The sequence below is a fragment of the Jatrophihabitans sp. YIM 134969 genome (assembly GCF_054456675.1).
Window position 1 is genome coordinate 56,828 of record NZ_JBTJEQ010000003.1, and the last position, 57,671, is coordinate 114,498.

Genomic DNA, 57,671 nt, shown 5'->3' on the forward strand with positions numbered 1-57,671 from the left:
CCTGGTGGGCGAGAACGGCGCCGGGAAGAGCACCCTGCTGAAGATCCTGGGCGGCGCGATCCGCGCCGACACCGGGTCCATCTCCTTCGACGGCGAACCCGTCGCGATCGGCAGTCCACGTGACGCCATCGCCCACGGCGTCAGCCTCATCTCCCAGGAGGGTGCGCTCGTCCCCGCGCTCACCGTGCTGGAGAACGTCTTCCTCGCCCGCTGGTCGCAGAAGGTCGGGTTCCGCCGGGCGCGCACGGACCGGGCCCGCTTCGACGAACTCATCGAGCTCACCGGGTTCGACGTCGACCCCCGTGCGCGGGTCGACACCCTCCCGATCGGCGCCCAGCAGCAGGTCGAGATCCTGCGCTCCCTCGCGCGTGGTGCCCGGGTCCTCGCCCTCGACGAACCGACCGCGGTGCTCGCCGAGCACGAGAAGGAGAACCTGCTCGAGCTCATCCGCACCCTCGCGGGCCGCGGCACGACCGTGCTGCTGGTGTCGCACTTCCTCGACGAGGTGCTCGCGGTGGCCGACCGGGTCACGGTGCTGCGCGACGGAGGCCTCGTCCTCACCGCCGACGCCGCGGACCTGACCGCCGGCACGCTCGTGCGGCACATGGTGGGGCGCGAGATCGACGTCCTCTACCCCGAACCGGAACCCGTGCCGGCCGACGCTCCGGTGCGCCTCGCCGCCCACGGTCTCGGCCGGGGGATGGTCCACGACGTCGACCTCGAGGTCCGCGCCGGCGAGATCCTCGGCATCGCCGGGCTGGTCGGGAGCGGACGCAGCGAGACGCTGCGGCTGCTGTTCGGTGCCGACCGTCCCACCGCGGGCGTGGTCGAGGTCGACGGCGCCGCGCTGCGCCACACCCCGCGCAGCGGGATGGCCGCGGGCGTCGCCCTGGTGCCGGAGTCCCGCAAGGAGCAGGGCCTGGTGATGAGCAGTTCGGTACGCGACAACGTCGCGCTGGCCTCACTCGGCGGGCGACGCGTCGGGCCGTTCGTGCGTCGGCCCGCCGAGCGCGCCGCCGTGGCGACCGCGTCGAAGTCCGTCGACATCCGGGCGGCGGATCCCGGTGCGCCGATCGAGACGCTCTCCGGTGGCAACCAGCAGAAAGCCCTGTTCGCGAAGTGGTTGCTACGTTCGCCGCAGGTGCTGCTCATCGACGAACCGACCCGTGGCGTCGACGTTGCCGCCAAGGCCCAGATCCACCAGCTCGTCATCGACCTCGCGGCGAGCGGCATGGCCGTCGTCTGCGTGTCGTCGGAGATCGAGGAGCTGCTCGGCCTCTCCCACCGCGTGCTCGTGCTGCGTCACGGCCGCATCGTCGGGGACTACCCGCGGGGCACCGCGCGTGAGGTCGTCATCGCCAGCGCGTTCGGAGACGAAGGAGAAACAGCGTGAGTGTCGAGACCGCCCCCGACCCGGGGGTCACCGTGAACGCCACCGCCAAGACCTCGGGCGGACGCGCGTTCCGCGCGCGTGACTACGGCATCCTCGTGGCGCTGGTGGTCATCGTGGTCGCGTTGTCACTGAGCACCGACACGTTCCTGACGTCGTCGAATCTGATCAACCTGCTGGACCAGTGCGCGGTGGTCGGGTTGCTCGCCGCCGGCGCGACCATCTGCATCATCAGCGGCGTGTTCGACCTGACGGCGAGCGCGACCCTCGCGCTGTCGGCGATCATCGGCACCCAGGTCGTGCGTGCGGCCGGGGTACCGGTGGGGTTCGCCGCCGCCGTGGCCGCCGGGGGCGTGCTCGGTTTCATCACGGGCACGATCGTCGTGCGCAGCGGTGTCAACTCGTTCATCGCCACCCTCGCCACCAGCATCATCTACCGCGGCCTGGCCGTGGTGGTCACCGGCGGCGCGATCATCTACCCGCTCGCGTCCCAGTCCGAGGACTTCAACATCCTGACCTGGCCGTCGCTCTTCAGCCTGACGTCCGCGACCGTGCTGTTCATCGTCGTGGTCGTCATCGTCGGCGTCGTCGTCGCGGCCACCACGTTCGGCCGGCGGGTCTACGCCGTCGGCGGCAACGCCGAGGCGGCGCGGCTCTCCGGCATCCGGGTCGGGTCGATCCACGTCTCGGTCTACGTCATCAGCGGCATCTGCTCCGCCCTCGCCGGGCTGATCCTCGCCTCGCGGGCCGGGTCGGCCCAGTCGAGCATGGCCACCGGCCTGGAACTGTCCGCGATCGCCGCCGCGGTCATCGGCGGCACCAGCATCCTGGGCGGCGAGGGCGCGATCTGGCGTGGTGTCGTCGGCGCCCTGCTGCTGACCCTCATCGGCAACGGCTTCAACCTGCTCGGCTGGGACACCACGTACCAGCAGGTGGTCCAGGGCGTCCTCATCCTGTTCGCCGTCGCGCTCGACCGGTGGCTGCGCCGGCGCACCAGGTAGCAGGCGCGGCGTCGCCCTCCGGGACAATCGGTTGCTGTGGCGCGCGACGACGGACACCGCAGCACCGCGGGCATGGTCCTCCGCCCGACCGGCGCCGCCGCGGTCGTCGTCCGTGACGACGGTGAGGTGGTCCCCGTCACGGTGACCCGGGGAGATGCGACCGATCCCGGGCCGGTGTTCTCGGCGATCGCCGCCACGAGCCCTGACCCGGTCGACGCCGTCACCGTCGACGTCTCCGACGTGCTGCTGGACGCCGTCGTCCATGACCACCCCGAGGTGCCCCGCATGGCGGTCGTGCGGATCGTGCCGCGACCTGCGGTCGAACCGGCGCTGACGCGCTCACCTGCGGAACTCATCGAGCGGCTGGTCGCGAGCCGGTTCACCGTCGCCGGCGGCCACGACCTGCTGGGGCGCGAACTGCGTCCGCTCGACCGCGACGACGTGCGACGCCTGTGCGACGCGCTGCGGCGTGACGGCACGCGCCACGTCGCGGTCGTCGCCGCGGGCTCCCAGGCCCGACCGCAGCACGAACGGGCCGTCGCCGACGCCGTGCAGGCCGCGGTGCCCGGCTGCTCCATCGCGGTCGCCAGCGAGTTCGGCGGTCAGGGCCTGGTGGCCCGGGAGGCGAGTTCCGTCCTCGACGGCGCGCTGCGGCCGCTCGCCGCGGCGCTGCTCGCCCGGTGCTCGGCGGCGCTGGAGCGGCACCTGCCGGGGACGGCGCTGCGGGTCGCACGTGGCGACGGCGGTCACGCGGCGCCGGCGCGTGCCGAGGTGCTGCCGGTCACCGTGCTCGGCGCGACCGACGCGCTCGAGTTGCGCGGCGCGGCCCACCTCGCCGGTTGCACCGATGCACGGATCGTGCTCCACCGGCCGGACGGCCCGGTCGCGGGCGAGGTCCGCCGGGGGCAGGCCGTGGTCCGCACCGCGCAGCTCGTCCGCATCGGCACCGAGGTCGTCGTGCCGACCGCGGTGCTGGCACCACACACCGCGGTCGGCGAACCACCCGACGGCACGGTGGTCGCCCACGACGAGCCCGCCCTCCTCGCCGGCGTCGGTGCCGCCACCAGCCGGCCGACGTCGTGGCTGGACGAGGTGGCGGTCATCGAGTCCGAACACGAACTCGAGCGGGTGCGGCGCGACAGCGAGGAGCGCGCTGTCGCGTTCGCCACCGCCAACGGCGCGGCGCCGGGCAGCGCACGCGTCGTCGAACTGTCGATCGTGGCCGTCCCCTACAGCCCGGCGGGCACGGTGCGGGTGCGGATCCGGGTGGCGGGCGACCCCGACACCGCGACCGTGCGCGTGGCGTCGTGAGCACCGCGACCGCGGCCGCTCCGGGGTACGTCGGCGCTGTCGCACGCATCCGCGCCGAGGACGTCACCGCCCTGTTCGAGGGCGCGAAGTTCTACTCCCCCGCCGTCGGCGACGCGAACCGGACCTCGCTCACCACCTGGCTCGCCGACCTGCTCGACCGCAACGGGCCGGTGGTGCTGGCCCGCGCCGAGGCGCTCCCACCTGCCACCCCGGCCATCTCGCTCTGCGTCATCGGTTCCGGCTCGTCACTGGCCGACCTGCCTCCGGCGGGCGACGAGTTCGCACTCGCCGTCGAGCGGGTCGCTCGCCTGCAGCACGTGCGGTTCGGAGCCGTCTACCCGCTGGCCGCAGCCACGATCAGCTCGTTCGCGCCGGTGATCGCCGCCTCCCAGCTCGGTGTGCCGTTGGTCGACGCCGACGGCATGGGCCGGACGTTCGCACTCATCCACCACACCGCCATGCACCTGGCGGGCGTGTCGGTGACTCCGCTCGTGGCCCAGGGAGCCACCGGTGAGAGCGTGCTGGTCGACGTGCTGGCGGGCCCGCGGGCGGACCGGGTGCTGCGCACCAACGTCGACACCCTCGGTGGGTGGGCGGCGCTCGCGGCCTACCCCACCACCGCCGGCACGCTGCGGCACGCGGCCCTGCCCGGCACCATGTCGCGGCTGCTCAACGTCGGCCGCATGCTGCTGGCCCGCACCGACCCCGACGTGCTGGTGCAGCGGCTCGCCTCGATCACCGGGTGCCGCCGCATCGGCCGGGGCCGGATCACCGAACTGGAGCACCTGAGCCGCCCCACCGACGTCACCATCCCGGCCCATCCCTCGAGCGTCGTGGTCGAGGAGCAGGACGGCCGCCGGCGGCAGCTGCGGATGGAACTGCGCAGTGAGGTGGTCGCGGTCTTCGCCGACGGCGAGCTCGTGGCGGCCGCGCCCGACGTCATCAACCTCGTCGACGTCTCCCGGGGCGAGCTCGCCACGCTCGACAGCCTCGAACCCGGCGACGTGGTCGACGTGCTCATGACACCCGCGGACGCCGTCTGGTACTCCGCCGAGGGTCTCGCGATGGTCGGGCCGCACTCCCACGGCATCCCGCTGGACCACCCGAGGCGACGGTGAGCACGCGGCGCCCCGTGCACCCGGTCACGGTCTCGGAACTGTTGCGCATCGACCCGCTGCGCGCGGCCGAGGTCGCCCACCTGCCCGACCCGTCACGGCAGGTCGAGCGGGTCATCCTGGCCGAGACCGTCGACCGGCTGCGGACCACCACCCCCCACGCGTTGCTGGTGTTGCACGCCGAGGCCGCCACCGGTGGCTGGTCACTGGCGGCGGCGCTGCACCTCGCGTGGGAGCGCAACGTGTCCGCCGTCGTGGTGTCGCGGCGGGTGGCATCGGTGTCCAGTACGACGCTCGCGCAACGGTTGCACATGGCACTGATCCTGGTCGACGAGGACCCCGTCGACCTCGCGCTGGTGCTCGCGGGCCACGTGAACGCCCCCGCCGCCGCGCGGGCCATGCGCCAGGCGCAGACCGCCGAGCGGCTGGCGGAACAGTCGAGCCTGCGGGGAATCCTCGGCGTGCTCAACACCGAACTGGCGCCGGTACCGGTCGCGCTCGAGGTGGGCGGCACGGTGTCGGCGGGGCGCGCCGCGGCCGTCACCGACCGCGCCGACGTCGAACAGGTGACCGTGCCCGTCGAGGGCCCGGGCGACCGCAGCTGGGGTCGGCTGGTGGCCGCGGTGCCGTCGGGCGGCCGGGGGGACGGCGAGCAGGTGGCGGCGGTGTTACGGCTCGCGCGTCCGGCGCTGCTCGCGGCCTGGGCGCAGTCGCGGCTGGACTCCGCGGCGTCCGTGGCGCGGGAACAGGCGGCCTTCTCGCTGCTGCGGCGGCTGAGCCAGGAACCGCCGCCGCCCACCGACACCGAGCCGGTCGCGCCCGTGGTGGAGGTGCCGGCGTGGAGCGCCGACCTGGGTTGGCGGGTCGAGGGCCTGAACCGGGCGGTGTGGATCGCGCCGCTGCGACCCGCCGACGAGGTACCCGAGGAGCTCACACACCTGCTGCGGGCGGCGTGGCAGCGTGGTCGCCCGGACTGGCCGCTCATCCCACAGGGCGACGGCTGGACGTCCTGGTACAGCGCGAAGGACGCCGACGACGTCGGCCCGCTGCGCCGGTCGCTCGCCGCGTTCGCCGACACCGCGGCCTCGCACCGGTTGGTGGCCGGTGTCGGCCGCGGGCACGAGGGCGTGCCGGGGCTCATGCGGTCGGTGACCGAGGCGCGCCTCGCCGCGCACGTCGCGCGCGAGGCGGGCGCGGGCGCCGTGCAGTGGTTCGACGAGGTCGGGGCGGCGGCGGCGTTGGCCTGGCTCCCGCTCGGCGAGATCGCCGAGGTGGCGGAGCTGTGCCTCACCGACCTGGTCACCGCCCGCGACCGGGAAGCCCTGGTCGGCACGGTGCTCGCGGTGCTGGACTGTGGCGGGTCACTGAGCCAGGCGTCCGCGCGGCTGGGCGTGCACCGCAACACCGTCCTCGCCCGGCTCGTCCGCGCCCGGCAGCTCGGCCTGGTCTACGACGACCCCACTCAGCGCCTGGCGTTGCACGTGTTGTGCCACGCCCTCGCGACCTTGTGGGACGCCGTGCCCGCCCCGGCCGCCGACGACCCCGCCGTCTGACCCCGCGCTCCCGCCGCCCCCACTCCCCCATCCGGCGAGTGGCCAGTTCACCCCTCGAGTGGTCAGGAAAAGCTGGCCACTCACGGGGTTTCCTGCCCACTCGCCAGATTCGGGGGTCAGGGCGTCGGGGGGGGTCAGGGGCTCGGGGCCCGCCACGCCTGGGGCGCTCCTACTCCTCGCCGATGCCGTAGCGGGTGAGCGCGGTCTGGGCGGTGATGTTGCGGTCGAGCACGTCGGCCCGGACGTCGGCCGCGTCACGCTCGGTGGCGTCGCCGAACCCGCCGCCGCCGCCGGTCGCGCAGCGGACGACGTCGCCCTTGCGGATCTTCATGCCGTTGACCTTGAGCAGGCGCTGCTCGTCGTCGCGTCCGGGGTTGACGACGACCTCCGGGCCGAGCGCGTCCTCGCCGCCGAACAGGCCCCACGCGGGCTGCCGCGACCGCTCGAACCACAGCGAGACCGTCATGTCCGTCTGCGCCTCATACTGCCGCACCACACCGTTGCCGCCGCGCCACGTCCCGGCGCCGCCGGAGTCGGGGCGGATGCGGTACTCGGTGATCCGCCACGGGTAGCGGGTCTCGTGCACCTCGATCGGGATGTCCTTCAGCGAACCGTTGACGTTGTTGATCAACGCGCTCTCGCCGTCGGATCCGCGCCACGCCCCCCAGCCCCCGACCGTGGCCTCGAGGCTCACGAACTCCCGGTTGACCCGGGGGTCCGTGCCGGCGGTGAGGATGATCATCGAGTCGCCGTGGCTGGCGCCGGCGACCTGCTCGGGCATCGCCGGCGCGAGGGCCCGCGCCACCATGTCGATCAGCAGGCCGAGGTGGGAGAAGTACCACTGGCACGCCGCGGGAGCGACCGCGCCGAGGACGGACCCCTTGCGGACCTGGGTGGTCATCGACCGGAACGAGCCGCCGTTGCCGGGCAGGTCCGGGCTCACCAGCAGCTTGTAACCCACGCGCAGCGCCGACACCGCCTGCGAGACACCGCAGTTGACCGGACCGACGGTCTGGTCGGCCGATTCGGTGACGTCGAAGTCGATGTCCTCGCCGGACACGGTGATCTTGAGCCGGATCGGCACCGGGGTGTCGAGGTCGATGCCGTCGTTGTCGAGCACGCCCTCGGCGCTGTAGACGCCGTCGGGGATCTCGGCGATGACGGCCCGTTCGAGCCGCTCGGTCTGCAGGAAGATCTCGTCGCGCGCGGCCTCCAGGGTCGGCAGACCGAACCGTTGAACCAGTTCCTGCAGGCGCTTCTCACCCATGGTGATGCAGGCGATCATCGCGTGCATGTCACCCGTGGTCGGGTAGGGGAAACGCACGTTGGTGGCGATGGTCCCGGTGACGGCCACCTCCTCGACCCCGCCCGCGACGAGCTTCTGCGGACCGAGCCGCAGGCCCTCCTGGAAGATCACGGTGGAGTCCATCGACCCGCCCGGGTCCTTGCTGCCCACGTCGATCCAGTGCGCCCGTGAGGCCGTGAAGCCGACCAGTTCCTCACCCACGAACACCGGCCCGAAGATGGTCACGTCGTTGAGGTGCGTGCCACCCAGGTAGCTGTCGTTGAGGATCCAGACGTCGCCGGGCTGCCACACCTCGCGGCCGAACTGCTCCTCGGTGGCGAGCGTGCAGGTCTCGAGGTTGCCCAGGAAGATCGGCAACCCCGCGGACTGGCCGAGCACCTGGTGCTGCGCGTCGAGCAACGCGACCACACAGTCGCCGCACTCGTAGATGATGGGCGTGTAGGCCGAACGGATGAGGGTCGCGTTCATGTCGTCCGCGGCGGCGTTGAGCGCGTTGCGGATGATCTCGACGGTGACCGGGTCGATGGCGACGGTGGCGGTCATGCCTGCTCCTTGCCTCGGATGACGAGCGAGCCGATCGGGTCGACAGTGACGGTGTAGCCGGGCGGCACCACCGTCGTCGCCGTCGCTTCGTTGACGACGGCCGGGCCGTCGAAGTGGTGGCCCACGAACAGGTCGTCGCGGTGGACCACGATCGCGTCCGCGGCCTGGCCGTCGAACACGACCTGCCGCACCTCGTGGGTGAACTCGTCCGACGTCTTCGTCGGCCACTCCTGCGGGGCGGGGCGGCCGAGGTCGCCGAACGCGGCGGTCCGCAGCGTCACGAACTCGATCGGCGCGCCGAGGTTCGCGTGGCCGTAGCGGGCCTCGTGCAGATCGGCGAAGCGCTGCGCGACGATCTTGACGAAGTCGGGGTGGGACGGCTCGGCGGCGTCCGCGAGCGGGACCGTGAGCGTGTACTCCTGCGCGGCGTAGCGGATGTCGACGGCGTGCTCGGCCGACCGGCTCTCCTCGCCGACGCCCTCGTGGGCGAGCGACGCGAGGCCCTCGGACTCCATCCGCTGCAGCGCGGCCGACATCGCCTCGCCGTCGAGGTCGACGTCGAGGAAGAAGTAGGGCTCGGTGTAGTCCTGCCGGATCCGCGTCTGCAACATCCCCCACGCGCTGAACGCGCCCGGGAAGCGCGGCACGATCGTCTCGGCGATGCCGAGTTCGCGGGCGAGGAACACCGCGTGCATGGGGCCGGCGCCGCCGAAGGCCACCAGCGCCGAGTCCCGCGGCTCGATGCCGCGCGAGACGGTGATGGTGCGGATGGCCTGCGCCATCTTGGAGTTCGCGACGTCGCAGATGCCCTCGGCCATCTCGACCGTCGACAACCCGAAGTCCTCGGCGATGTCGGCGACGGCGGTGGTGGCGGCGTCGACGTCGAGGGTCATCTGACCGCCGGCGAAACCCTCAGGGTCGATCCGGCGCAGGACCAGGTTGGCGTCGGTGACGGTGGGTTCGGTGCCGCCGCGGCCGTAGCAGGCGGGGCCCGGGTTGGCGCCCGCCGAACGCGGACCGACCCGCAGGCCGCCGACCTCGGACCAGGCGACAGAACCACCGCCCGCGCCCACGGTGTGGATGTTGACGACGCTCATGAGCATCGGCAGGCCCTCGAGCGCGGCCTCGGCCGAGACGTCGGGTTCGCCGTCGACCACGAGGGAGACGTCGAACGACGTTCCGCCCATGTCGACACCGATGAGGTGCGGACGGTCGGTCTGCCGGGAGAGTTCCGCGCAGGCGATGGCCCCGCCGACCGGTCCGGACAGCAGGGTCTGCAACGGCCGCTTGCGGGCGGAGTCGGCGGTGAGGATGCCGCCCGAGGACTGCATGACGTGCAGCGGCACGGTCATCCCGCCGGCCTCGAGGCGTTCCTCGAGGTCGAGCAGGTACCGCCGGACGATCGGGCCGGTGTAGGCCTCGACGACGGCCGATGAGGTGCGCTCGTACTCGCGCCACTCCTTGGCCGCCTCGTGCGAGGCCGACACGGTGAAGTCCGGGCCCAGTTCCTCGAGCAGGATCTCCCGGGCGCGCAGTTCGTGACCCGGGTTCTTGTAGCTGAACAGGAACGCGACGGCGACGGCGCCCAGCCCGCGTTCCCTCGCCGTGGCCGCGGCGGCGCGGACCGCGTCCTCGTCCAGAGGGGTCAGTTCGGTCCCGTCCGCAGCGATGCGACCACCGATGCCGATGACGTCACGGCGCGGGACCAGCGGTGTGGGCTTGCGGTAGTGCAGGTCGTACAACCGCGTCCGCGGGCCGCGCGCGATGTGGTAACTGTCCTCCACGCCCGCGGTGGCGAGCAGCAGCACGGGGACGCCGCGGCGTTCGAGGAACGCGTTGAGGCCCTGCGTCGTGCCGTGCACGAGGAAGTCGATGTCGGCGGGGGTGTCGACGACCTGGTCGAGGCCCGCGAGCACGCCCTCCGACAGGTTGCCCGGCGTGGTCGACGCCTTGCTGGCGGCGAACGTGCCGCTGGCGTCGTCGTAGGTGACGACGTCGGTGAACGTGCCACCGATGTCCATCGCTACCCGGTGTCTCGTCATGGGTTGTCTCCTCACACGTTGGAACGCTGCGGGGAAGTTAGGGCGCACCGGACGAAGCGACCTGTGCGCGCGGCACAACCCGGCCGCGGGGCCTGCGTGCGACGCGCACGGTCGCGCCCCGATCGACCCGCGAGACTCCGCGTCGTGACGGGGCTCGAGCAGGTGCAGGCGGCGTTCGAGGCGGCGATCGCCGGCGGGCGGGTGTCGGTGCTCGCCGCGCGCGACGACGTCGGACGCTCGGTCGCTGCGGTGTTCGCCGAGGACGTCTCCACCGACGACTCCGCGTGGCTGCCGTTCCGCGGCGCGGCCGGCGAGCTGGCCGCTGCCGGGCCGACGTTGCACCTGGGGCTGGGCGCCCGGGCCGGCGCCTCGGTCGAGACGCTTCGGGTGGCCGCGGTGGCCGCGGGAGCGGCGTTGACCGGTGGCGACATCGGACTGTCCCTGCCTCCAGGCCTGCCCGGGGACCTGGTCCGGGCCCTGGTCGACGGGCTGGTGAGCGGCCACACCCACCCGGCCGCCGTCCGCCTCCACGTCTCTCCCCCGCACCTGGCCGATGCGCGGCGCGGCGTCCTCGACGCCGAGGTCACCCACCTGGCCGCGACCCTCACCAACGCGCCCGCGGACCTCGCCACTCCGGCCGCGGTCGCGGAGTGGGCGTCGAACGCAGCCCCGCGGGCCGGGCTGACGTGCACGGTCCGCGGCCCCGAGCGCGTTCGCGCCGACGGCTTCGGAGCACTCGACGCCATCGGCCGCGGCTCGGTCAACGGCCCGCACCTCCTCGAACTGGAGTACCGCGGCGGGGACGACGGCCCCGCACTGGCACTGGTGGGCAAGGGCATCACCTTCGACAGCGGCGGGTTGTCCCTGAAGTCGCCGGCCGCGATGATGGCGATGCGTCTGGACATGGCCGGCGCCGCGGTCGTGCTGGCGGTCATGTGCACACTGCAACGGTTGGGATGCCGATCGTCGGTGCGCGCGGTACTGCCGCTGGCCGAGAACCTCCCCGGCCCGGGCGCCACCCGCCCGGGCGACGTCGTGACCGCGTGGAACGGCACGCAGATCCAGCTCCTCGACCTGGACTTCGAGGGCCGGGTGGTGCTCGCCGACGCACTGGCCCTCGCGGCGTCGTACCGCCCCGCCCTCCTGGTCGACCTCGCCACCCTGACCTACCAGGCCGAGATCGCGCTCGGGCCCGAGATCGGCGCGCTGATCGCGAGGTCGGACGACGCCGCGACCCGCGTGCTCACGGCAGCCGGCGCGGCCGGGGAGCCGTTGTGGCGCCTGCCCTGGGCGCCGCGCTACCTCGACCAGGTGCGCACGCCGACCGGCGTCCGGAACCACCCCCTGCGCGACACCGGGCGCGCGCTCACCGCCGCGTTGTTCCTGGGCGAGTTCGTGCCGGAGACGGTCCCCTGGGTCCACCTCGACATCGTCGGTCCGACGTGGCGCGGCGACGCATCGGTCGACGGCGGCACCGGCTTCGGCACCCGCACGCTGCTGCAGGTGGTCGTCCCCGCCGGCTGGGACCCGGCGTCGTGACGTCGCCGCGGCCCGGTCTCACCCCGGATCCCCGCACGTGGTGGCGCCACTGGCGCGAGCGGCTGCGAGCCGCCGACGCGCGGTGCGCCCACGACGGCACCACGCCGCTGTGCCTGCGGTGCGCCGTGGTGTTCTGCCGTCCGCTCTGACGCGTCCGGGACCACACGTCGCGAGCGGCGGAGGCGGCGCTCGGCCGCGGAGGCGCGGGCGCGGGAACCCGCACGCGTCGGCGTAGCGTCGCTCCCGGTTGAACCCGAGCCGTGGGGACACGACGGGTGGAGGTGCCGTGACGGACAACGCGGTGGACGACAGGATCTCGCGGGGGCGCGCCTCGCCGGGCGAGAACCGGTGGCCGCCGGCCGTGGCGGTGGTGGTCGCGGCGGCGGTGTACGCGTTGCTGCCCGCGTCGCTGCTGTTCGCGCCCCGGGTGTTGATCCCGGCCGTCGAGTTGGCGTTGCTGGCGGCGTTGATCGCCACGAACCCGCACCGCGTCGTGCGGCAGACGCGCTGGTCGCGGTGGGCGTCGGTCACGCTCGCCGCCGTCGTCATCGTCGCGAACCTCGTGACCCTGGGGCTGCTCGTCGACGCCGTGGTCCGACCCGACACCAGCGGCGGCGCCCTGCTCCGCGCGGCGATGCAGGTGTGGGTCACCAACGTGATCGGTTTCGCGTTGTTGTACTGGGAGCTCGACCGCGGCGGCCCGGTGAGTCGCCGGACGGTGCGTCGGTACCGGCTGCCGGCCGCGGACTGGCGGTTCTCGCAGGACGAGAACGCCGACGACGTCGACGAGGTCGCCGCCGGCTCCAGCGAGCGCGCCGGGTGGGTTCCGACGTTCACGGACTACCTGTACCTGTCCGTCACGAACAGCAGCGCCTTCAGCCCCACCGACACCATGCCGCTCAGCACCCGCGCCAAGGCCCTGATGGCCGTGCAGGCCACGGCCGCGCTGCTGACGACGCTGCTGATCATCGCCCGCGCCGTCGGCTCCCTCGGCGGAGGTTGAGCGACCGACCCGCCCGGACGGCGACCGCTGCCCCTCGGTGGGACCGCTCCGCCGGGCGTCGTACGCTCTTCAGCAGCAAACCGGCTGCGCTGCCACGTCGACGGTGACCACCTCATCCCGTAGACCCTCCGACGCACCCGAGGACGCCCCGTGACCGCCATCCTGTTCGGTTCCATCAGCACCGTCGCCGACACCTCCGAGCTCCAGCGCGAGGCCTTCAACCAGGCCTTCGCCGACCACGGCCTGGGCTGGACGTGGGACCGCGACGAGTACACCGCCATGCTCGACCGCAGCGGAGGGGCCGACCGCATCAGCGCCTACGCCGCCGAACGGGGCGAGCAGGTCGACGCCGAGGCCGTCCACGCGACGAAGTCCCGCCGCTTCCAGGAGAGCCTCGCCACGGCGGACGTCACACCGCGGCCCGGCGTGACCGAGACCGTGCGCGCCGCCCGGGCCGATGGCCTCAAGGTCGCGCTGGTGACCACCACCTCCCGCGCGAACATCGACGCCCTGCTCGAGTCCCTCGCGCCGGCGCTGACCGAGGACGACTTCGACCTGGTCGTCGACCGCTCCGACGTCGACGACCCCAAGCCCGACCCCTCGGCGTACGCCCTGGCCCTCTCCCGGCTCGGTGAGCAGGCGGGCAGCTGCGTCGCGATCGAGGACAACGTCGAGGGTGCGGTCGCGGCGTCGGCCGCCGGCGTCACCTGCGTCGCCTTCCCGAACGCGAACACCGACGGCCAGGAGTTCACCACCGCCGAGCGGCGGGTCGACACGATCGACTACGCCGACCTCAAGGCCCTGGCGGACCGCACCTGATCCCGCGTCGGCCCGCCACGGGCCGACGTCGCCCCACCGCACGTCCCCGCACCACGCCTGCCAGCGACGGGGACCGGCCACCCGGCCGGTCCCGCCTCGTTCTCAGACTGGAGCCCACCGGGATGACGACCACCGCACCGCAGTCCACCGTCACCGCGTCGCCGACCGCGTTCCGTGTCGTCGCCCACGAGACGGTCGAGTACGAACTCACGATGGTGACGGGGGTCTTCGACCCTGAGCACCACCAGCTCGCCGACGCCTACCGGCCGTTCGGCCGGTGTCTCGCCGTCGTCGACGAGACGGTCGACGCCCTGTACGGCGACGCGATGCGCGCGTACTTCGACCACCACGGCATCGCGCTCACGGTGTTCCCGGTGCAGGTCCGCGAGGTCGACAAGTCCCTGCGCACGGTCGAACGCATCGTCGACGCGTTCGGCGAGTTCGGACTGGTCCGCAAGGAGCCGGTGCTGGTGGTCGGCGGCGGACTCACCACCGACGTCGCGGGCTTCGCCTGCGCGGCGTTCCGCCGCTCGTCGAACTACCTGCGCATCCCCACCACCCTGATCGGGCTCATCGACGCCAGCGTCTCGATCAAGGTCGGGGTGAACCACGGGAAGTACAAGAACCGGCTGGGCGCGTACCACGCGTCAACGCAGGTGTTCCTCGACTTCTCGTTCCTCCGCACCCTGCCCGAGGACCAGGTGCGCAACGGCATGGCCGAGATCATCAAGATCGCGACCGTCGGCAACAGCGGCATCTTCGAGCTGATGGAGAAGTACGGCGAGGACCTGCTCGCGACCCGCTTCGGTCACCTCGACGGCACACCCGAACTGCGCGAGATCGCCGACCGCATCACCTACGACGCGATCCAGACCATGCTCGACCTGGAGGTGCCGAACCTGCGCGAGCTCGACCTGGACCGGGTGATCGCGTTCGGCCACACCTGGAGCCCGACGTTGGAGCTCGCGCCGGACAAGCCCTACTTCCACGGCCACGCCATCAACACCGACATGGCTTTCTCGAGCACGATCGCCAAGGAGCGCGGTCTGATCAGCGAGAGCGAGCGCGACCGCATCCTGTGGCTGATGAGCCGGCTCGGGTTGACCCTCGACTCGCCCTACCTCACCCCGGAACTGGTGCACCAGGCAACGGATTCGATCGTGCAGACCCGCGACGGCCTGCTGCGTGCGGCCGTGCCGCACCCGATCGGTGAGTGCGTGTTCCTCAACGACCTCACGCCGGACGAGGTGGACCGGTTGCTGGCCGAGCACAAGCAGGTCGTGACGCGGTACCCGCGTGGGGGCGACGGCCTCGACGCGTTCACGGGATGAGTCCGGTCTCCGCTCCGGGCGCGCCGCGTCCGGTGACGCCGCACTCCCTGCTCGTGGCGCAGCTGACCGACCTGGTGGACCGCGTGTCGGCCGGTGGCCCCGACGTCGACGCCACGTGGATCGACGACCTGCGGGCCGCGACCGAGCTCGCGAGCGGCCTCGACGACTACCTGACGGCGATGACGACGCCGGAGTCCCCGGCGCTGGCCGAGCTGGCGCGGCGGACCGCCGCCGAGGACTGGAACGGGCCGTCGGGCAACGGGATCGTCGAGCAGGAGATGGTGTCCGGTCACGTCGAGGGGCAACTGCTCAAGGCGTTGGTCCGGCTGGCGCGCGCCACCACCGTGCTCGAGATCGGCATGTTCACCGGGTACTCGGCGCTGGCGATGGCCGAGGCCGTCCCGCCCGGCGGACGGGTGGTGGCACTGGAGATCGACGCCGCCGTCGCCGCGTTCGCGCAGCAGTGCCTGGACGACGCGCCCGCGGGCGACCGGGTCGAGGTGCGGGTGGGACCGGCCCGGGACACCCTGGCCGCCCTCGCCGCCGCCGGCGAGGTGTTCGACCTCGTGTTCGTCGACGCCGACAAGGGCGGTTACACCGACTACCTCGCCGCGGTGCTGGACGGCGGACTGCTGGCCGAGCACGGCGTCGTCGTCGTCGACAACACCCTCATGCAGGGTCAGCCGTGGACCTCGGCGGCACCGAGCTCCAACGGCGCGGCGGTGGCGGCGTTCAACGCGGCCGTCGCCGCGGACCCCCGCGTCGAGCAGGTCGTCGTGCCGCTGCGCGACGGCCTGACCCTCATCACCCGCACGGAAGGGACACACCGGTGAACGAACACGTGCTCACCCCGTTGGGGGTCGAGGTGACCGACCTCGACCTGCACGCACTCGACGACGTCACCGTCGAGCACCTGCGCGACCTCTTGGCCGAGCACGGCGTGGTCGTGATGCCGGACCAGGAGGTCGACGACGACGTCTTCGAGGCCTTCCTGCGCCGGTTCGGCGAGTTGACGTTCACCGCGGGCGAGCAGCCGCTCGAAGGGCATCCGGACCTCAACGTCATCACCAACGTGGGGCGCGAGACGCCGCCCAGGAGCCAGTTCCACGTCGACACCAGCTACGTGCGGGAGCCGCCGGCGTACACCGCCCTGCGCGCCGTCGAGATCCCCGAGCAGGGCGGGCAGACGGTGTTCACCAACCAGTACCGCGCCTACGAGACGTTGCCCGACGCAGTGCGCGAGCGCCTGGCGGGCCGCACGGTGTACCACGTCGTCACCGGCGTGGACCCGGGCGCCGGCGGTGAGACCGCCGCCGACCACCCGGTGTTCCGACCCCACCCCCGCACGGGACGCACCGCGCTGTACCTGTCGACCCCCCAGCGGTGCGAGTCGATCAGCGGCCTCCCGCCCGAGGAGTCGCAGACGATGGTGGCGCAGCTGCTCGCGCACTCGACGCAGGACGACAACCTGCTGCGCCACACCTGGTCGCCCGGCGACGTCGTCATGTGGGACAACGGGGCCGTGTTGCACAAGGCCGACCACAGTGGCGTGGTGGGTCACCGGGTCATGCACCGCGGGATGGTGGCCGGGTACCACCGATGACGACCCGCCCGACCCTGCAGCAGCGCGCGCTCACCGTGCCGAAGACCCTCGGCATGCTCGCCCTGCTGCAGGCACTCGCTCCGGTCGACCTCGCGGTCACCGCCGTGGCGCTGCTCCGTCGCCCGCCGCGACCGGATCCCGCACCCGGCGGACTCACGATCCTGCTCAGCGGCGGCAAGATGACCAAGGCCCTGGAGCTCGCCCGGGCGTTCCACGCCGCCGGGCACCGGGTGGTGCTGGTGGAGTCGCGCCGGTACCGGTACACGGCGCACCGGTTCTCCCGCGCCGTCGACGCCTTCCACGTCGTCCCCGACGCCGGTTCGCCGCACTACGTCGACGCCCTCGCGCGGATCGTGCGCCACGAAGCCGTCGACGTGTACGTACCGGTGTGCAGCCCCGCCAGCAGCCGGTCCGACGCCGCGGCGAAGGAGACGCTCGAGCGCCTCGGGTGCGAGGTGGTGCACGGCGGCCCGGCGGACATCGACACCGTCGACGACAAGGCGGCGTTCGCAACGGCCGCCCGACGCCTCGGTCTCGCCGTGCCCGACACCCACCGCCTCACCGACGCCTGGGAGGTCGAGGCCTTCGACTTCGACCGGCACCCGGGGCCCTACGTGCTCAAGAGCATCGCCTACGACCCCGTGAACCGCCTCGACCTCACCCGGTTGCCACGACCCACCTCCGCCGCGACCGCAGCCTTCGCCCGCTCGAAGCCGATCACGCCGGCGAACCCGTGGATCCTGCAGCAGTTCGTCGGCGGGCGGGAGTACTGCACGCACGGCACGGTGCGGGACGGCCACCTGCAGGTCTTCGTGTGCTGCGAGTCCTCGGCGTCGCAACTGAACTACGCACCAGTCGACCGACCCGACATCGAGGCGTGGGTGACCCACTTCGTCCGCGAACTCCGGCTCACGGGGCAGTACTCGTTCGACTTCCTCGAGAGCGACGACGGCGCCACACTCGCCATCGAGTGCAATCCCCGCACCCACTCGGCGATCACCCTGTTCCGCGACCACCCGGACCTCGCCCGGGCCTACCTGGAGACCGGCAGGACGACCGTGCGGCCGCAGGCCGACGCCACACCGACCTACTGGCTGTACCACGAGGTGTGGCAACTGCTGCGTCACCCGCGGACCTGGCGGACCCGGTTCCGGGTACTGCGCGAGGGCCGTGACGCGGTATTCGACCTCGCCGACCCGTGGCCGTTCTTCCTGCTGTACCACCTGCACCTGCCCTCGCTGTTGCTGCAGAACCTGCTGCGCCTGTCGCCCTGGGTGAAGATCGACGTCAACATCGGCAAGCTCGTCGAACCCGGAGGGGACTGAACCGGTGACCACCCGTGTGTTGCACCTCGCAGGCTCGGCCACCGACGACTTCCTGGCCGAGGTGTCGCGGCTCTACGCGGCGGACTGCCTGGTGGCGACGGCCGACCCCGACCACTTCGAGTTCCTCGTGGCCTGGGTGACACCCGACGGCCGGTGGCGGTTCCCGGCCGATCTCTCCGAATCCGCAATCGCGGCCGCGCCGCCGGTCACCATCGACAGCGCCCTGGCCACGATCGTTGCACTCGACATCGATGTCGTGGTGCCCCAGATGTTCTGCGTTCCTGGCATGACGGTGTTCCGGGGCCTGTTCGACGTGCTCGGGATCCCGTACGTCGGCAACGCTCCGTCGGTGATGGCGCTCGGCGCCGACAAGGCCAAGGCCCGGGCCGTGGTCGCGGCCGCCGGGGTCGACGTGCCACCCGGCGAGCTCGTACGACCGGGTGGCACGGCGACGTTGGCGGTGCCGGCGGTGGTCAAACCCGTCGACGCGGACAACTCCTTCGGAGTCACCCTGGTCGCCGAGGTCGGGGACTACCCGGCGGCACTGGCCGCGGCGTTCGAGCACGCCGACGCCGCGCTGGTCGAGACGTACGTGCCGCTCGGGCGCGAGGTCCGCTGCGGGCTGGTCGAGCAGGACGGTGAGCTCCGCGCCCTGCCGTTGGAGGAGTACGCCGTCGACACCGACCGCAAGCCGATCCGTCTGCACGCCGACAAACTGCGGCGGGCCGACGACGGCGATCTCGCGCTGGTCGCGAAGGACACCGACCACGCGTGGGTCGTCGACGCCGACGACCCGGTCACCGCGGTGGTCCACGACGCCGCCCGCCGCTGTCACGTCGCGTTGGGGTGTCGTGACTACAGCCTGTTCGACTTCCGGATCGACCCGGACGGACGGCCCTGGTTCCTCGAGGCGAGCCTGTACAACTCGTTCGCGCGCACGAGCGTGCTCGCGGTCATGGCGGCAGCCGACGGCATCACGGTGCCCGAGCTGTTCAGTGCCGGGGTCGAGCGGGCGCGGGCCCGCCGGCCCGCGGCACCCACCCGGTCCGCCGGTCGGTCAGTCCAGAGCGCGGAGGGTGCTGGTCGGTCGGAGACGGCCGTGGGCGTCGAGATCGGCGAGCACGGCCGGTAGCCCGTCCGACATCATCGTCCTGCGGACGCGGCCGAGCAGCGTCGACATGACCAACCCCCCGACGCCGCGGAAGCCGCTGTGCGTCCAGGTGAGCCGGGTTCCGTCGCTCGTGGGGTCCAGTTCGATGTCGACCAGGGTGGGCCGGTCCTCCGGTTGGTTGCGCCAGGTGTACTGCAGCAGTCGGGGCGCCTCGACGGCGGTCACCTCACAGCGGACGACCCCGTCCCAGCCGGGAAACGGCTTGCCGACGAAGCGGAACTCGGTGCCCACCCGCGGCGCGAACCCCTCGGGTCTGCCACCCCGACCGGTCGAGGTCCACAACGGCACGAGCGCGGGGTCGGTGAGCGCGCTCCAGACGACGTTCGCGGCCTGCGGGTAGTCACGGACGACGCGGTACCGGGACATGCGACCTCCTCCTGCACACACAGCGAGACCCTTGATTACAGTGACTGTAATTGCAGGACTCGCTGTCAGCAAGCGGCACGGATCGGCCGATGACCGACACCGCGCCCGCTACAGTCGCCGGAGGCCGGTTCCGGGCGTCGTGGAGGATCGAGATGGACGTCGCAGCACCGATCCCCCTGCGCGAGCGTCGACGCGCTGAACTGCGCCAGCAGTTGTCCGACACCGCGACGGCGCTGTTCCTGCGAGACGGCTTCGACGCCGTCACCGTCGCCGACGTCGCCCGCGCGTGCGGAGTCACCGAGAAGACCGTGTTCAACCACTACCGGACCAAGGAAGCGCTGCTGGTCGACCGTTGGCCGCAGATCACCGCCACCGCGGTCGCGCTGGTCCGCGACCCCGCCAGGACACCCGCCTCCGGGGTCACGCAGACGCTCGACACCGAGCTCGACGTGCTCACCGCGCGCGGCACGGCCGATCCCGATCGTCTGGTGCTCGTGCGCCGGTTCGGCGAGCTGGTGGCCGCGACCGAGGCCTTGCAGGACCACCGCCGCCGGTCCCTGCACCTCCTGGTGGAGGAACTGCGGGCGGCGCTGACGAGTCGAGGAGACCTGCCGACGAACGAGGTCGACCTCCAGATGACCGCGGTGGCGCTGTCCGGCCTGTTCCAGGTGTTCTACCGGAGCCTCGGCCGCCACCTGTCGGATCCCGGGACCGACGCGGCCACGTGCCGTCGGAAGGTCCGGGCCGACGTGCGCCGAGCGGCCCGACTGCTGCCGCGGGGCCTCGGTGGTTGACCGGCTCCGGCTCCGACGACACGGACGAGATCCCGTCGCCGACGTGGTTCAGGCGTCGACGTGGCTGGACAGCCAGGTGAGCACACGGTCGGCGACCTCGTGCCAGCCGTCGTCGAAGACGAGCGAGTGCCCTCGGTCGGGGAACACCGCGAGGTCGGTGACGGCACCGGAGTCGCGGTAGAGCTCGTGGGCCGCGCGGACGACGCTCTCGGGAACGGTGTTGTCCTTCCCGCCGGCGATCATGAGCAACGGCCCCCGGTCACGCAGGCGGGCGTCGACCTCGGCCGGGGAGTTCGGTGTCTTGTTGGCTGCGACGGCTTCGAACAACAGCCGCGCCGATCCCGGGATCGCGAAACGCTCGTACAGGGCGTCGGATTCGTGGCGCGGGAGGGTGTTGCCGAACCCGTAGGCGAACTGCCGGGGCGTGAGGGCGACGGCGCGGGTCTTGTTGCGGGGGTTGCGCAGCACCGGCAGCGCCGCACGGATCTGGCGCAGCGGGGTCTTGGTGACACCCTTGATCGCGGCGGGGTCGATGGCCACGGCCGCGGCGGCGTGCCCGGAGGCCAGCAACTTCTGGGCGATCAGGCCGCCGAACGAGTGGCCGATGACGACCGGTCGTTCCGGCAGGGTGGCGATGTGCGCCTCGTAGGCGCGGGTGACGTCGTCGATGCCGGAGCCGGCGACCAGCGACGGGGTGCGGCGGGTGTCGGCGACGGCGGGTTGTTCACCCGGCCAGCCAGGCGCGGAGACGTCGTGGCCCCGAGCGGCGAACAGGTCAACCCAGGGTTGCCAGGACGAGGCGTCGATCCAGAGGCCGTGGATGAAGACGACGGGCGGTGTGGTCATGTCTGCTCCTTGTAGACGAACTAGTAACTCTACGTAGGACGTTAGACTGGGGTGGCCGTCGACGCAACGAGGTGTCGAGTGGCGCAGGACACGGAGGCACGTAGATGACGCAGACGGACACCGCACCCGCGGCGGGGCCGCCGAAGGGTGCTGCAGCGACGCGCGAACGCATCCTGGCGGCGGCGTCGGAGTTGTTCTACGCGGACGGGCTCCACGCGGTCAGCGCGGACAGGATCATCGAGAAGGCCGGCATCACGAAGGTGACGTTCTACCGCCACTTCCGGACCAAGGACGAGCTGCTCGTCGCCTACCTGGAGCGACGTGCCGCCTTCGAGCGGGAGGCCGTCACCGGCGGCCGGGCGGCCACGGCCGGTGACCCCGTGAGCGTCTTCGACGCGTTGGCCGCAGGCATCGGTGAGATGAGCTGCCAGCCGGGCTTCCGGGGCTGTCCGTTCATCAACGCGGCCGCCGAGTACAGCGATCCGGACCACCCGGTGCGGGAGGTCGTCGACCGGCACCGCCGCTGGTTCCTCGCCGAGCTCGCCGACATGCTGCGCGACGTCGGCGTCGACGACGTGGATTCCGCCGCTGTCGAGGCGATGCTGCTGCGCGACGGGGCCATGGTCACCGGCTACCTCGGTGATCCGTCCACGGTGTCCTCGGCGCTGGCACGCGGCTTCCACGCCGTGATCGACGCCCACCGCGGCCCGGGCGCGCGTGCGCCGCGCCGCCGCGCGTCAACGCGGTGAACGCGCGCTGACCGACCCAGCGCCGGTGCCACGGCTCGGGTCAGGGTCGGGCGGTCACAGCGGCACCGTGTCGTCGGCCAGTCGGCGGCGCATGATCTTCCCGGTGGACGTGGCGGGCAGGGCCTGCACGAACACCACACTGCGCGGACGTTTGTAGGCCGCCAGCTTGGTCGCGCGAGAACTCGATGAGCTCCTCGGCCGTCACGTCGACTCCGTCCCGCTTCACGACGTAGGCGCGGGCGAGTTCACCTTCACGTCGTCGACGACGGGATCGACCGCCACATCGTGAGCAGCTCCGCCGCGTGCGGGAGCTGGGGTACGCGACCACGACGGAGGAGATGACCCTCGGCACGAGCTCGGTGGCGGTACCGGTCGTCCGCGCCCGCGAGCAGGAGGGACACCCGGGGCCACCGGGCAGCACCTGACCCCGACACCGCGCGCTCAGGCGGGCCGGCCTGTCACGTGGTTCCGGCGGCTCGCCGGCGGAGTTCGGCCTTGTCGACCTTGTTGACCTTGGACCGCGGCAGCTCGGTGACCCACTCGAGGCGCTCCGGCCACTTGAACGTCGCGACGCCGAGTCCGGCCAGGTGCTGACGGATGTCCTCGAGGGTGAGGACGTCGCCCGTCGCGACCAGGAAGGCGCACGCCCGCTCGCCGAGCCGCGGGTCGGGCATCGCGACCACCGCGGCCTGCTCGATGCCGGGGTGACGGAGCAGCAACAGTTCCACCTCCTCGGCGTTCACCTTCTCCCCGCCGCGGTTGATGACGTCCTTGATCCGGCCGTCGATCGACAGGCACCGCTCGCCGTCCAGCACGCGCACGGAGGCGAGGTCGCCGGTGCGGTAGAAGCCGTCGGAGGTGAAGGCGACGGCGTTGTGCTCGGCGGCGTCGAGGTACCCGGGCAACGTGTACGGGCCGCGGCAGCACAGCTCCCCGGTCTCACCGTCGGGCAGTTCCCGTTCACTGCCCGGTTCGAGGATGCGGAACTCGTCGAGCGGCGAGAGCTTGGTCCCGACGGTCGTCAGCCGCGCCTCGCGGCTCGCGTCGTGCTCGCTGACGGCGAAGAAACCCTCGGCCATGCCGAACAACTGTCCCGCCCAGACCCCGAGCGACGCGACGTGGTCGAACAGCCGCGGCGGAACCTTGGTGCCGGACAGGATCGCGCGCCGGAGGGTCGGCGCGAGCGCCGGGAGGCCGCGGTCGGCGACGGCCTGGAAGTGGCCGTGCCCGATGAGGACGTCGGTGACGCGTTGCTCCACCAGCATCGGCAGCGACGCCGCGGCGTCGGGCACCCCGAGCACGAGGCACGCGCCGACACTGTGCGGCGCGTGCAGGCCGCACACGATGCCCGCGTTGTGGATGATCGGGATGAGGTGGGCCACCCGGCTGTGCGCGTCCCACCCGAGCCGCTCGGCGTAGGCCCGCGCGTTGTACCAGTACTCGGCGTGGCGACGCGGGATGACCTTGGGCACCCCGGTCGTGCCGCCGGACAGCTGGAACACCGCGACGTCGTCGGGGTCGAGCGTCGCCTGCACCCGTTCGACGGCCGTGCGCGCGGCGCCGGCATCGGTCACGGCGAGTGAGTCCAGCGCGACGCCTGGCACGCTCCGGCTCGCGGTCCCCACCGTGAGCAGGTGGCGCATGGTCGGCTGGGTCGCGGCGATCTGCTCGCCGAACTCGGCCAGGTCGAAGCGGTCGGCGTCGTCGACCTCGACCAGGTGCGCCACGGCACCGGTGCGGGCGGCGATCTCGGCGATCTCGTGTCGGCGGTGCAACGCGAGGGTCGCGACGGGGACCAGCCCCGCCTTGAGCACCGCGTACCAGGCGGTGATCGCGGCCAGCCGGTTGCCGACCTGGAACAGGACCGGGTCGCCGGGCACCAGACCGAGCCCGATGAGCCCGGACGCGAGCCGGTCGGTGCGTTCGTCGAGTTCGCGGTACGTCAGGCCGCCCTCGGCGCTGACGACCGCGTCGTGGTCGGGGAAGGCCAGCGCGGTGCGGTGGAACTCCTGCGCGATGGTCAGCTCACCCCAGAGACCGGCGGCGCGGTACCGCGCCGCCCGGTCGGGGTCGAAGCGGGGCAGGCGGACGTCGTCGAGGGTGGTGGTGCTCATGCCCGCGGACTCACCTCGACCAGGTCGGTCCGGCCGGACACCAGGCCCGCGACGAGATCGGGCAGGCACGCCTCGGGTCCCGCCACCGTCACGGGCAGCGGCTGCTCACGCCGCAGCACCTCCGCCCGGTCCAGCCGGTCGAGGACGGCGTCACGGTCGTCCGCACCCTCGAGCCGCACGGTGGATCCCGCCGCGAGAGGCGTGATCCGGTCGTCGAACTCCACGCCGCCGCGCGCGCCGGGGCGGCTGAGCACGAACTTCTCGAGGTCGTCCAGGACGTCGTCCGGTGTGGGGCCACCGCTGTACTCCGCGAGTGCATCCCGGACCACCGCGGGCGTCGACTCGGCGAACCGCGCCAGCGGCACCTTGCCGGCCCGCGTCATGTACGCCACCAACAGCTGGTTGACCGGGGTGTCCAGCCGGTCGGGGAAGGTGTCCCACCAGCGCTGACTGCGCCCCGCGACGTCCTGCAGGTGTTCGACGGCCGGCCGGCGCACGGCCTCGTACCGTTCGAGCGCGTCGGCCACGGTGTCGCTGGCGTCGATCGCCGCGACGAGCGCGATGGCGTCCTCCATCGCGAGCTTGGTCCCCGACCCGATCGAGTAGTGCGCGGTGTGCGCGGCATCGCCCAGCAGTACCACGTTGCCGTGGTGCCACCGCGCGCACCGGACGGTGCGGAACCGCAACCAGCGCGTGCGGTTGCCGATGAGTGGATGACCCTGCAACGGTTCGGCGAACGCCCGTTCCAGGTAGCGCAGGGCGACGTCGTCGGACGCATCCGGCGCGGCGGCGCCCAGGGCCTCGGTCGTCGTCTCGAACCCGGCCGCGCGCCAGGTCGCCTCGTCGGTCTCCACGAGGAACGTGCTGCGGTCGGCGGCGTAGGGGTAGGCGTGGGTGACGAAGGTGCCAGCGTCGGTCTGCACGGGCATGAACAACGCACTGGGCAGCGCGAAGTCGGTACCGCACCACAGGTACAACCCCTCGCCCACCTCGACCTCCGCGTCGAAGTGGGCCGCCGCCGCCTCGCGGGTGGCGCTGTTGATCCCGTCCGCGGCGACGACGAGGTCGGCGTCGAGGTCGGCCGCGACCGCCCGCTGCCCCAGGTGCAGGACGACCCCCGCCGCCCGCGCGTGGTCCTGCAGCACCGCGAGCAGGGTCGAGCGGCCGATGGCCCGGAGGGTGTCGTCGGGCATGTGGGCCACAGCGTCGCCCACCTGCAGGCTCATGTCGTGCGGGTGCGCGCGTTCGAGTATGTCCGCCAGTGAGTCGGGGTCGGCCGAGCGCAGGTTGCGTTGGGTGCCGGCGGCCAGCCCGACACCGAACCCGAACGTGGTCTCCGCCGTCCCCTGTTCGTAGAGGTCGACCTGCAGGTCGGGTTGGGCCAGCTTCAACAGCCGGGCCGCGTAGAGGCCGCCGGGCCCTCCACCGAGGACCGCGACCGTGCGCAACTCCACCGTCGTGCTCAGCCGGCCGTCACGGGAACGAGGCGGTCGAGCTTCGAGACGTGGTCCGGGTGGTCCACCGGCACGACGCTGGACCAGACCGCCGTGAGGCAGCCCGGGCAGCAGTACTGCCGGAACACGACGGGCTCGTCGACGTAGTCCGTGGCGTCGGCGACCACCTGCGGACCGGCCTCGGAGGCGGGACCGTCGTACCGGGCGAGCGCGAGGTGCGGCCCGACCCGACTGTCACCGAGCGTGCGGCCACAGTGGGCGCAACCGACCACGGGGTGCCCGGAATCGTCGCCCAGCACGAGGTTCTCGTCGAGCCGGGTGGCGGTGGCGAGGTCGACCCGGGCGTCGCCCGCGGCGTCGTCGGCGCTCGAGCGGGACCGGCGGGCGTCCAGGTGCGCCGCACGCTCCCGCTCCGTGGCCCCGTCGTCGACCGTCCCGTCGTCGCCGAGCACCACGCCGTAGGCCGACCGGGCCGCACCGGAGGTCACCTTGCCCTCGCGCACGTCGACCGCGACGGCTGACGGGTCGCGTCGCAGCGGGTCGCCGTAGCCACCACCGCCCTGCCAGTGCATGAAGAACACGTCGCCGGGGGCGACGTAGGTCTGCGAGTAGTTCTGCCCGACCTCCTGCGCCCCGCCGACGGCCGCCAGGTCCGACGGGATCGACCCGCCGGCCAGCGCAGCGGCGATGTCGGTGCCGCGCGCGAGGACCTCGAGTCCGGTGTTGCCCGGGTAACCCCCGGCCAGACCGTTGTTCTGTGCAACAGCCTTGCCGGCCGAAGCCAGCACCAGACCCATCGGCATCGAGGTGCCCCAGGGCGTCATGGCCAGCGAAGCGCTGACGCCGCCGCGCTGTTGGCCCGGCCCGCCGGAGTCGGGTTCCTCGCGGCGCCACAGCATCAGCATCGGGTACAGGAACTCCGACATCTCGGTGTCGGGCACCCGACCCATCGGGATGCAGAACAACCCGCCGGTGTCCATGCCGTCGACGTGCGGACGCGCGCCGTAGCCGCCCGCCATGGGCTCCATGAGGATGTTGAGGAACGGCGCCGGCACGGCTCCCCGCTCGTCGAGGCCCGCGATGACCGCGGTGTCCCAGGTGCCGCAGCACGAGGCCTGCACGCTGCGACCGAGTTCGATCGAGCGGTCGAGCATCTGCGAGAGGCACTCCGCCACCAGCGTGCCCGTGAGCCACGCCGGACCGATCGGCCCGCGGCTGACGGCCGCGGGGTACGTCGCGTTGTTGATCGTGCCTTCTTCGGCGACGAGGTCGAAGCATCGCATCAGCCCGCCCGCGGACCAGGGGATGTCGGCGGCGAGGATGGGCAGCAACGCCAGCATCACTCCCCCGCGCATCCCGGCGTACGTGCAGTTGATGACGCCCGCCTGCGGGTCGGTCCCGGTGAAGTCGAAGGTGAGGTGGTCGCCCGCCTTGGTCATGGCCAGCGTGATCTTGTGCAGGCTGCGGTCACCCTCGTGCGACTGGTCCTGGTACCCGGTGGCGTTCCAGGTGCCGTCGGGCAGGCCGGTCAGCTTGTCGCGCAGCCGGGTCTCGGCGTCGGACATCATGCGCTTCATGACGGCCTTGACGGTGTCCGCGCCGTACTGCGCGATGACGGCGAGCATGCGCTCGCGGCCCACGTTGTTGGAACCGACCTGCGCGCGGAGGTCGAGGCCGACGAGCATCGGCACCCGGGAGCGACGGACGTAGAGGTCGGCGACGTCCCGCTGGATCACGAAGTCACGCACGACCTTGACCGGTGGCGTGGGCAACGATTCGGAGAACACGTCCTGCGCCGCGGGCGAGAACGACCCGAGGCCCACCCCACCGAGGTCCGGCTCGTGGCAGATCGCGCTGGTCCAGGCGAACAGCCTCCCGTCGTGGAAGATCGGCTGGTAGACGATGACGTCGTTCTGGTGCAGGCCACCACCGACCCAGGGGTCGTTGCAGAGGAACATGTCCCCCTCGGCGATGCCGGGGTTCTCAGCGCGGTTCGCCAGCGTCCAGTAGATGGCGAGGTCGACCGCCCCCACGAGCATGGTGTTGTAGAGGCCGACCTGCACCTCCTGACCGAGCTCGTCGCCGATGGCGAAGTCGAAGTCGTTGGCGTCGGTGACGATCGGTGAGCCCGACATGCGCTTGAGGGCCTCGCCCATCTCCTCGGTGACCGACCACAGGCGGTGGCGGATGACCTCGTAGGTGAGCGGGTCGAGCGCGTCGATCTGCTCCTGGGTCACCGTGTGCACGGGCAGGCTCGCCGGCAACGACGCCGCGAGGGCCTCGGGATCGACCGGGCGGCTCGCGAACTGCTCGGAGCCGGCAACGGGCATGGTCATGCGGAGACCGCCTCTTCGTTCGAGTCGCGGGTGATGGTGAGGTTGCCGAGCGCGTCGACGGTTCCCGACGTCCCGTCCGGCACGACGACAGTGGTGGTGGGCACCTCGACGACCGCGGGTCCGACGATGTGGTGACCCGCGCGCAGCTTGCTGTAGTCGTAGACGTCGGTGTCGACGAAGCCGGCGGTCCCCAGCCGGACCGGCCGCTGCCCCGTGAGCGCGGACGAGGCGTCGGACCCGTCGGCGGGCAACGCCTCGGGCAGGGTGGGCGAGAACGGCAGGACACCGACCGCGCGCACCCGGTAGGTGATCGCCTGGATGCCCGCCTCGCGGAACCCCGACCCGGCGCCGTACATGTCGGCGTACCGGCGTTCGAAGCGCTCGGCGACGGCAGCGATCTGCGCGTCGTCCACCGGACCGTCGTCGACCGGCGCGGCGAGCTCGGCCAGCTGCATCGAGTACCGCATGTCGATCTCACGGAACACGTCGACCCGCGCGAACCGCACGCCCTGCCGCTCCAGGCCGTCGCGGACCTGCGTCTCGAGCTGGGCGAAGTTCTTCTCGACCCGCACGGGGTCCATCGGGAACGGACCGGGGTCCGACAGCTCGGCCGCGAGGGCGATGTCCGACGCGGCCAGGCCGTATGCCGAGAACGCCGAGGCCACCTGCCCGAGCGGGACGATGACGTCGGCGACGCCGAGTTCCGCGGCGTATCCGGCGCAGTGCGCGGGACCGGCGCCGCCGAAGGCGTAGAGGACGAAGTCGCGCGGGTCGTGGCCGGCCTCGACGACCACCTTGCGGAGCAGGTCGCCGGTCTGGGCGTTCTGGATGGCGTGGATGGCCGCGGCGGCGTCCTCGACCGACAGTCCGAGGGGCTCGGCGATCCTGGTCCGGATGGCGTCACGGGCGGCCTGCAGGTCCAGGGCGCGGGCCCCGCCGAGCAGGCCGCGCTCGGTGAGGATGCCGAGTACCAGGTTCGCGTCGGTGTTGGTGGGTTCGGTGCCGCCGTTGCCGTAACAGGCGGGGCCGGGCACGGCCTGGGCGCTGCGCGGACCGACCTGCAGGTTGCCGCCGGCGTCGATCCACGCGATCGCGCCGCCGCCCGAGCCGATGGCGTGCACCTCGAGGCTCGGGACGTTGATCGGGTGGTGGTTGATGATGGTCGACGACGTGCGGACCGGTTCGCCGTCGACGACCAGGCCGACGAGGAACGTCGTGCCGCCCACGTCGGTGCTGACGATGTTGCGGTGCCCGAGCTGCCGGCCGAGTGACACCGACCCCACCACGCCTCCGGTGAGGACCGAACCCACGGTGCTGATCGCGGTGGCGGGAGCCTCGCTCGCGGCGACCGCACCGCCGTTGCTCTGCATCACCAGCAGCGGTCCGGTGAGACCCTGCTCGGTCAGTCGACCCTCGAGCGAGGTGAGGTAGTCACGCAACCCGGGACCGATCTGGGTGCTCATGATGGTCGTGGCGTTGCGGGCGAACTCGCGGATGCGGGGACTGACCTCCGACGACAGCGACACGAACACGTCGGGGTCGAGCTCACGCACGATCTCGCAGATCCGCTGCTCGTGCGTGGGGTTCCGGAACGACCACAGCAGTGAGACCGCGATCGCGCGGACGCCGTCGTCGAGCAGGCCCCGCACCGCGGTGCGCACGTCGTCCTCGTCGAGCGCGACGATGACGGTGCCGTCGCGGTCCAGCCGCTCGGTGACCTCCCAGGCGTGCCGCTTCGGCACCAGACCGTGCGACTTGGTCTGGGTCAGGACGTTCTGGAGCTGCTCCGGCGAGCTGCCGAGGTACCGGCCCTCGACGTTCATGATGTAGATCGAGTCGCGGTGACCGCGGGTGGTGATGAACCCGACCGGCGGCACGTTGCCCATCACCAGGGCGTTGAGCGACGACGTCGTGCCGTGGGCGATGTGGTGGGTGTCGGCCAGCATCTCCGACACCGACGTGCCGAGCTGGCTGGCCAGTGACGCGATGACGTCGAGGACGCCGTCGGAGTAGTCCGGTGGTGTGGACGGCGCTTTCGCCGCGATGACCGTGCCGTTCTCGTCGGCCAGGACCGCGTCGGTGAAGGTCCCCCCGACGTCCACTCCGATGACGTGAGCCATGCCCAGTCGCTCCCTTGCGTCCGGTGCCGACGAGTCGTCGGCCGCGTGTTGACGGTGTCGTTGAGTATTCGACAGGTACGTCGAGCGGTCAAGGACGAGTTTGTGGTGGACAGTTCAGCGGTTCGCGGCGCCGAAACGCTCGGCGAGCCACGGGCCGATCTCGGCTGCCGCGAGGCTCGCGCCGGTCGGCTCACCCTCGTGGAGGGCCCCGCCGAAGTGCGTGCCGGCCACGCTGCAGCGCGTGAGGTCGGCGCTGCCGAGCGCGCCGGCCATGGCGTCGACGTCGGCCGGGAAGCAGGCCTGGTCGCCGGTCAGTTCGATCAGCAGCGTCGGGGCGGTGACGGCGGGGGCGCAGCGCAGGAAGCTCGCGTACGTCGAGGTTCCCGACCACGTCGACAGCCACGCGTCCGGGGTGGCGAACCGCCCGAACCCGACCAGACCGTAGTCGGTGAGATCCGGCCGGCGGCCGAACAGTGAGCCGTACGGCCGCTCGTTCGGGTCCAGCGAGAGGTCGACGGAACGCAGGTCCGCGTCGGTGCGGTAGACGGTCAGCACCCGGGGGGCGACGGCCCGCCGCCGGGCCACCGGGTCGTCGCCGGCCTTCGCGGCCCGGCGGGCTTCGTCGGCCTCGGCCACGCGCGCCCGGGCGATCTCGTCGAGCCGGGCCACCCGCGCGTACTGGGCCGCGCGGTAGCGCTCGACGAACTCCGGCTCGTACCGCGACGACTCCGGCGCCGCGCGGAACCCGTTGGCGGCGCTCCACGGGTCCAGCGCGGGGTCCACCGCGAGCGGGTCGGTCTCGTCGACCACCGACGGGTCGATCAGCCGCAGCAGCAACGCCCCCTGCCCCGGGTGCGGCGCCATGAACACGGCACCGTCGGGCGCCGGCATCGTGGCGTCGGCGAACCCGGTCGGCCGCCCGGAGGGCCCCCGCGCGATCCGTTCGCCCGGCGGCCGGCCGGCCTGCTCGTGGTAGTACGCGAACAGCGTCCCGCCCCCGGAGTGGCCGAGGGTCACGACCTGCTCGAACCCCTGCTCGCGCACGAAGACCTGGCCGGCGGCGACGTCGAGCAACGCCTGCTCGTGCAGGAGGGCGACGTCGTTGTTGGGCGAACGCGTGCCCTGGGTCCACACCGCGTACCCGGCGGAGAGCAGGTCCGGGACCAGGACGTGGTGGGTGACGTCCTGGCGCGGGTGGGCGAGGCACACGACGACGGCCGCGCCCGGCACCGTGCGCAACACCCCGGCCACCGTGGCGCCGTCGGAGGTCGTCAGCTGGTGGGTGGACTCCACCGTGCCGGCCGGGAAGCGACCGGCGTCGACCCAGCGTCCGGCGCCGAGCCGCGTCGTCGGCGCGCTCATCCGGGTTCGACGCGCAGGGCGTCCTTGTCGTGCTGGGTGATCCGACCGTCGGCGAGACCCGCGACGCTGGAGTACCAGACCGCGTGCCGGCAGCCGGTCGCGCGGCGGTCGATGACGATCGGACCCTCGGCGACGATCTGGAAGTAGGGCCCGATCCGGTTGACGGTGACCGCGGGGTCGGTGCCGGCGACGTCGGCCACCGGCACGTTCTCGGGGACGTCGAGCACGAACAGCGTGGTCACACCCGGCTCGGTTCCTGCTGCTGTTCCTGCTGCTCCTGCCAGGCCGCGGCGCGTTCGACGATGAGCTCGGCCTTGCGGGTGAGCAGCGCGGCCATGCTCGGGTCGGGTCCGGCCACGACGTCGAGCAGGGCGTCGATGGTCAGCTCGGCGTCCAGGTCCTCCTGGGGCGTCACGGGCCGCAGCGCGCGGGTCACCTCGATCATGTAGCCGTTCGGGTCGTGCGTGTAGATGGACTCGATGGTCTCGTGCTGGATCTGCATCTCGACCGGCCAGTCGCTGCGGTCGAGGCGGCGGCGGTACTCGAGCAGGTCGTCCTCACTGTCCACGTGGATCGCGAGGTGCCGCGACCGCACGAAGAACTCGGGGACGTCGTCGGCGAAGCGGGAGTACGCGTCACCCTTCGGGCCGCCCTCGAACGGCTCGAGGCCGAAGTAGTAGAAGAACGCCAGCCGGTCGTCGTTGCCGATGTCGAAGAAGAAGTGGATGAAGTCCGGGTGCTTCTCCGGACCCCAACCCGCCGCACAGATCGAGTGGACGACGGGAAAACCCAGGACGTCGCGGTAGAACCGCACCGTCCCGGCGGGGTCGAAGGTCGGGTACGCGACGTGGTCGACACCACGGACGGTGTGGGCGAGCTCGGACACGGGACGGACCTCCAACGGGTGGGACGGGCGGCGGGTCAGACGGCGGCGGGAACGGCGGGCCGGAGCAGGCGACCGGCGCCGGGCAGGTCCACGGTGAGCCCGAGACCCGTGAGCAGGCTGTACGCGCCGGCCGTGGCGGCCGACAGCACCGGGAGACCGAACTCCTGCTCCGCGACCTCCACGAGGTCGAGGGAGGGCATCTGGACGCACGCGGAGATGACCAGTGCGTCGACGTCGGTGAGGTCGAGTTCGCGCGCGGCGGTCATGACACGTTCGCCGGGGATGCAGCCGACCTCGGCGTTGTCGGCGACCTCGAGCGCCCGCCAGTCGGCCACGGTGAAACCCTCGGCCTCGAGGCAGGCGACGACCTGTTCGGCCAAGGGGCGCAGGTAGGGCGTCACCAGGGCGATGCGGTTGGCACCCAGGGCCCGCAAACCCTCGACGAGCGCGCCCGCGCTGGAGCGGACGATCGCCTCGGAACCGCCGGTGGCGAGCTGCTCGGCGACGGCACCCTCGACCCGCTGGTGCTCCCCCGGGCCGCCGACCATCAGCGCGACCAGGCAGGCGTAGAGCATCGCGTCGACCCCGGCGTCGCCCAGTTCCATGACGCACCGTTCGCGCTGGGCGTTCATGGCCCGCAGCTGCTCCGGTGACACGGTGTGCATCCGCATGCGGCTGCTGTGGAACGAGAACTGCGCGTCGGCGTGACGGTTCAACAGGGCCGGCATCTCGGTCTCGACGGTGACGTTCGAGCTCGGAACGACCAGTCCGATCCGGTGCACGCTCACTGCGGTCTCCCTTGATTGACGCTGACGTCGATGATTCTACGTCAGTGTCAAGAGTTGGAGCTCACGCCTCGTTCGCCATGCTGGCGCGGTCGAGGATGGCGTCACCCAGGGCGACGTCGAAGCGCTGCGCGATGTCCTGCAGCCGGTCGTCGTCGGCCGTCCCGCCGTGCTCGGCGACGTAGGCGGCGATGAGGTCGAGCAACTCGCGGGAGGTGGTCACCCGGTCATCGTGCTCGCGTTCGACCGATGTGTCGAGAACTCGACAGATCAGTCGCGGCCGTCGGTGGCGGCGAGTCGTTCGAGCGCCGCGAGGTCCTGCTTCAGCAGTTCGACGACCCGCCCGAGCCCGCCGGCCGCGGTCGGACGGCGGTCGTGGGCGACGACGGAGGACAGCGCCATGTCGGCCAGGGAGGCGACGACCCGCTGGTCCTCGACCTCGTCGCCCGGGCGGTGCCACCACGCGACCCAGTTGCAGAGGCCGATGATGCCCAGCGCGGCGGTCCGGGGGTCGACCGCTCGGAACTCGCCGGAGCGCACACCCTCGTCGATGACCGATGAGAACTCCCGCAGCACGCTGCGCCGCCCCGCGTCGTAGGGGGTCGCGAGCGCCTCGGGCAGGTCACCCTCGGACCGGACCAGCATGCGGAAACGCGCCGGGTGTCGCGCCTGGAGTCCTGCGACCGCCGCGGCCATCGCGTGGAGCCGCTCGCTCACGGACATCGACGTGCTGCGGCGGAGGCGACGCAGGTCGGTCGCCGGTCCGACCGTCACCTCCTTGACCAGCTGCGACAGCAGGTCCTCCTTGCTGGAGAAGTAGTGGTACAGCGCCGGCCGGGTCAACCCCGTGGCCTCGGCGATGTCCTGCAGGCTGGTCCCGGCGAACCCGCGGGCGGCGAACAGCTCCGTGGCCGCTTCGAGGATCTGCGACTCGACCAGCGCCCTCCGGGTGCCGACCGTGCCGCCACGTTCGCGGGCCGCCGCGGTGCGGCCGTCGTCCGGCGCGGCCTCGGGAGCGGCCTTGCGGGCGGCGGGCCTGGGGGTCACGCGACGACCATGCCACAGCTCGGCGGCTCGCTCTGCCCTCCGGTCCCGTCGTTCCCGGTGCCGCTCGTCAGCTGCCGGTCGAGTCGGTGGTCTGCTCGCGACGGCGCGCGCGGGAGGCCCGGAGGTTCATCGTGTTGCCGCAGGTCTTCATGTCGTGCCAGACCCGGGTCGCGTTGCGGGAGTGGTCGTAGAACGCGGCGCCGCACGCGGGGTTCTGACACGTCTTGAGCCGACGCAGGGTGCCGGTGTGCGAGGCGAGCAGGGTCTCGAGGTGGACGAGTGACGCGACCGCGCGGGCGCCATCGCCCCGCGGCGCGTGGCGCACGTGGCCGTCGGCCACCGAGATCTGCACGTCGACCGGGTGAGTTCGATCTGCGTTGCCCTCGCGGGTCAGCGAGCTGCGCAGCGAGTCACGCAGCTGGCGGAGCGCGGCCAGGTCGCGCGGGCCCACCGTGATGTCCGGCGTGGTGGCGCCGGTGTGCTCGGCCCAGGTGCGCAGGGAGGCGTCGAGCCAGGCCTGAGCCGATTGCCGGTCCGCCAGCAGGTCGGGTACCGGCGCCATCGTCATGGCCGCGGTGTTGAGCAGGTCCTGCACCACGCACAGGCCCGCGGGTGCCGCGTCCAGTCCCAGGCGCGCGGTGCTGCGGGTCGCGTCGTCGCCGGTCACGTCCCCGAGGCTAACCCCTCCAGAACGACACCACCGTAAAGCTGTTGCTGGTGTCACACGACATTGCCGTAGCGGTTACGGTGCTGTCAGGCTCGGGGCCGTCACAGCCACCCCACCTCAGGAGAACCACCATGAGCACCTCACTGACCGGCACCACCGCGCTCGTCACCGGCGCAAGCGGCGGCATCGGCGCCGCCACCGCCCTGTCGCTCGCCGAGCAGGGCGCGAACGTCGCCCTGGTCGCGCGCCGCAAGGACCGCCTCGACGAGGTGGCCGAACGCATCACGACCGCCGGGGGCCACGCGATCGCCGTCGAGGCCGACATCACCGACCGGCACCAGGCCGAGACCGCGGTCGCCCAGACCGTCGCGACCTTCGGGAGCCTCGACACCCTCGTCAACAACGCCGGCGTCATGCTCATCGGCCCGGCCGAGACCGCGCCCGTCGAGGAGTGGGACCGCATGATCGCCCTCAACGTGCAGGGGCTGCTCTACACCACCCACGCCGTCCTGCCACACCTGATCGCCGCCGCCGGGGGTGAGCGCGGAACCGCTGACATCGTCAACATCAGCTCGCTGGCCGGGCGCGTCCCGATCGCGGGTTCGGCGGTCTACTCCCTGACCAAGCACGGCGTCGGCGCCTTCACCGAGTCGCTGCGCCAAGAGGTCACGAGCCGCCACGTCCGCGTGGTGCTCGTGGAACCGGGTCCGGTCGCGACCGAGCTGTTCACGCACATCCGTCCGGAGATCCTCGAGGCCTCGAGGGACGCCTTCGCCGACGCCACCCTCCTGCACGCCGAGGACATCGCCGACGCCATCACCTACGCCGTGACCCGACCGGCACGCGTGGTGCTCAGCGAGCTGCTCATCCGCCCCGACGGCAGCCCGTGGTGACGACCACCCACCCCGACCCGGTCACGGTGGTGTCGCCGGCCGCGGGCGCCGCCGTCACTCGTTCATGCCGGCCGACCCCTCGAAGGTCGCCTTCATCGGGTCGAGCGTGATGTCGGCCCACGAATCGGCGTTCATGAACTCCTCCCACCGCTGGTAGAAGGCGCGGTGGTTGGCCTCGGACACGAAGCGGTCGGAGATCGCACCGGGGAAAACGTCGTCCTGGTGGGTGTTGCCGATCCCCATGTTGACGTACTGGCCCATGTCGCGGGCGCCGGCGTAGAGACCCGATTCCGACACCTGTCGCCAGTTGTCGATGTCGTCGGACTCGAAGTGGCCGCCGGCACCGTTCTGCGCCGCGTGTTGCATCGCCTCCTTGCGCTGGGCCTCCGGGCTGTCGGCCGCGCTGACGATGCTGAAGTGCCAGAACTCGGTCTTCAGCGGACCACGCGGGATCGCCAGCCGGAAACCCAGCACGGTGTTGGGGAACAGGCTGTGCGTACCGAGCGCCAGTTGCGAACCGCGCAGCTCGCCCAGGCGGGACACGGCTTCCTGCTGGTTCTCCGCGGTCTTGTCGACCCCGAACTCGGTCTTCTCGAACGCGTCGTCGGGCATGCGGAAGAACGCGAACTGGTGACCGTTGACGAAGGCGAGCCGACCCTTCTTGTTCCAGATCGTCGACTGGTTGATCCGACCGGCGCCCATGATGCGGGTCAGGGCGTTGGCAGCCGAGGAGTGCGAGTACGGAACGTGGTACCAGTCGGAGCAGTTGTCGACCGCGGTCTTCCAGTTCACCGGCTGGATCCACTTGTGCGGCCCGTACGCCACGGTTCCCTTGCCGCTGCGGTTGAACTCCATGTCGAGGTACCAGCGGCCGTCGCCGAGGTACTCCTCCAGGCTGGGCGCCTCGGGGTCCCAGGTGGCGAAGACGAGTCCGGCGTAGGTCGCCACGCGTGCCTTCTTGAGACCGAGGCTCCCCTTGTCGATCCGGCCGTCGTACAACTCCTGCTCACCCGGCACGTACTCGAGGGAACCGTCGAGGCCGTAGGTCCACGAGTGGTAGGTGCACACGAAGGAGTTGCAGCTGCCGTCATCGGTGCGCACCACACGCGCGCCACGGTGGCGGCACACGTTCAGCAGCGCGTTGACCTGGCCGGTGCGGTCGCGCGAGAGGATCACGGGCTCCTCGCCCATGTACGTGTGGAAGAAGTCCCCGGGGTTCGGGATGAGACTCTCGTGACCGATCAGGAGCCACGCCCGGCCGAAGATGTTCTTCATCTCCTGCCGGTACACCTCGGGGTCGGTGTAGATGGTCGGGTCGAGCCGACCGGTCTCCTGGTCGAGCACGCTGTAGGTCGGGTTGGTCGTCATGTCGTGGCCTTTCGCGAGCGTTGGAGGAGCGTCAGAAGAAGATCGCGAGGTTCTTGTCGAGGATCACGTTCGCGTCGAGCACGACCGTGCGGTGCGCGATCTTCCACGAGGAGCCGACGGGCCGGAGGAGGTCCTGGCGGTAGCCGGAGTACATCGCCGAATCGGTCTCGCCGTGGGACCGGTGGCAGATGAACGCGGTCTTGGCGTGCACGGTGTCGTCGTCGTCGACGTCCTCGATGACGAGGTTGCCGACGAGATGACGAGTCCGCGACGGCGGTTCCTCCGCCCACGCGGCGCCGCTCTCGAGCCGCTGGACCCTGACCTCCATGAGCTGGCGGTCGTCCTCGAAGAACGGCAGGTCCGTGCCCGCGCGAGGCACCTCCCGGCTCAGCTCCCGCCGCATCACGTTCTTGCGGCGGGGCATGAAGTACACCATGTCGTCGGTGAACAGATCGAGCCATTCGCGCAGGCGTCGGTCGTCGAGCAACCACGCCTCCGCGATGTAGAAGTTCATGATCTCGGACCAGAGGTTCGGGCCGGGCGCCGGCCGGGGTGCCACCTGTTCGAGGCTCGGAGTCATGAGGCTCATCTCGCTGGTGTTCCTCTCACTTCTGCTTCAGCTGCGCGATCGCACAGCCCTGTCGGCCCCGGAGGTCCACGTAGACGACACCGTCCACGACGACCACCGGATAGGTGGCCAGATCGACCGAGGCGGGCGGCGTCGCCGCCTTCCCGGTCCTGATGTCGAAGGCCGCGAAGTGCAGTTCGCACTCGACCCGCCCGTCCTCGATCCAGCCGCTGCCGAGGGAGTACTCGGCGTGGGTGCAGGTGTCGTCGGTCGCGTGGAAGCCGTCCTCGAGGTGGAACACGGCGACCGGAGGGGTGAGCGCCAGGACCTGCGCCGTGTTCACCTCGATCGCGTCGGCGGGACCGACCTCGGTCCACTCCACGAGTCCGTCCGCGTCCACCTGGCTCGGGTCGACCGTCATCACGTGGCCACTCCGTTCGAGCTGCACCGCGCCAGGAAGTCGAGGACGACCGACGCCCACGCCTCCGGACGCTCCATCGGCGGCCAGTGACCACACTCGTTGAGCAGGACGACGTCGGCGTTCGGCATGTGACTGAGGAACAACAGGGCCTGCTCGAACGGGACCATCCGGTCGAACCGGCCGTGGACCACCAGGGTCGGCACCGTCACGGTGTGCAGGTCGACGACGTTGCTGTGGTCGACACTGACCGAGTTCCGAGCCGCCTGCCAGTGGTCGGCGTGCTCGGCCCGGAACGCCATCAGCTCGTCGACGAACTCGTCGGTCACGATGCTGTCGTCGAACCACAGGCCCCGCAGCAGGCGGACGAGCTTGTCCCGACTCGCGGGGTCGTCGTGGAGTTCGGCGAACAGCCGCGCGACCTCGCCGGGGAACGGCGCGAGCAGGTACGGGTCGCCACCGGTCGACGCGTGGCACGCCCCGATCACGAGCGCCTCGACACGGTGGGGATGCTGCAACGCGAGGTCGAGGCAGGTGGTGGCGCCCATCGACGTGCCGACGCACGGCGCCTTGTCGATCCCGAGGTGGTCCATGACGCGGACGACCGCGCGCACCACGACGTCGTGAACCGGTTCGTGGTAGGTCACCGGGCCGGTGTGGCCGTAGTTGGTGAGCTCCACGACGACGCACCGTCGGGTCCGCGTGAGGATGTCGAGGGCGCGGCGGTAGAGCAGCCACGCCGTCGACCCTGGCTGGGGACCCCAGGCCGACACCAGCACGACGGGCTCGCCGTGGCCGATGTCGAGGTAGTACACCGGTCCCTCCGGCGTCTCGATGGTGTGCGCGACGTCATCGGGTGCCGACAGCACGCCCGTCGTGGTCAGGTGCAACGCGGTGGACATCGAATCGCCTTTCTCGGGCGGTCGGTCGATGAGGTGAGCCCACTCTGGGTGCGCCGTGTTTCATCGCAACGAACTGGTCCGCTGAGCGAACCGCTGACCGTCACGTCGGCCCGGATCAGCCCGGAGCCGTCGACAGTTCCTCGTGGGGTGGTGTGATGACAGCGTCCGAGCGCGTCAGCGCGACCGCCGCCGAGCGACCGGGCAGGGCGAGGCCGGCGAGGGCGGCACACGCGGAGAACCCCGCCGCGATCAGCAGTGCCGTGCGGTACGGACCTCCGCCCGTCGCAGCTGCCCCCGCGCCGGAGGTGATCACCGCGGTGGCGACGCCGACGCCGACCGCGGTCGCGACCTGGCGGTTGACGTTGAGCAACGTCGCACCGCGGGTCAGAGCGCGGGGCGCGGTGCGGGAGAAGATCGTCGTCTGCAGGCTCACCATGGCCATGCCGTTGCTGAAGCCGGCGAGGAACATGAGCAGCACGAAGACCCACATCGGCGAGTGGTCTGCGAGTCGACTCGTCGTGACGAGCGCCCCGGCCAACGACGCCTGCCCGATCACGACCATCGTCCGTGGGCCGAGCAGGTCGTAGCCGCGCCCGACCGTCTGCGTGGACAGCACGACACCGACGGGGACAGCGGCGAGCACCAGGCCAGCCTCGAACGGTGTGCGCCCTGTCACCTCCTGCAGGAGCAGTGGCACGACGTAGTACATCCCACCGAGAAAGGCCAAGGTCTGGAACCCGGTGGCCACACTGCTGGCGCGGAAGACCGGCTCGGCGAACATCCGCAGGTCGAGCAGGGGAGTGCGCGCCCGCAGTTCGAGTCCGACGAACGTCGCGAGCGCCGCGACGGCGACCGCTGTGACGACCACGGTGCGAGGGTCGGCCCACCCCGAGTTCGGTGCCTCGCCCAGCGCGTACAGCACCCCGCTCAGACCGATCGCCGCGGCGAGGAACGCGACCACGTTGAGTCGCTCCCGCACGCCCGGGCCGTCACGCTCCAGCCCGAACAGGACCACCGCCGCCGTCGCCAACCCGATCGGCGCGTTGAGGAAGAACGCGGCGCGCCACGACAGGTGGTCCACCAGCAGACCGCCCAGCGGTGGCGCGATCGCCGGCCCGAGGGCGATCGGCATCAGCAGGAGCCGGGTCATCCGTGCCCGTTCGCCCTGGGGGTACGTGCGGTACAGCATCGCGGTCGCGATCGGCCCGACCAGGCCACCGGCCGCGCCCTGGACCGCGCGGACCGCGACCAGTTCCGACAACGTCTGGGCCAGTCCGCAGGCGGCGCTCGCCACGACGAACCAGACGGTCGCGTGGACGAACACACGTCGCTCGCCGAACCGGGCCGACAGCCACGGCGCGACCGGCATCGCGATCGCCAACGCGAGCACGTAGCCGAGCACCGCCCACTTCACGGACTCGAGCGACGCGTCGAAGTCACGCGTGAGGGTCGGCAGCATGATGTTCACGACGTGGGTGTCGAGCGCCGCGAGGAGCAGGCTGGTCACGTACGCCGTCGCGGCCGCGCGCCGCGGCGTGATCACCGCGCGGAGGCGGGGCCGGTGTCCTCGTCGGATCACCGGCCGGGACGACCCGGTCGGACCCGCCGCCGCGGGGAGACGGTCATGGCTGTCATTGGAATCACGCCGACCGGGCTCGATCAACGCGGTGGACCACTGAACGGACCGTCCGTCACCTCCCACACGGGCCGACCTCTCGCGCGTCGCGCCGTAACTCAGAAGTAACGGGGGCCGTCCCGCTCAGCGGACTTCGCGGTCGACACGAAATCCCCGCTTCCTAGCGTCAGCACCCGTCGTGCTCCGACCGGAGAGCGCGCACAGACGACGAGGAGTCCTGCGATGACGACCACCGCTTCCGCACTCGACGCGGTGTACTCCCTGGGTGCGCCCGAGGGTCGGCTCGTTCCGGCCGGTGACGGCGACCAGCTCTGGATCGCCGAGGTGGGCGAGGGTCGGCCGACGGTGTTCCTGCACGGAGGCGGGCCGGGTTGTACCTCCTGGACCGATTTCGCGCCGGTGGTGCCGCTGTTCGCTGCGGACCGTCGGGTCATCCTCGTCGACCTGGCCAACTACGGCTTCTCCCCGAGGACCTCGGTCCGCGGCCCGCGGTGGACCTTCCACGCCGAGAAGGTGGCGGCCGCGCTGGATTCCCTCGGCGTCGCGGGCGCCGACTTCGTGTGCAACTCGATCGGGGGTTCGACCGCCATCGCGCTCGCGGCCGCGCGCCCCGACCTCGTCCGCAAGATGGTCGTGACCGGCAGTGAGCCGATCGACCGCGGGCGGGGCGCCCGCACCCCGGAGTACGGGCTCGAGGGCTCGACGGCGTGGGCGAACTACTACGGCGGTGACGGCCCGTCGCGCGAGAAGATCGTCGCGATCATGAGCCGACTGGAGTACACCGGCCCCGACGCGGTCGAGGACGACCGGGTCGAGCTCCGCTACGTCTACAGCTGCACCGAGGGGCAGACCTACCTCGGCACCACGCCCGGCGCGATGGGCGACGCGGACGACCTCGAGGCCAAGCTCGCGACGGTGCAGGCGCGCATCCTGTTCCTCTACGGCAAGCAGGACATCTTCGTGCAGGACACGTACCCGGTGCTCCTCTCGGACATCGCCCCGTACGGCGACGTGTACCTGATGGACCGGGCCGCGCACCACATGGAAGAGGAACGACCGGCCGATTTCACCGCTGTCGTCACGGCCTTCCTCGACTCGGCGACGACCAACACCTAGGCGTTCACCGACCCGCAACGTCGCCGACATCCCCCTCGGGGGCGGGCGGGTCAGGCTGGAGCCGCCAACGGCGCCGGACCTGTGCCACCGAGACCGAGAGGCCAGCATGACCCGACCGATGCACACCTTCGACGAGGCCGAGATGACCACCGACATGGGCGCCGCCTCGGTGATCGAGAAGGTACGACGTCTCATCGAGACGATGGCGGCGCACGGGCCGCTCGGACTCACCGCGCTCGCGAGGGAGTCGGGGATCTCGAAGACGACCGTGCACCGGCTGTGCGGAGAGCTGGTCGAGTGGGGCGTCGTCGAGCGGTCCGCGGGGGTGTTCCAGCTCGGAGCCCGGCTCGCCGAGCTCGGCGACATGACACCGTCCTCCGAGTCGCTCGCGGAGGTCGGACACCCCTACCTCGCCGAACTGTTCGCCGCCTTCCGGTTGACGTTCAACCTCTCGGTGCCCCACGGCACGCGCAGTGTGCGGTGCGTCGACAAGATCTGGGCGCCGGGGCGCGACCACTCCAGCTTCTGGATGGGGATCGGGACGCGCGCGCCGATGCACTGCACGGCCACGGGAAAGGCCATCCTCGCCTTCAGTCCGCCCGAGGTCCTCGCCGCCGTGCTGTCCGAGCCCCTGGTCGCGATGACGCCGTACACCATCAGCGGACCCGACCGCCTGACCAACGAGATCGCGGAGATCCGTCGGACCGGCGTGGCCTGGGTGCGCAACGAGATCCGCATGGACTCCTCCGCGATCGCGGTGCCGATCGTCATGGCCAGCGGGAAGGTGGTGGGGGCGATCAGCGCCGGTGTCACCGGCAAGGTGACCGCGGTCGGTCAGCTCGAGACCGCGATGAAGACCCAGGCCCGCCGGATCGCCGCCACCATGCACTGAGGGTCCGCCACAGCAAGCTCGCGCCCGTCGCAGGAGAACGCGACGCCGTCATCTGGAGGACCGTGTTGGACAGCTCGGTGTTCGTCGTCGTCGGTGCCAGCCTGGCTGGCTTGCGAGCCGCGGAAGCCTTGCGTGTCAGGGGTTTCGACGGTCGCCTCGTGCTCGTCGGAGAAGAACCACACGCGCCGTACGAGCGGCCGCCGTTGTCGAAGGCCGTGCTCCACGGCCACGCCGACGCCGCGAGCGTTGTCCTGCGCAACGACTGGGCCGAGATCGACGTTGAACTCGTCACCGGCGACGCGGTCGTCGAGGTGTCGGCGAGCGACCGTCAGCTGACGTTGGCATCCGGCCGGCGACTCCGCGCCGACGAGGTCCTCCTGGCCACGGGCGGGCGCCCCGCTCGTCTCCCGGTGCCCGGCGCCGACCTCGAGGGCGTCTCGACGCTGCGGGACCTGGACGAGGCGCTCCACCTCGCGGCGCAGTTGGCGGACGGCTGCCGACTCGTCGTGGTCGGTGGTGGTTTCATCGGCCTCGAGGTCGCCGCCAGCGCCCGTCAGCTGGGGTGCGACGTGACGGTCGTCGAGGCTGCGAGCATCCCGCTGGCCCGTGGCCTCGGCCCGGAGTGGGGCGGCTTCGTGGCGGAGCACCACCTCCGTCACGGAGTGCGCATCGGCACGGGTGTCGGCGTCCGGGCCATCCACGGCGTGCACGGCCGGGTGCGCACGGTGGAACTCGACGACGGCACCGTCCTGCCGGCCGACGTCGTCGTGGTGGGTGTCGGGATGCAACCCCGGGTGGAACTGGCCGAACGGCTCGGGCTGGAGGTCGACGGCGGCATCGTGGTGGACGCTGCCGCGCGCACGTCCAACCCGCACGTCTTCGCAGCGGGCGACGTCACCGTGCAGCCGAGCTGGGACGGGACGCGGATGGTGCGGTACGAGTCCTACCAGAACGCCCAGGACCAAGCGGATGTCGCCGCGGCGTCGATGTTGGGTGATCCAACTCCCGCGCGTCAGGTGCCGTGGTTCTGGAGCGACCAGTTCGACCTCAACGTGCAGACGGCCGGCGAGCTCGGCGGGCCCGACGAGGTGGTGTTGCGCGGGGACCGGGACGACGCGAGTTTCGCGGCGTTCCACCTGTGCGCCGGTCGGGTCGTCGGCGTGTTCGCCGTCAACCGCGGCCGGGACGTGCGGGCGGGCATGGCGCTCATCGACGCCCGCATGCCGGTCGACGCCGGAGTCCTCGCCGACGAGTCGGTGGACCTGCGCAAGCTGGCCCGCCGCCACGTTTCCGGCACGCAACAAGTACGCGTCCTGTCCCGCTGACCGGACCGCCCGACGACGCCGGGGTCGTCTCCTTCCCCACGATGTCACGCAACATCACGCCGCCGCAGACAGCGACGCGCGGACCGAACGAGAGGCACAGCGATGCCGGACACCAGCACGGGCGGCGGGACCAGGACGCCGTTCATCACGGTGCAGGGCGTCAGCAAGTCGTTCCCCGGTGTCAGGGCGTTGGACGACGTCAGCCTCAACGTGTACCCCGGCGAGATCCACGCCCTCACCGGCGAGAACGGCTCGGGCAAGTCCACGCTGTCCAAGATCATCGGCGGTCTCCACCAGCCGGACAGCGGCACGATGTGCCTGGACGGTCAGCCGATCTCGATCCCGAACCCAGCGGCCGCTCTCAGCCACGGCATCGTGACCATCAGTCAGGAACTCACCCTGGCCACGAGCCTGACCGTGGCGGAGAACGTGTTCCTCGGCCGCCTCGCCCGCACCCGCGCCGGCCTCATCGACTGGACCACCACCCACCGCGAGGCAGAAGCGGTGTTGGACCGACTCGGAGTCCACGTCGATCCGCGCGCGCGTGTCTCGTCCCTCAGCCTCGAACTCCAACAGGAGGTGGAGATCGCCCGCGCGCTCTCCACGGATGCACGACTGCTGATCCTGGACGAGGCGACCTCATCGCTGTCCGAGGCCGCGACCGACCGGCTGCTCACGATCGTCGAGCAACTCGCGGCCGACGGCGTCGCGGTGCTCATGATCAGCCACCGCATGCCCGAGCTCTACCGCTCCGCCCACCGCGCCACCGTCCTACGTGACGGCAAGCTCGTCGGCGAGGTCCCGCTGCCCGAGACCCCCGAGGACCAACTCGTCCGGATGATGGTGGGTCGCGACCTCCTGGACTACTTCGGCACGCGCCAGGTCGATCCCGGCGAGGTCGTCCTGGAGGTGAAGGACCTCGCCACACCGGACGGACTGTTGCAGCCCACAACGTTCACGCTACGACGCGGCCAGATCCTCGGGGTCGCAGGACTTGTGGGATCCGGCAAGAGCGAGCTCGGCCTCGCGCTCGGCGGAGTCATCCCCGCGACCGGCGAGGTCGTCGTCGACGGCACCCCCGTGCGGATCACCAACCCGGCTCGCGCACTCGCGGCCGGCATCGGGTTCGTCCCCGAGGACCGCAAGGGCCAGTGCATCCTCCCCGGACGGAGCGTCGCCGAGAACTTCGCGTTGAGTTGGATGAAGGACCTCAGCAACCGCGGCGTCCTGCGGGTGCGTCAGGAACGTCGTCGCGTGATCGACAGCATGGCGCGGTACGGCGTGGTGGCTGCCCACCACGGGGTGACGATCTCGACGCTGTCCGGAGGCAACCAGCAGAAGGTCGTACTGGGGCGACTCTTCGCGAGGGGCTGCACGGTGTACGTCCTCTCCGAGCCCACCCGTGGCGTCGACGTCGGAGCCAAGAGCACGATCTACCAGCTGCTCCAGCGACTCGTGTCCGACGGTGCCGCCGTCATCATCATCTCGTCCGAGATCCCGGAACTGCTCGGTCTCGCCGACGAGGTCCTCGTCTACCACCAGGGACGCGTCCGGGAGCGCCTGACCGCCGACGACATGAACGAGGAGTCCGTGGCGAGCGTGGCCGTCTCCGGGCGTCCCCTGCAACGCGCGTCATGACGACCTCCGACCTCCCTCCCGTCCACCGTCCGAAGAGAGCAACCTCGTGACAACGATCGACATCGAGAAGACAGCGCCGGTCGAGCCGGCGGCCGCGGCCCGTGAGCCACGCCGGGCCTCGCGTCGACGGCCCTCCCTGGGCAAACACACCGGTCTCGCGATCGCCTTCGCCGTCGTGGTGGTCTACCTCTGGGCGACCCAGCCGATCTTCATGACCTGGGGCAACATCACCAACGTCGTCGCGAGCAACAGTGTGGTGCTGGTCCTCGCTGTCGGTGCGACGCTCGTGGTGATCTCGGGCGGACTCGACCTGTCGACGGCAGCGGCGACCACCCTCGCCGGGATGGCGATGGGCTTCGCGCTCTCCCACGGGGCGCCGTTCGCCGTGGCGCTGCTGGTCACCGTGGCGGTGGGCCTCGTGCTGGGTCTGCTGAACGGGGTGCTGATCGCCGGACTCAAGATGTCCTTCCTGGTGGTGACGCTCGGGACCATGTCGGTGTTCACCTCGATCGCCTTGGTGAGCAACAACGGCGCCACGATCGGCGTCTTCACCGCCGACGGGTTCTCTCCCCTGCGCACCTTCATGACCGGCAAGGTCGCCGGGGTGCCGTACCTGATGATCTTCGACGTGGTGCTGGCCCTGGTCGCGGGTGCCGTCCTGCGCTACACGGCGTACGGGCGTTCGCTGTTCGCGATGGGCTCCAACCGCGAGGCGGCCCGCATCAACGGCATCAACGTCGTCCGGGTCGAACTGTCGACGTACGCCCTGGCCGGCGTCGCGGCGGGTGTCGGCGCCCTGATCCAGGTCGGGCGTCTGTCGGGTGCGGCTCCGCAGGTCGATCAGACCCAGCTGCTCGCCGTCCTCGCCGCGGTGCTGATCGGTGGTACCGCGCCGGTCGGCGGCGACGGCGGGGTCTTCGGCACCGTCCTCGGGGTCTTGTTCCTCGGGGTCATCTCCAACGGCCTGACCATCAGCGAGGTCTCGGCGTTCTGGCAGGGCACGGTCAACGGCGGCATCCTGCTGCTCGCGGTCCTGCTGAGCACGGCTCGGTCGCGCTCCTGGTTCCGACGCCGCCCGAAGCAGCTGACGACGTCGGCGGTGGCACCACCTGTGTCGCCTGTTCACGGCTGACACCGGTCCGGCTCTGCGGCCGGGACCGCTGATCCCCCTTCCTCTGCACCGCCCTGGTCCGCGCGCTCTGTCGCGCTGCCCTCCCACAGCGCCCCACCCACCCTCTCGAAAGGTCTCCTCATGCGCTTCAGGTATCTCACCCCGGCCGTCGCGAGCGTCCTGCTCGTCGGCACCCTCGCGGCCTGCTCGAGCTCGGGTGGTTCCACAGGTGGCGACACGTCGGGCGTCGCCGCGACCGTGGCCGGGGGCTCGGGTGGCGTGCCCAGCGCCAAGCTCCGCATCGACTACGCCTCGCCCGTCGCGGCGCAGCCCGGACAACAGCAGTTCGACCAGGGCGCGAAAGCCGCAGCCTCGGTGTCGGGCTCGACCTTCGACTCGCTCGACTCGGCGGTGAGCGCGTCGAAGCAGATCACGAACATCATGACGATGCTCCAACGCAACCCCGACGTCATCGGCACCTGGACGCTCGACCCGGGCGCCACGGCCGGCGTCTACAACCAGGTGGTCACGCAGGGCATCCCGTTGATCGGCGTCAACTCCAACGACAACGGCATCACCAACGCGGTGTGGGGAAGCACGCAGCTCTGCACGGCCGACGGCCCCTGGGCGCAGACAGCGAAGATGTTCGCGAAGAAGGACCCCGGCGGCAAGGTCGCGACCATCGGCCTCGACGGCGTCCCGTCGATCGACGCCAACACCAAGTGCTTCACCGACGCCGCGAAGGTGGCGGGCCTCGACGTGGTCGCGCACGTGTCCAACACGTCGGACGATTCCGCCGGTGGGCAGAAACTGATCGCGGACGTCCTGACCAAGAACCCCGACCTCAGTGGCGTCTGGGCGTACAACGACGCCTCGGCCCTGGGCGCGTCGGCGGCCGTGCTCGCCGCCGGCAAGAAGGTGTCCGACGGCACTTCCGACGGTTTGATCATCACCGGGTCGAACGGCGACTCCGACGCCGTCGACGCCATCAAGCAGGGGCGACTGACGGCCACGTGGGACCCGAACAACGTCGAGATGGGCTGGTTGTTCGTCCTGATGGCCCAGGAGGTCAAGGCGGGGTCGGCTCCGAAGTCCGCGGTCATGCCGGCGACGCTGGTCGACGCGTCGAACGCGGCCGACTGGGTCGCACCCGGCGACCGCACCGTCGACTTCGACTCGTTGAAGTACACCAAGTCCGACTCGCTCGACGGGTGACGGGCCTGCGATCGGCCGTTCGCAGCCGACTGGGGTTCGGCAGCGCACCCCTCGGCAACATGTTCCGTGCGGTGTCCGACGAGGACGCCCACGCCACCGTGGCGGCGGCGTGGGTGTCCAGGGTCCGGTTCTTCGACACGGCACCGGCGTACGGCGCCGGACTCGCCGAACTACGGCTCGGCGAAGCCCTCGCCGACCACCCCCGCGACGCGTACTCGATCGCGACCAAGGTCGGTCGCATCGTGCAGGAGGACGTGTCGTCACGTCCTGACGCGGGCGCGCGGTTGTTCGCCAGCGGCCGTCCGCATCCGGTGGTGGCCGACTACTCCGCGGACGCCACCCTGCGGTCGATCGAGGACAGCATGACGCGGTTGCGCACCGACCGCCTCGACGTCGTGTGGGTGCACGACGTCGCACAGAACGTCCACGGCGACGCGTGGTTGGACCATCTCGCCACGTGCCGGACGGGCGCGTTCCGGGTGTTGGACCGCCTGCGCGACGCAGGCGTGATCGGTGCGTGGGGCGTGGCCACCAACCCCACGGAGCCCATCGAGCTCGTCCTGGCGCTCGACGAGGTGCACCCCGACGGTTTCCTCCTGGCGTGCGGCTACACCCTGCTGGAGCACGACCGCGCCCTGGAGCGGCTGCTCCCCGCCGCCGTGTCCGCGGGTGTCGACATGGTGGTCGGGGGCCCGTACAACTCGGGGATCCTCGCCGGCGGGCCGCACTTCGACTACGGCCCGCCGTCGGATGAGGTCCGGATTCGCGTCGACCGACTCCGCGAGACCACCGTTGCACACGGTGTCAGCCTGAAGGCGGCGGCGCTCCAGTTCTGTCTCGCCCACCCCGCGGCCGTCGCGGTGGTCCCGGGGGCGACGCGCCCGGGCCGTGTCGTCGAGGATGCCGCGGCGGTGGCCGAGTGCGTCCCGGCGCAGTTCTGGCAAGCCCTGAGGAACGACGACCTCATCTCGCCCGGGGCTCCGGTTCCCGTGTCGCCGGGTGACTGACGCTGCCGCGGTCTCGTGGTCGGGTCAGTCGACGCCCGGCGCCGGGCTGGACCGGTGGGCGGCGGCGAGGTCCTCGAGGTGCTGACGTGCGCTCAGCCGGCCGTGGGCGAGCGCAGGAACCTGCTCGACGACGACGGATTCCGCGGCCGGCGAGAGGAACGACCAACTGGCGAAGCCGAAGTGGTTCGCGGCGACGGCACGGGCGAGCCCGACCGCCGGGGAGGCGAACACGGGTGGCGCGACCCGTTCGATCGCCGCCGCATCCGGATCGGCCAACGGGATGTTCCAGTCGCCGGGCTCGCCGGCCGCGAACCGCCTGCGGACCTCGGGACGGAACAGGGCGTCGAGAACAGCCACCGCGTGCCCGGGAACAGGGGACGCTGCGTTGACCCCGATGAAGCTCGCCGTCCCGAAGACGTACAGCGGTACGCCACGTCCTGGATCGCGCGACGGGAACGGCGACGGTGTGACGGCGGAACCCGGTGCCGGCAGCATGCCGGTCATCGCGGGGGCCATGGCGGCGCGACCGTCGACGACCGACGCCAACCCCTCCGCAATGGTCCGGTCGAAGTAGCCGTCACCGAACCACCCCTGCTGGAACCAACGTTGCAGCATCTCGACCGCCGCGACGAACGCCGGCGAGGTCCACGGCAGTTCGTGGCGCAGCGCCGCGCGAACAGCGGCGGGGCCGGCGATGTGGTTCACGACCAACGTCCACAGCAGCTCGCACGATTCGGGGAAGTCGGCGCAACCGGCACCGAAGGGCAGCACCCCGTCGCTGAGCGCGTCGTCCGCCGCCGTCTCCAAGTCCGAGAACGTCATCGGCGGACGAGCGACGCCCTGGTGGGTCAGCAGGAACATCGTCTCGGCGCTGCGCGGCAGTCCGAACAACGCGCCGCCGACCGTCGCGAGCCGGGTGGCGGGCGCCATCAGACGTGTCGTCCAGCCGTGGGTCCTCGCGTACCCGGTGAGATCGGCCAGCAGACGTCGGCGGGCGAGGTCGACAAAGTCCCCGCCGCGCGGCACCATCACCAGGTCCGGGCCGTCGCCGCGCTCGAGGGCTTCGACCGTCCGGTTCCGCGCGTCGTGTCCCAGCGCGTGGACCGCGAGGTGGACGGCGGGTTGTCGGTCGTTGAACGGGTCGACGAACAGCTCCTGGAACCGGTCGGCAGCGGGGCCACGTCCGAGCCACCACGTGACCCGCGTCCGACCGTCGACCACCACGTCACGCCTGCGACGGCGGCCCGGCGGCGATGCGAGCCCGGACGTCCGCGACGTCCATCCGGTACGGACCGACCCGCGTGAGCAGCCAGGTGACACCGTCGACCGCGGACCAGGCCGGTGCGTCGGCGTCGGAGGGCAGCTCGAGGACGATGTCGAAGCCGTCGAGACCGCCCCGTTCGCGACGGATGACCTCGACCAGCGCGCGGACGTCGTCCACGTCCTCGACGGAGATCACGAACGCGCCGTCGTGGCGTGCGGCCCGTCGCAACGGCGCGCGGTGCGGCCAGCGGCCGGCGATCCAGATCGGCAGCTGTCGCTCGCCGTGCGGGCGGGGCAGCAGCGTGACGCCGTCCGCGGTGTAGTGCGTCCCGCGGTGGTCCACGGTGTCGCCCGACAGCATGGCCCGCACCAACTCCAGGCCTTCGTCCAGCATGGCCGCACGCGTCCGCGGATCCGTCTGCTCACCGAACCGGGACAGCTCGCCGACCCGGCCGTCGTCACCGAGGCCGAACCCGAGCGTCAGGCGGCCGGCGGACAGCAGGTCGAGCGACGCCGCCTGCCGGGCCACGACCACCGGGCGTCGCCGCGGCAACGGGGTGACCATCGCTCCGAGCTGCAGTGTCGTGGTGGCGGCGGCCGTGGCGGCCAGACAGATCCAGGGGTCGGCGACGGCGCGCACGGGCTCGGCGTAGAGCAGGTGGTCCCACAGGAACAGCCCGTCCCACCCGGCCTGCTCGGCCTCCACCCCGAGTGCGGCCACGAGACCCGGGTCGGCCAGGTCGTCGAACGGCGGCAGGAACAGCCCGTGCTGCGTCACGCGTGGTCCTGGAGCGTGGCGAGCGTCCGCGCCGTGGCCAGCGAGTCGTCGGCGGCGAGGTGGCGCGGCGCCTCGATCCCGCGGACGGCAGCGGTGACGTGGCGGATCGCGGCGGTGAAGCTGCGCTGGTCGGTCATCGCACGCTCCTGGACCGGTTCGTGGCCCGGACGCACGAGTGTCAGGCGGTCGTCGGCGCCGGGGTGGTACGGGTTGTCGATCTCGATCCGGCCTTCGCTGCCGAGGATGCGGGTGGTGGTGTCGTAGGGCCGCTCGAACCCGCAGGAGAACACCAGTCGACCACCGCCCGGGTGGTCGAGCACGCCCGCGGCGGACACGTCGACCTCGCCCCGGTGGCTGGCGTTCACCGCGACGCGCTCGGGTGCCGCCCCGAACAGCAGTTGGGCGAGCCGCACCGGGTAGCAGCCGACGTCGGCGATGGAGCCGCCACCGAGGCCCGCCGACAGCCGGATGTCGTCGGCCCGGCGCAGGGCGAAGTGGAACGACGACTGGATCTCCTGCACCTCTCCGACGACCCCCTCGGCGAGGAGTTCGACCACACGCAGGAACTGCGGACCGAAGGGGAACACGAACGATTCCCACAGCAACCCGCCCGTCGCCTCGGCGGCCCCGAGGACCCAGCCGACATCCCCGGGCGACGTGCACAACGGCTTCTCGCACAGGACGGCCTTGCCCGCCTCGAGCGCCCGCATCGTCCACTCGGCGTGCGCCGCGTTCGGCAGCGCGACGTAGACCGCCTCGACGGCCGGGTCCTCGAGTGCGGCCTCGTACCCCTCCACACCGCGCTCGACCCCCACCGCGTCGGCGAAGGCTCGCGCCCGTTCGCCGTCGCGTCCGGCCACCACCAGGGGTCGGCCACCTGCTTCGGCCAGGGCGGGGAGGAACTGCGCCCGGGCGATGTTGGCCGTGCCGAGCACGGCCCAGGTCAACGGATCGGGCGTCGCCGTCACCGACCGTCGTCCTTGTGGTGCACGCCGGCGTCGGTGTCGAGATAGTGGTCGGCGAGGCACTTCTCGACGGTGCGCGCGCTCCCGGCCAGCAGTGCATGCTGCAACGGTTCGTGCAGCGCGCGGATGGACCCGAGCGCGAGCTGCTGTCGGTCGATCGCGGACCTCATGAGCGCTCCCATCTGCCCGTTGATGGTCTCCCACAGGTCGTGGACCCGACGCGCCCCCGACGCCTCGAGGATGCTGCGGTGGAACGCGATGTCCGCCTCCACGAGACTCTCGACGTCGTCGTCCGCGGCCGCTTTGTCCATCGCCTGGAGAGCGTCCTTCATGGCGGCGCCGAGGGCCGGGCGCGCGCCGGCCCGGATGCGCCGGGCGGCGCCGGTCTCGAGCACGTACCGCGCGTAGAGCACGTCGCGGGCGTCGTCGGCACTCATCCGGGTGACGACACTCTGTCGCCGCGGGTGGATCTCGATGAGCCCCTCGGCGGCCAGTTGCCGCATGGCCTCGCGGATGGTCGCCCGGCTGACGCCGAGTTCCTGGGCGAGAGTGGTCTCCACCAGACGTGCACCCGCCGGCAGTTCGTCGTTGAGGATCCGGCGACGGAGGTTGCGGCGGGCGACCTCAGGCAGTGACAGGTGCTCGAGCATGGTCACATCCTCTCCGGTGAGACGCCGGTCGGCGAAGCCAGACGCGAGGTGGAGATCCCCTCGTGGTCCGGATCGACCTCGGCGCGCAGCAGGTCCGCGGGGCCCGAGAGGAGCGGCAGGAAGCCCGGACCGTGCCCCGGCCGGGGGCTCGGTCCGTGCACGACCACACCCACGGTGCACCACCCCGACCGGTACCCGAGGTTGGTGCGGGCGTCGAGGTCGTCGACCACCACCAGGTCCCCGAAGCGGAGGATCGCGAGCGTCGGGGCGTCGTGACCGAGGGTGAGGTCGACGTCCCAGGCGTGGGCCGGGCGGCCGATGCCGTTGCCGCACACCTGACTGGACAGGCACGTCCGCACGCCCACCGTGACGGCGTCGCCGGTGGCCGTCACCAGTGACGCCAGCAGACCGGGATCGGCGTTGAGCGCGGTGACGCCCGCGACCGGTGCCGCAGCTCCCTGGCCGAACGCGCGCACCGAGATCTGGTCGGACGGTCGCAGCGCGGCGAGGACGTCCTGCGGGAAGTGGACGATCACCCGCCCCGCCTCACCGCGCTTGCCGACCACGACGCCCCGCTCGCCCGCCGCCGCACCGGTGCGGACCACCGCCGGGTTGCCCACGCACGACAACGAGGTCAACGCGTGCCGGGCCGCCGGGTCGGGGTGGGCGATGGTGACGCCGGGTGCGACGTGGTCGGCGTCGAGGGCGTCGACCGGATCGCCGAGCTCCACGCCCAGCACGATGCCCGCGGTACCCGTCGGCACGTAGGGACGGCCGTCGACGTCGATCTCGTACGGGTGGTCGGACGACTCGGGCTGCTCGACGAACCCGACGAGGTTCATCGCGCCCGGACGCAGGGTCGTGCTCACGCCAGGGCTCCCGTCGCGACGCCGAGGTTCGCCCGGTCGTCGACCCGCACCGCGAACGCCTCGCTCGGGCCGCACAGCAGGCTGCTGGGGCCGGGGCCGTGGCCGAACAGCGCGCACTGACCGGTCGAGATCACCCCGATGGTCGTCCACCCGGGCCGGAAACCCCGCCCGAAGCGGTGGTCCTGGTCTGCCATGGCCACGAAGTCCCCGATCCGCAACGGTTCCAATCCCAGCGACAGGTCGTCGGACTGACCGGCGTAGGCGCCCATGAGGTCGGTGTTGGCGTACTCGCTGGCCATCCCGGCTCCGGCGCCGACCGCGGCCGCCGGCACGTGCATCGCGACCGGCACCTCGAGTCGGCCGTCGGGCAGGGTGGTGAGGCCCCACCCCTCGAGCACCGACGGGTCGAGGTTCTTCACGACGACGTCGGGGTGGTCCAGCAGCCGCAGACCCTGACCGCGGGCCAGCACCGTGACCTGGTCGCCGACCGTCACGTTCTCCAGCACGGCGTCCGGCGCGTCGACCAGGACGTACGCGTGCTGACCGATCACCACCCCGACACCGCCGGCGCCGGGGCCGGACGCGACGGTGACACGGTTGCCGACGCAGGCGAGGAACTGCAAGCCGTAGTTGGCGCCGACCTCCCGGTGCCGCACCGACAGGCCGGGCTCCAGGTGGTCGGTCGCCCAGCCCGTGGCGGGGTCGCCGAGGTGCACCCCGAGGGTCACGGCCCCCATGCCGGGCAGCAGGAACGGCTGCTGGTCGGCGTCGACCCGGTAGGCGTGGCGGTCACCCATCGCGGGCCACACCTCACCGGCCAGCACCTGGGTCACCAGGCGGTCGGCGTTCGTGCGCACTGTCACGGGTTTCTCCCAGTCACGTCGAGGTCTGTCGTACCGGTCAGGGCCGGGCCGCGGCCGGGCCGAAGGTGAAGCCGCGCACCCGCAGGGCGGGCGCGGTGACGGCTCCGTTCCAGATGTTCGGGATGGCCTGGGCCGACACCTCCGAGGAGATGCCGTCGACCCGCGAGAGCACCCCGAGCACCGACTCGGTCCACCGGCCACCGGTGAGCGGCGTGGTGAGCCGACCGTTCTCGATGCGCCACACGGCGTCGCGGGCCACGCCGGTGAGCGTCGTGCGCACCGGGTCGACCACCCGCAGGTACCAGAAGCGTTCGACGAACACGCCGTTCTCGACCCCGGCGATCAACTCGGCCACCGTGGAGTCGCCCGCGGCCAGCACGATGTTCGCCGGTGTCGGTTCCGGCGGGGACTCGCGCGCGATGTGGGCGTGACCCGTCGACGTCCGTCCCAGGCGGCCGGCGGTGACGAGGTCGGTGACGACGTCGCCGATCCGCCCCGCCTCGAGCAACGCGACGCGACGCTTGTCGGAACCCTCGCAGTCGATGGGGATCGGCAGGCCACGGGGATGGAACGCGTCGTCGGCGAGCGTGATCGACGGGCCCGTCACCTGCTCGCCTCCCCGGTCGGCGACCAGTCCGGTGCCGCCGGCGAGGGAGGAGCCGGTGAAGCCGAACGACGCGACGCTCTCGAGCAGGCCGCCCACGGCGACCGGGCCGAGCACGACGTCGTGGGTGCCGGGCTCCAGTGGCTGTCGGCCGCGCATCCGTCGCGCGTTTCCCAGCACACGGGCGGTGGCCCCGGCGACGTCGAGGGCGCCCAGGCGGCGGTCGAGGTCGACCCAGTGCGACGAACCGTCGTCGACGGCGGCGGTGAGCCCGGCACCGACCTCGGTCGCGGCGGTGTGGCGGCGGCGACCGTTGCTGGTGGCAACGGCCATCTCGGTGACGGCGCGGGAGACGACGCCGGCGATCTCGGCCCCGGAGGCGCTCGCGGCGCGCAGGGCACGCCGGGCGAGCTCGCTGCGTTCCTCGATGCCGAACCCCTCGACGGCCGGGTCCCACAGCAGGGCCGTCATGGTCGCGGCCGGGGCTGCGGCGTTGACGTCGGTGGCCGGGCCGCGGTCGCCGCGGGCGGCCTCGACGGCGCGACGCACGGCGGGGCCGAGGTCGTCGAGGTCGCTGGTGACCGCCCGGCCGGTTCCGCCCCCGGCCACCGCCCGCACCCACACCGACCACTCGGTCAGGTCCTGCGGTTGGTGGATGCGGTCGCCGGCGAAGCGCGTGTGCTCGCCGCGGCGCGCGAGCACCGCGACCTCGGTCTGATCGGCGTCGGACAGCCGCAGGACGGTCTCGCACACCTCCTGCGCGCGCTCGGCTCCGAGCGGCGGGGCGAACGTGTCGACGCTCGTCATCCGGCCACCCCGATCGCGACGTCGCGGACCAACGTGGGCGCGGCACCGTGCCCGAGGAAGCCCCACTGCTTGGGTTCCCCCTTGCCGCACGGCATGCCGAACGCCCGGTACTCCTCGGGCCCCGCCACGGCCTCGACCGACCCCCAGAACTCGGGGGTGACCCCGCCGTACGAGAACCCCCGCAGCAGACGGCCTTTTCTGCCCTTCCTGACCTCCCACGCCACCTCGGTGCCGAACTGGAAGTTCAGCCGGCGCTCGTCGATGGACCAGCTGCGGTTGTCGTCGAGCAGGTAGCCGTCGCCCAGGCGCCCGAGCAGGTCGTCGAGACTCCCGGCACCGGGTTCGAGGTAGACGTTGGTGGCGAAGCACACCGGGGTGTAGCCCCAGCCGTCGGCGCGTGCCGCCCCGGGGGAACTCGCACCGGCGCGGGCGACCGCGTCGCGGGAACCCAGGACACCGCGCACGATCCCCCGGTCGATGAGAACCGACCGTTCGGCAGGGGTGCCTTCGTCGTCCCAGGCGAACGTGCCGCGTGTGCCGGGCTTGGTGGGGTCGGCGACGACCGTCACCGCTTCCGAGCCGTACCGCAGCGATCCGATGACGTCAGGGGTCACCCAGGAACGTCCGGCGAAGTTGGCCTCGTCGCCGAGGATCCGGTCCAGCTCGAGGGCGTGGCCGACCGATTCGTGGATCTGCAACGCCATCTGCGCCGGTCCGATCACCAGGTCGGCCCGGCCGGGGTCGGCGCGTGGCGCGGTGAGCAGCTCGACCGCCTCCCGCCCGATGCGGTCGGCGTGGGTGAGCAGGTCCAGCTCCCGGACGTATTCCCAGCCGGCCGCCGAGGTGTTGCCGTGGAACGAGTTCGGGTAGCTGCGCCGTTGCACCGTGCCGTGGCCCGCGGCGGCGACCTGGTTCATCGCACCGGTCTCCATGAGGTGCTGGTGCTGCCGCGAGCCACCGGAGTCGGCGTAGTGCTTGTGCTGCCGCTTGGCGTTGAGGCCGGCGACGCTGTGCACGATCTCGGGGGCGACCTGCGAGGTGCGCACGACGTCCTGCAGCAGCGCCCACTTCTCCTCGACCGGCACGGCGAACGGGTCGGTGCCGACCGGCACCGACCAGCTGCCGCTGCTCGAGGCGCGCGGGGCGAGTCGTACCCGGGCACCGCCGTTCGCGGCCCGGGCGGCGGCGACCGCCCGGGTCGCGACCGTGCGGACGTCCGAGTCGTCACCGACCGGGGACGACGCGAAACCCCAGGTGCCGTCGACCAGAACCCGCACGCCGATGCCGCAGGTGCGTTCGTGCCGACTGTCGGGGTCGGACGAACTCTCCAGGTACGCGCGGTGCTCCTCGCACTCCACGAGGCGGACGTCGACGTGCTCGGCGCCCGATCCCGTGGCGGTGTCGAGCGCGGTGTCGAGGAGCGGGTCGGCGGCGGCGGCGGTGGCGAACCGGCCCCAGGCGTGCGCGTGGAGCGGTTCGCTCACGCAGCACCTTCGGTGCTGGAATCGCCCGTGTAGGGGAAGTCGACCCACGCGCGGCGCCGGTGCGCCGCCTCGAACGCGTTGATGGTCTGCTGCACCAGGGCGCCCTGCCGGAAGTCACCCTGGTTGGTCGGGCCGCCGCCGAGGATCTCGGTGGCGAAGTCGGCGACGAGGTTGCTGTAGAACAACAGCGGCCACGGTTCCAGGGAGGTGCCGCCCTCGGGGAAGAACCGCTCCGGGATCTCCCGCTCGACGAACTCGACGGCGTCCTTGCTCGCGGTCTTGATGGTCTGGCAGATGCCGTTCTCCTCGACCAGACGCACGATGATCGCGCCCTCGGAGCCGTAGATGCGCACCTCGATACCCGGGTAGTTGCCCACGGTTACGAACGAGGACTGCACCGAGGCGAGCCCGCCGCCACCGAACTCGGCGATGAACATGTCACCGTCGTCGATGTTGACCCGGGTCATCTCGCCGGTGCTGCGCAGGATGCGTTCGGGCACGAAGTTGCGCATCGTGCCGACCACGGACTGCATCGGCGCGTCCATCCACCAGTGCATGATGTCGATGACCGGCGCGCCGTAACCCTCGATGGAGGCGACCTGGATGTAGTCCGGGTCGGGGTGGCCACGCTCCTGACGCAGCGGGGTCGACGGGTCGAGCCACTGGCTGTTCTGCTCGAAGGCGTTGACCATGTAGGGCGTGCCGACGAACCCCTGCGAGA

Annotated in this window: 53 protein-coding genes and 1 pseudogene (2 of these 54 running past the window's edge); 25 read left to right on the forward strand and 29 right to left on the reverse strand. The window is 71.7% G+C overall.

The annotated features are described in order from the left end of the window. The 5 genes in view from ACXR2U_RS02725 to ACXR2U_RS02745 are tightly spaced (at most 36 nt apart) and all read left to right on the forward strand, a layout consistent with a single transcriptional unit that may run on beyond the window. Window positions 1–1,393, forward strand: the 3' portion of a protein-coding gene (locus tag ACXR2U_RS02725) for a sugar ABC transporter ATP-binding protein (protein ID WP_458823387.1). It extends 134 nt beyond the left edge of the window; only the last 1,393 of its 1,527 coding nucleotides appear in the window; its start codon lies beyond the left edge, outside the window; it ends in the stop codon at window positions 1,391–1,393. Beyond that, window positions 1,390–2,391 carry an ABC transporter permease gene (locus ACXR2U_RS02730; protein WP_458823388.1) on the forward strand — a complete coding sequence of 334 codons (1,002 nt, stop codon included), beginning with the start codon at window positions 1,390–1,392 and terminating at the stop codon, window positions 2,389–2,391. The genes ACXR2U_RS02725 and ACXR2U_RS02730 overlap by 4 nt, the downstream gene beginning before the upstream one ends. A gap of 36 nt (window positions 2,392–2,427) precedes the next feature. Next, window positions 2,428–3,702 carry a hydantoinase/oxoprolinase N-terminal domain-containing protein gene (locus tag ACXR2U_RS02735; RefSeq protein WP_458823389.1) on the forward strand — a complete coding sequence of 425 codons (1,275 nt, stop codon included), beginning with the start codon at window positions 2,428–2,430 and terminating at the stop codon, window positions 3,700–3,702. After that, on the forward strand, window positions 3,699–4,820 hold the full coding sequence (locus ACXR2U_RS02740; RefSeq protein ID WP_458823390.1) for an S-methyl thiohydantoin desulfurase domain-containing protein: 1,122 nt from the start codon (window positions 3,699–3,701) through the stop codon (window positions 4,818–4,820). The genes ACXR2U_RS02735 and ACXR2U_RS02740 overlap by 4 nt, the downstream gene beginning before the upstream one ends. Beyond that, entirely contained in the window at window positions 4,817–6,370 is a 1,554-nt protein-coding gene (locus ACXR2U_RS02745; RefSeq protein ID WP_458823391.1) for a PucR family transcriptional regulator, read from the forward strand. Before ACXR2U_RS02740 ends, ACXR2U_RS02745 begins: the two co-directional genes overlap by 4 nt. 169 nt (window positions 6,371–6,539) lie before the next feature. Here ACXR2U_RS02745 and ACXR2U_RS02750 read toward each other — a convergent pair whose 3' ends face one another. Both ACXR2U_RS02750 and ACXR2U_RS02755 read right to left on the reverse strand, forming a co-directional pair. Beyond that, window positions 6,540–8,219: a hydantoinase B/oxoprolinase family protein gene (locus ACXR2U_RS02750; RefSeq protein WP_458823392.1), complete on the reverse strand. Its 1,680-nt coding sequence runs from the start codon at window positions 8,217–8,219 to the stop codon at window positions 6,540–6,542. Next, on the reverse strand, window positions 8,216–10,261 hold the full coding sequence (locus ACXR2U_RS02755; RefSeq protein WP_458823393.1) for a hydantoinase/oxoprolinase family protein: 2,046 nt from the start codon (window positions 10,259–10,261) through the stop codon (window positions 8,216–8,218). The genes ACXR2U_RS02750 and ACXR2U_RS02755 overlap by 4 nt, the downstream gene beginning before the upstream one ends. Before the next feature lie 144 nt (window positions 10,262–10,405). Between ACXR2U_RS02755 and ACXR2U_RS02760 the strand changes: the two genes are divergently transcribed. From ACXR2U_RS02760 to ACXR2U_RS02800, 9 genes are all read left to right on the forward strand, one after another. Further along, the gene (locus tag ACXR2U_RS02760) at window positions 10,406–11,800 is read left to right on the forward strand and encodes a M17 family metallopeptidase (RefSeq protein ID WP_458823394.1); all 1,395 of its coding nucleotides are present in this window, start codon (window positions 10,406–10,408) and stop codon (window positions 11,798–11,800) included. After that, window positions 11,797–11,949: a hypothetical protein gene (locus tag ACXR2U_RS02765; protein WP_458823395.1), complete on the forward strand. Its 153-nt coding sequence runs from the start codon at window positions 11,797–11,799 to the stop codon at window positions 11,947–11,949. Before ACXR2U_RS02760 ends, ACXR2U_RS02765 begins: the two co-directional genes overlap by 4 nt. Window positions 11,950–12,101: 152 nt before the next feature. Continuing rightward, entirely contained in the window at window positions 12,102–12,803 is a 702-nt protein-coding gene (locus ACXR2U_RS02770) for a hypothetical protein (RefSeq protein WP_458823396.1), read from the forward strand. Between the two features lie 150 nt (window positions 12,804–12,953). Next, complete coding sequence (locus ACXR2U_RS02775; RefSeq protein ID WP_458823397.1) at window positions 12,954–13,622, forward strand: HAD-IA family hydrolase; 669 nt, start codon at window positions 12,954–12,956, stop codon at window positions 13,620–13,622. A gap of 122 nt (window positions 13,623–13,744) precedes the next feature. Further along, window positions 13,745–14,953 carry a sedoheptulose 7-phosphate cyclase gene (locus ACXR2U_RS02780; RefSeq protein ID WP_458823398.1) on the forward strand — a complete coding sequence of 403 codons (1,209 nt, stop codon included), beginning with the start codon at window positions 13,745–13,747 and terminating at the stop codon, window positions 14,951–14,953. Beyond that, entirely contained in the window at window positions 14,950–15,786 is an 837-nt protein-coding gene (locus tag ACXR2U_RS02785) for an O-methyltransferase (RefSeq protein WP_458823399.1), read from the forward strand. Before ACXR2U_RS02780 ends, ACXR2U_RS02785 begins: the two co-directional genes overlap by 4 nt. Next, a complete protein-coding gene (locus ACXR2U_RS02790) occupies window positions 15,783–16,556 on the forward strand; it encodes a TauD/TfdA dioxygenase family protein (RefSeq protein WP_458823400.1) in 774 nt (257 codons plus the stop codon). Before ACXR2U_RS02785 ends, ACXR2U_RS02790 begins: the two co-directional genes overlap by 4 nt. Next, complete coding sequence (locus ACXR2U_RS02795; protein WP_458823401.1) at window positions 16,553–17,881, forward strand: ATP-grasp domain-containing protein; 1,329 nt, start codon at window positions 16,553–16,555, stop codon at window positions 17,879–17,881. The genes ACXR2U_RS02790 and ACXR2U_RS02795 overlap by 4 nt, the downstream gene beginning before the upstream one ends. 4 nt (window positions 17,882–17,885) lie before the next feature. Then, window positions 17,886–19,013 carry a D-alanine--D-alanine ligase family protein gene (locus ACXR2U_RS02800; RefSeq protein ID WP_458823402.1) on the forward strand — a complete coding sequence of 376 codons (1,128 nt, stop codon included), beginning with the start codon at window positions 17,886–17,888 and terminating at the stop codon, window positions 19,011–19,013. Here the strand turns inward: ACXR2U_RS02800 and ACXR2U_RS02805 are convergent. After that, entirely contained in the window at window positions 18,939–19,418 is a 480-nt protein-coding gene (locus tag ACXR2U_RS02805) for an SRPBCC family protein (protein WP_458823403.1), read from the reverse strand. The genes ACXR2U_RS02800 and ACXR2U_RS02805 overlap by 75 nt on opposite strands. A 152-nt stretch (window positions 19,419–19,570) precedes the next feature. On the opposite strand from ACXR2U_RS02805, the gene ACXR2U_RS02810 reads away from it, so the two are divergent. Next, window positions 19,571–20,212: a TetR/AcrR family transcriptional regulator gene (locus tag ACXR2U_RS02810; RefSeq protein ID WP_458823404.1), complete on the forward strand. Its 642-nt coding sequence runs from the start codon at window positions 19,571–19,573 to the stop codon at window positions 20,210–20,212. 48 nt (window positions 20,213–20,260) lie between these two features. Here the strand turns inward: ACXR2U_RS02810 and ACXR2U_RS02815 are convergent, their stop codons facing one another. Continuing rightward, the gene (locus ACXR2U_RS02815) at window positions 20,261–21,058 is read right to left on the reverse strand and encodes an alpha/beta hydrolase (RefSeq protein WP_458823405.1); all 798 of its coding nucleotides are present in this window, start codon (window positions 21,056–21,058) and stop codon (window positions 20,261–20,263) included. A gap of 104 nt (window positions 21,059–21,162) precedes the next feature. Between ACXR2U_RS02815 and ACXR2U_RS02820 the strand changes: the two genes are divergently transcribed. Next, window positions 21,163–21,807, forward strand: coding sequence for a TetR/AcrR family transcriptional regulator (locus ACXR2U_RS02820; RefSeq protein WP_458823406.1), 645 nt, complete (start codon window positions 21,163–21,165; stop codon window positions 21,805–21,807). Window positions 21,808–22,091: 284 nt separating this feature from the next. After that, window positions 22,092–22,187, forward strand: a pseudogene (locus ACXR2U_RS02825) (IclR family transcriptional regulator); the annotation flags it as partial. Between the two features lie 78 nt (window positions 22,188–22,265). Here ACXR2U_RS02825 and ACXR2U_RS02830 read toward each other — a convergent pair. From ACXR2U_RS02830 to ACXR2U_RS02880, 11 genes are all read right to left on the reverse strand, one after another. Continuing rightward, window positions 22,266–23,921: a (2,3-dihydroxybenzoyl)adenylate synthase gene (locus tag ACXR2U_RS02830; RefSeq protein WP_458823407.1), complete on the reverse strand. Its 1,656-nt coding sequence runs from the start codon at window positions 23,919–23,921 to the stop codon at window positions 22,266–22,268. Further along, window positions 23,918–25,375: an FAD-dependent monooxygenase gene (locus ACXR2U_RS02835; RefSeq protein ID WP_458823408.1), complete on the reverse strand. Its 1,458-nt coding sequence runs from the start codon at window positions 25,373–25,375 to the stop codon at window positions 23,918–23,920. Before ACXR2U_RS02835 ends, ACXR2U_RS02830 begins: the two co-directional genes overlap by 4 nt. Window positions 25,376–25,383: 8 nt before the next feature. Next, window positions 25,384–27,711: a hydantoinase B/oxoprolinase family protein gene (locus ACXR2U_RS02840; RefSeq protein WP_458823409.1), complete on the reverse strand. Its 2,328-nt coding sequence runs from the start codon at window positions 27,709–27,711 to the stop codon at window positions 25,384–25,386. Further along, the gene (locus tag ACXR2U_RS02845) at window positions 27,708–29,831 is read right to left on the reverse strand and encodes a hydantoinase/oxoprolinase family protein (RefSeq protein WP_458823410.1); all 2,124 of its coding nucleotides are present in this window, start codon (window positions 29,829–29,831) and stop codon (window positions 27,708–27,710) included. The genes ACXR2U_RS02840 and ACXR2U_RS02845 overlap by 4 nt, the downstream gene beginning before the upstream one ends. 114 nt (window positions 29,832–29,945) lie before the next feature. Next, window positions 29,946–31,193 (reverse strand): alpha/beta fold hydrolase, encoded by a 1,248-nt coding sequence (locus ACXR2U_RS02850; RefSeq protein ID WP_458823411.1) that lies wholly within the window; start codon window positions 31,191–31,193, stop codon window positions 29,946–29,948. Then, window positions 31,190–31,435: a hypothetical protein gene (locus ACXR2U_RS02855; protein WP_458823412.1), complete on the reverse strand. Its 246-nt coding sequence runs from the start codon at window positions 31,433–31,435 to the stop codon at window positions 31,190–31,192. Before ACXR2U_RS02855 ends, ACXR2U_RS02850 begins: the two co-directional genes overlap by 4 nt. Continuing rightward, on the reverse strand, window positions 31,432–32,079 hold the full coding sequence (locus ACXR2U_RS02860) for a VOC family protein (protein WP_458823413.1): 648 nt from the start codon (window positions 32,077–32,079) through the stop codon (window positions 31,432–31,434). Before ACXR2U_RS02860 ends, ACXR2U_RS02855 begins: the two co-directional genes overlap by 4 nt. Window positions 32,080–32,114: 35 nt before the next feature. Then, the gene (locus ACXR2U_RS02865) at window positions 32,115–32,867 is read right to left on the reverse strand and encodes a maleate cis-trans isomerase family protein (RefSeq protein ID WP_458823414.1); all 753 of its coding nucleotides are present in this window, start codon (window positions 32,865–32,867) and stop codon (window positions 32,115–32,117) included. Between the two features lie 61 nt (window positions 32,868–32,928). Beyond that, complete coding sequence (locus tag ACXR2U_RS02870) at window positions 32,929–33,087, reverse strand: hypothetical protein (protein ID WP_458823415.1); 159 nt, start codon at window positions 33,085–33,087, stop codon at window positions 32,929–32,931. Between the two features lie 47 nt (window positions 33,088–33,134). Further along, window positions 33,135–33,911 (reverse strand): TetR/AcrR family transcriptional regulator, encoded by a 777-nt coding sequence (locus ACXR2U_RS02875; protein ID WP_458823416.1) that lies wholly within the window; start codon window positions 33,909–33,911, stop codon window positions 33,135–33,137. A gap of 67 nt (window positions 33,912–33,978) precedes the next feature. Beyond that, on the reverse strand, window positions 33,979–34,578 hold the full coding sequence (locus ACXR2U_RS02880; RefSeq protein ID WP_458823417.1) for a CGNR zinc finger domain-containing protein: 600 nt from the start codon (window positions 34,576–34,578) through the stop codon (window positions 33,979–33,981). A gap of 131 nt (window positions 34,579–34,709) precedes the next feature. Between ACXR2U_RS02880 and ACXR2U_RS02885 the strand changes: the two genes are divergently transcribed. Next, on the forward strand, window positions 34,710–35,471 hold the full coding sequence (locus ACXR2U_RS02885) for an SDR family NAD(P)-dependent oxidoreductase (protein WP_458823418.1): 762 nt from the start codon (window positions 34,710–34,712) through the stop codon (window positions 35,469–35,471). A 54-nt stretch (window positions 35,472–35,525) separates the two neighbouring features. On the opposite strand, the gene ACXR2U_RS02890 is transcribed toward ACXR2U_RS02885, so the two are convergent. From ACXR2U_RS02890 to ACXR2U_RS02910, 5 genes are all read right to left on the reverse strand, one after another. Continuing rightward, entirely contained in the window at window positions 35,526–36,839 is a 1,314-nt protein-coding gene (locus tag ACXR2U_RS02890) for an aromatic ring-hydroxylating oxygenase subunit alpha (RefSeq protein WP_458823419.1), read from the reverse strand. Window positions 36,840–36,870: 31 nt separating this feature from the next. Then, window positions 36,871–37,419 (reverse strand): aromatic-ring-hydroxylating dioxygenase subunit beta, encoded by a 549-nt coding sequence (locus ACXR2U_RS02895; protein WP_458823420.1) that lies wholly within the window; start codon window positions 37,417–37,419, stop codon window positions 36,871–36,873. A 25-nt stretch (window positions 37,420–37,444) separates the two neighbouring features. Beyond that, window positions 37,445–37,828 carry a non-heme iron oxygenase ferredoxin subunit gene (locus ACXR2U_RS02900; RefSeq protein WP_458823421.1) on the reverse strand — a complete coding sequence of 128 codons (384 nt, stop codon included), beginning with the start codon at window positions 37,826–37,828 and terminating at the stop codon, window positions 37,445–37,447. After that, a complete protein-coding gene (locus tag ACXR2U_RS02905) occupies window positions 37,828–38,727 on the reverse strand; it encodes an alpha/beta fold hydrolase (RefSeq protein ID WP_458823422.1) in 900 nt (299 codons plus the stop codon). Before ACXR2U_RS02905 ends, ACXR2U_RS02900 begins: the two co-directional genes overlap by 1 nt. A 115-nt stretch (window positions 38,728–38,842) precedes the next feature. Further along, on the reverse strand, window positions 38,843–40,270 hold the full coding sequence (locus tag ACXR2U_RS02910) for a DHA2 family efflux MFS transporter permease subunit (protein ID WP_458823423.1): 1,428 nt from the start codon (window positions 40,268–40,270) through the stop codon (window positions 38,843–38,845). Window positions 40,271–40,585: 315 nt separating this feature from the next. Between ACXR2U_RS02910 and ACXR2U_RS02915 the strand changes: the two genes are divergently transcribed. From ACXR2U_RS02915 to ACXR2U_RS02945, 7 genes are all read left to right on the forward strand, one after another. Continuing rightward, window positions 40,586–41,479 carry an alpha/beta fold hydrolase gene (locus tag ACXR2U_RS02915; protein ID WP_458823424.1) on the forward strand — a complete coding sequence of 298 codons (894 nt, stop codon included), beginning with the start codon at window positions 40,586–40,588 and terminating at the stop codon, window positions 41,477–41,479. 106 nt (window positions 41,480–41,585) lie between these two features. Further along, window positions 41,586–42,371, forward strand: coding sequence for an IclR family transcriptional regulator (locus ACXR2U_RS02920; RefSeq protein ID WP_458823425.1), 786 nt, complete (start codon window positions 41,586–41,588; stop codon window positions 42,369–42,371). A gap of 77 nt (window positions 42,372–42,448) precedes the next feature. Continuing rightward, the gene (locus ACXR2U_RS02925) at window positions 42,449–43,696 is read left to right on the forward strand and encodes an NAD(P)/FAD-dependent oxidoreductase (RefSeq protein ID WP_458823523.1); all 1,248 of its coding nucleotides are present in this window, start codon (window positions 42,449–42,451) and stop codon (window positions 43,694–43,696) included. Between the two features lie 102 nt (window positions 43,697–43,798). Next, the gene (locus tag ACXR2U_RS02930; RefSeq protein WP_458823426.1) at window positions 43,799–45,334 is read left to right on the forward strand and encodes a sugar ABC transporter ATP-binding protein; all 1,536 of its coding nucleotides are present in this window, start codon (window positions 43,799–43,801) and stop codon (window positions 45,332–45,334) included. A gap of 46 nt (window positions 45,335–45,380) precedes the next feature. Then, the gene (locus ACXR2U_RS02935; RefSeq protein WP_458823427.1) at window positions 45,381–46,466 is read left to right on the forward strand and encodes an ABC transporter permease; all 1,086 of its coding nucleotides are present in this window, start codon (window positions 45,381–45,383) and stop codon (window positions 46,464–46,466) included. A gap of 120 nt (window positions 46,467–46,586) precedes the next feature. Next, complete coding sequence (locus ACXR2U_RS02940) at window positions 46,587–47,660, forward strand: sugar ABC transporter substrate-binding protein (RefSeq protein ID WP_458823428.1); 1,074 nt, start codon at window positions 46,587–46,589, stop codon at window positions 47,658–47,660. Window positions 47,661–47,665: 5 nt separating this feature from the next. Continuing rightward, the gene (locus ACXR2U_RS02945; protein ID WP_458823524.1) at window positions 47,666–48,667 is read left to right on the forward strand and encodes an aldo/keto reductase; all 1,002 of its coding nucleotides are present in this window, start codon (window positions 47,666–47,668) and stop codon (window positions 48,665–48,667) included. A 24-nt stretch (window positions 48,668–48,691) separates the two neighbouring features. On the opposite strand, the gene ACXR2U_RS02950 is transcribed toward ACXR2U_RS02945, so the two are convergent. The 9 genes in view from ACXR2U_RS02950 to ACXR2U_RS02990 are tightly spaced (at most 37 nt apart) and all read right to left on the reverse strand, a layout consistent with a single transcriptional unit that may run on beyond the window. Next, entirely contained in the window at window positions 48,692–49,888 is a 1,197-nt protein-coding gene (locus ACXR2U_RS02950) for an ABC transporter substrate-binding protein (RefSeq protein ID WP_458823429.1), read from the reverse strand. 4 nt (window positions 49,889–49,892) lie between these two features. Further along, the gene (locus ACXR2U_RS02955; RefSeq protein ID WP_458823430.1) at window positions 49,893–50,708 is read right to left on the reverse strand and encodes an LLM class flavin-dependent oxidoreductase; all 816 of its coding nucleotides are present in this window, start codon (window positions 50,706–50,708) and stop codon (window positions 49,893–49,895) included. Next, window positions 50,705–51,676, reverse strand: coding sequence for a Gfo/Idh/MocA family protein (locus ACXR2U_RS02960; RefSeq protein ID WP_458823431.1), 972 nt, complete (start codon window positions 51,674–51,676; stop codon window positions 50,705–50,707). Before ACXR2U_RS02960 ends, ACXR2U_RS02955 begins: the two co-directional genes overlap by 4 nt. Continuing rightward, window positions 51,673–52,323, reverse strand: a complete 651-nt coding sequence (locus ACXR2U_RS02965; protein WP_458823432.1) for a GntR family transcriptional regulator — start codon at window positions 52,321–52,323, stop codon at window positions 51,673–51,675. Before ACXR2U_RS02965 ends, ACXR2U_RS02960 begins: the two co-directional genes overlap by 4 nt. 2 nt (window positions 52,324–52,325) lie before the next feature. Next, window positions 52,326–53,192: a DUF4438 family protein gene (locus tag ACXR2U_RS02970; RefSeq protein WP_458823433.1), complete on the reverse strand. Its 867-nt coding sequence runs from the start codon at window positions 53,190–53,192 to the stop codon at window positions 52,326–52,328. Continuing rightward, window positions 53,189–54,055 (reverse strand): DUF4438 family protein, encoded by an 867-nt coding sequence (locus ACXR2U_RS02975; protein WP_458823434.1) that lies wholly within the window; start codon window positions 54,053–54,055, stop codon window positions 53,189–53,191. The genes ACXR2U_RS02970 and ACXR2U_RS02975 overlap by 4 nt, the downstream gene beginning before the upstream one ends. A 37-nt stretch (window positions 54,056–54,092) precedes the next feature. Continuing rightward, window positions 54,093–55,466 carry a TldD/PmbA family protein gene (locus tag ACXR2U_RS02980; RefSeq protein ID WP_458823435.1) on the reverse strand — a complete coding sequence of 458 codons (1,374 nt, stop codon included), beginning with the start codon at window positions 55,464–55,466 and terminating at the stop codon, window positions 54,093–54,095. Beyond that, window positions 55,463–56,950 carry a TldD/PmbA family protein gene (locus tag ACXR2U_RS02985; RefSeq protein WP_458823436.1) on the reverse strand — a complete coding sequence of 496 codons (1,488 nt, stop codon included), beginning with the start codon at window positions 56,948–56,950 and terminating at the stop codon, window positions 55,463–55,465. Before ACXR2U_RS02985 ends, ACXR2U_RS02980 begins: the two co-directional genes overlap by 4 nt. After that, on the reverse strand, window positions 56,947–57,671 hold the 3' portion of the coding sequence (locus tag ACXR2U_RS02990; RefSeq protein WP_458823437.1) for a Gfo/Idh/MocA family protein. The gene runs 421 nt beyond the window's last position; 725 of the gene's 1,146 nt are visible here — the last part of the coding sequence; the start codon falls outside the window, past its right edge; the stop codon is at window positions 56,947–56,949. Before ACXR2U_RS02990 ends, ACXR2U_RS02985 begins: the two co-directional genes overlap by 4 nt.

Coding starts and splice junctions, on each gene's coding strand:
- ACXR2U_RS02750 (WP_458823392.1), bottom strand. CDS start 8,219: ATGACCGCCACCGTCGCCATCGACCCGGTCACCGTCGAGATCATCCGC.
- ACXR2U_RS02755 (WP_458823393.1), bottom strand. CDS start 10,261: ATGACGAGACACCGGGTAGCGATGGACATCGGTGGCACGTTCACCGAC.
- ACXR2U_RS02780 (WP_458823398.1), top strand. CDS start 13,745: ATGACGACCACCGCACCGCAGTCCACCGTCACCGCGTCGCCGACCGCG.
- ACXR2U_RS02785 (WP_458823399.1), top strand. CDS start 14,950: ATGAGTCCGGTCTCCGCTCCGGGCGCGCCGCGTCCGGTGACGCCGCAC.
- ACXR2U_RS02795 (WP_458823401.1), top strand. CDS start 16,553: ATGACGACCCGCCCGACCCTGCAGCAGCGCGCGCTCACCGTGCCGAAG.
- ACXR2U_RS02805 (WP_458823403.1), bottom strand. CDS start 19,418: ATGTCCCGGTACCGCGTCGTCCGTGACTACCCGCAGGCCGCGAACGTC.
- ACXR2U_RS02810 (WP_458823404.1), top strand. CDS start 19,571: ATGGACGTCGCAGCACCGATCCCCCTGCGCGAGCGTCGACGCGCTGAA.
- ACXR2U_RS02815 (WP_458823405.1), bottom strand. CDS start 21,058: ATGACCACACCGCCCGTCGTCTTCATCCACGGCCTCTGGATCGACGCC.
- ACXR2U_RS02820 (WP_458823406.1), top strand. CDS start 21,163: ATGACGCAGACGGACACCGCACCCGCGGCGGGGCCGCCGAAGGGTGCT.
- ACXR2U_RS02830 (WP_458823407.1), bottom strand. CDS start 23,921: ATGAGCACCACCACCCTCGACGACGTCCGCCTGCCCCGCTTCGACCCC.
- ACXR2U_RS02840 (WP_458823409.1), bottom strand. CDS start 27,711: ATGACCATGCCCGTTGCCGGCTCCGAGCAGTTCGCGAGCCGCCCGGTC.
- ACXR2U_RS02845 (WP_458823410.1), bottom strand. CDS start 29,831: ATGGCTCACGTCATCGGAGTGGACGTCGGGGGGACCTTCACCGACGCG.
- ACXR2U_RS02850 (WP_458823411.1), bottom strand. CDS start 31,193: ATGAGCGCGCCGACGACGCGGCTCGGCGCCGGACGCTGGGTCGACGCC.
- ACXR2U_RS02885 (WP_458823418.1), top strand. CDS start 34,710: ATGAGCACCTCACTGACCGGCACCACCGCGCTCGTCACCGGCGCAAGC.
- ACXR2U_RS02890 (WP_458823419.1), bottom strand. CDS start 36,839: ATGACGACCAACCCGACCTACAGCGTGCTCGACCAGGAGACCGGTCGG.
- ACXR2U_RS02895 (WP_458823420.1), bottom strand. CDS start 37,419: ATGACTCCGAGCCTCGAACAGGTGGCACCCCGGCCGGCGCCCGGCCCG.
- ACXR2U_RS02900 (WP_458823421.1), bottom strand. CDS start 37,828: ATGACGGTCGACCCGAGCCAGGTGGACGCGGACGGACTCGTGGAGTGG.
- ACXR2U_RS02905 (WP_458823422.1), bottom strand. CDS start 38,727: ATGTCCACCGCGTTGCACCTGACCACGACGGGCGTGCTGTCGGCACCC.
- ACXR2U_RS02915 (WP_458823424.1), top strand. CDS start 40,586: ATGACGACCACCGCTTCCGCACTCGACGCGGTGTACTCCCTGGGTGCG.
- ACXR2U_RS02920 (WP_458823425.1), top strand. CDS start 41,586: ATGACCCGACCGATGCACACCTTCGACGAGGCCGAGATGACCACCGAC.
- ACXR2U_RS02930 (WP_458823426.1), top strand. CDS start 43,799: ATGCCGGACACCAGCACGGGCGGCGGGACCAGGACGCCGTTCATCACG.
- ACXR2U_RS02940 (WP_458823428.1), top strand. CDS start 46,587: ATGCGCTTCAGGTATCTCACCCCGGCCGTCGCGAGCGTCCTGCTCGTC.
- ACXR2U_RS02965 (WP_458823432.1), bottom strand. CDS start 52,323: ATGCTCGAGCACCTGTCACTGCCTGAGGTCGCCCGCCGCAACCTCCGT.
- ACXR2U_RS02980 (WP_458823435.1), bottom strand. CDS start 55,466: ATGACGAGCGTCGACACGTTCGCCCCGCCGCTCGGAGCCGAGCGCGCG.